Source organism: Pseudomonas sp. CHM02, assembly GCF_000612585.1.
Taxonomy (GTDB): Bacteria; Pseudomonadota; Gammaproteobacteria; order Pseudomonadales; family Pseudomonadaceae; genus Aquipseudomonas.
This window is the reverse complement of sequence record NZ_JFCA01000001.1, coordinates 114,253-171,309: the sequence shown is the minus strand read 5'-3', so window position 1 is coordinate 171,309 and position 57,057 is coordinate 114,253. Positions and strand designations below refer to the sequence as shown.

The 57,057-nt window shown below is 61.1% G+C and carries 55 protein-coding genes and 1 tRNA gene (2 of these 56 cut by a window edge); 31 read left to right on the top strand and 25 right to left on the bottom strand.

What is annotated here, in order from left to right; translation table 11 throughout:
* The 4 genes from BM70_RS0100820 to sctC all read right to left on the bottom strand — a co-directional run.
* Positions 1-205 carry the 5' portion of a transglycosylase SLT domain-containing protein gene (locus BM70_RS0100820; RefSeq protein ID WP_025854237.1) on the bottom strand. 257 nt of this gene lie to the left of the window's left edge, so only the first 205 of its 462 coding nucleotides appear in the window; the start codon lies at positions 203-205; its stop codon lies beyond the left edge, outside the window.
* Entirely contained in the window at positions 198-617 is a 420-nt protein-coding gene (locus BM70_RS0100815) for a winged helix-turn-helix domain-containing protein (protein WP_025854236.1), read from the bottom strand. Before BM70_RS0100815 ends, BM70_RS0100820 begins: the two co-directional genes overlap by 8 nt.
* Positions 618-761: 144 nt before the next feature.
* On the bottom strand, positions 762-989 hold the full coding sequence (locus tag BM70_RS0100810; protein WP_025854235.1) for a FliM/FliN family flagellar motor switch protein: 228 nt from the start codon (positions 987-989) through the stop codon (positions 762-764).
* A gap of 15 nt (positions 990-1,004) precedes the next feature.
* Complete coding sequence (sctC, locus tag BM70_RS0100805) at positions 1,005-2,462, bottom strand: type III secretion system outer membrane ring subunit SctC (RefSeq protein ID WP_025854234.1); 1,458 nt, start codon at positions 2,460-2,462, stop codon at positions 1,005-1,007.
* 249 nt (positions 2,463-2,711) lie between these two features.
* Between sctC and BM70_RS0100800 the strand changes: the two genes are divergently transcribed.
* The 5 genes from BM70_RS0100800 (at position 2,712) to cobA (ending at position 8,388) form a co-directional block, all read left to right on the top strand.
* Positions 2,712-3,938: a CmpA/NrtA family ABC transporter substrate-binding protein gene (locus BM70_RS0100800; protein WP_025854233.1), complete on the top strand. Its 1,227-nt coding sequence runs from the start codon at positions 2,712-2,714 to the stop codon at positions 3,936-3,938.
* 13 nt (positions 3,939-3,951) lie between these two features.
* Positions 3,952-4,527, top strand: a complete 576-nt coding sequence (locus BM70_RS0100795; RefSeq protein WP_015885342.1) for an ANTAR domain-containing response regulator — start codon at positions 3,952-3,954, stop codon at positions 4,525-4,527.
* A 209-nt stretch (positions 4,528-4,736) separates the two neighbouring features.
* Positions 4,737-5,948, top strand: coding sequence for a NarK/NasA family nitrate transporter (locus tag BM70_RS0100790; protein ID WP_025854232.1), 1,212 nt, complete (start codon positions 4,737-4,739; stop codon positions 5,946-5,948).
* On the top strand, positions 5,948-7,618 hold the full coding sequence (locus tag BM70_RS0100785; RefSeq protein WP_025854231.1) for a bifunctional protein-serine/threonine kinase/phosphatase: 1,671 nt from the start codon (positions 5,948-5,950) through the stop codon (positions 7,616-7,618). The genes BM70_RS0100790 and BM70_RS0100785 overlap by 1 nt, the downstream gene beginning before the upstream one ends.
* Before the next feature lie 26 nt (positions 7,619-7,644).
* Positions 7,645-8,388 (top strand): uroporphyrinogen-III C-methyltransferase, encoded by a 744-nt coding sequence (cobA, locus tag BM70_RS0100780; RefSeq protein WP_025854230.1) that lies wholly within the window; start codon positions 7,645-7,647, stop codon positions 8,386-8,388.
* 60 nt (positions 8,389-8,448) lie between these two features.
* On the opposite strand, the gene BM70_RS0100775 is transcribed toward cobA, so the two are convergent.
* From BM70_RS0100775 to ppsA, 8 genes are all read right to left on the bottom strand, one after another.
* Positions 8,449-9,429: an OmpA family protein gene (locus tag BM70_RS0100775; RefSeq protein ID WP_015885346.1), complete on the bottom strand. Its 981-nt coding sequence runs from the start codon at positions 9,427-9,429 to the stop codon at positions 8,449-8,451.
* Between the two features lie 107 nt (positions 9,430-9,536).
* Positions 9,537-10,127: an RNA polymerase sigma factor SigX gene (sigX, locus tag BM70_RS0100770; protein ID WP_010208495.1), complete on the bottom strand. Its 591-nt coding sequence runs from the start codon at positions 10,125-10,127 to the stop codon at positions 9,537-9,539.
* 86 nt (positions 10,128-10,213) lie between these two features.
* Positions 10,214-11,038 (bottom strand): mechanosensitive ion channel domain-containing protein, encoded by an 825-nt coding sequence (locus BM70_RS0100765; protein WP_003175519.1) that lies wholly within the window; start codon positions 11,036-11,038, stop codon positions 10,214-10,216.
* A gap of 2 nt (positions 11,039-11,040) precedes the next feature.
* The gene (locus BM70_RS0100760) at positions 11,041-11,286 is read right to left on the bottom strand and encodes a hypothetical protein (protein ID WP_025854229.1); all 246 of its coding nucleotides are present in this window, start codon (positions 11,284-11,286) and stop codon (positions 11,041-11,043) included.
* 86 nt (positions 11,287-11,372) lie between these two features.
* A complete protein-coding gene (locus BM70_RS0100755) occupies positions 11,373-12,368 on the bottom strand; it encodes a zinc transporter ZntB (protein WP_025854228.1) in 996 nt (331 codons plus the stop codon).
* A gap of 24 nt (positions 12,369-12,392) precedes the next feature.
* Positions 12,393-12,884, bottom strand: a complete 492-nt coding sequence (gene rraA / locus BM70_RS0100750; RefSeq protein ID WP_025854227.1) for a ribonuclease E activity regulator RraA — start codon at positions 12,882-12,884, stop codon at positions 12,393-12,395.
* A 188-nt stretch (positions 12,885-13,072) separates the two neighbouring features.
* Positions 13,073-14,062 (bottom strand): alpha/beta fold hydrolase, encoded by a 990-nt coding sequence (locus BM70_RS0100745; RefSeq protein ID WP_025854226.1) that lies wholly within the window; start codon positions 14,060-14,062, stop codon positions 13,073-13,075.
* A 106-nt stretch (positions 14,063-14,168) separates the two neighbouring features.
* A complete protein-coding gene (ppsA, locus tag BM70_RS0100740) occupies positions 14,169-16,544 on the bottom strand; it encodes a phosphoenolpyruvate synthase (protein ID WP_025854225.1) in 2,376 nt (791 codons plus the stop codon).
* A gap of 178 nt (positions 16,545-16,722) precedes the next feature.
* On the opposite strand from ppsA, the gene BM70_RS0100735 reads away from it, so the two are divergent.
* A complete protein-coding gene (locus BM70_RS0100735; RefSeq protein ID WP_003193298.1) occupies positions 16,723-17,541 on the top strand; it encodes a pyruvate, water dikinase regulatory protein in 819 nt (272 codons plus the stop codon).
* Between the two features lie 76 nt (positions 17,542-17,617).
* Here the strand turns inward: BM70_RS0100735 and BM70_RS0100730 are convergent, their stop codons facing one another.
* The gene (locus BM70_RS0100730; RefSeq protein ID WP_025854224.1) at positions 17,618-19,042 is read right to left on the bottom strand and encodes a PLP-dependent aminotransferase family protein; all 1,425 of its coding nucleotides are present in this window, start codon (positions 19,040-19,042) and stop codon (positions 17,618-17,620) included.
* Between the two features lie 160 nt (positions 19,043-19,202).
* Between BM70_RS0100730 and BM70_RS0100725 the strand changes: the two genes are divergently transcribed.
* The 5 genes from BM70_RS0100725 to BM70_RS0100705 are packed head-to-tail and all read left to right on the top strand — an operon-like array spanning position 19,203 to position 24,676.
* Positions 19,203-20,096, top strand: coding sequence for a DMT family transporter (locus tag BM70_RS0100725; protein ID WP_177326520.1), 894 nt, complete (start codon positions 19,203-19,205; stop codon positions 20,094-20,096).
* A gap of 26 nt (positions 20,097-20,122) precedes the next feature.
* The gene (gene moeB, locus BM70_RS0100720) at positions 20,123-21,985 is read left to right on the top strand and encodes a molybdopterin-synthase adenylyltransferase MoeB (RefSeq protein WP_025854222.1); all 1,863 of its coding nucleotides are present in this window, start codon (positions 20,123-20,125) and stop codon (positions 21,983-21,985) included.
* Between the two features lie 15 nt (positions 21,986-22,000).
* Complete coding sequence (locus tag BM70_RS0100715; protein ID WP_025854221.1) at positions 22,001-22,915, top strand: PLP-dependent cysteine synthase family protein; 915 nt, start codon at positions 22,001-22,003, stop codon at positions 22,913-22,915.
* 37 nt (positions 22,916-22,952) lie between these two features.
* Complete coding sequence (locus tag BM70_RS0100710; protein WP_025854220.1) at positions 22,953-23,945, top strand: serine O-acetyltransferase; 993 nt, start codon at positions 22,953-22,955, stop codon at positions 23,943-23,945.
* A 2-nt stretch (positions 23,946-23,947) separates the two neighbouring features.
* Positions 23,948-24,676 (top strand): alanyl-tRNA editing protein, encoded by a 729-nt coding sequence (locus BM70_RS0100705; protein ID WP_025854219.1) that lies wholly within the window; start codon positions 23,948-23,950, stop codon positions 24,674-24,676.
* A gap of 114 nt (positions 24,677-24,790) precedes the next feature.
* On the opposite strand, the gene prpD is transcribed toward BM70_RS0100705, so the two are convergent.
* The 6 genes from prpD to BM70_RS0100675 form a co-directional block, all read right to left on the bottom strand.
* Positions 24,791-26,275, bottom strand: a complete 1,485-nt coding sequence (gene prpD / locus BM70_RS0100700) for a 2-methylcitrate dehydratase (RefSeq protein WP_025854218.1) — start codon at positions 26,273-26,275, stop codon at positions 24,791-24,793.
* Between the two features lie 171 nt (positions 26,276-26,446).
* On the bottom strand, positions 26,447-27,637 hold the full coding sequence (prpF, locus tag BM70_RS0100695) for a 2-methylaconitate cis-trans isomerase PrpF (protein WP_025854217.1): 1,191 nt from the start codon (positions 27,635-27,637) through the stop codon (positions 26,447-26,449).
* Between the two features lie 10 nt (positions 27,638-27,647).
* Positions 27,648-30,242, bottom strand: a complete 2,595-nt coding sequence (gene acnD / locus BM70_RS0100690) for a Fe/S-dependent 2-methylisocitrate dehydratase AcnD (protein ID WP_025854216.1) — start codon at positions 30,240-30,242, stop codon at positions 27,648-27,650.
* A 129-nt stretch (positions 30,243-30,371) separates the two neighbouring features.
* Positions 30,372-31,499: a 2-methylcitrate synthase gene (gene prpC, locus BM70_RS0100685; protein WP_025854215.1), complete on the bottom strand. Its 1,128-nt coding sequence runs from the start codon at positions 31,497-31,499 to the stop codon at positions 30,372-30,374.
* 150 nt (positions 31,500-31,649) lie between these two features.
* Positions 31,650-32,543 (bottom strand): methylisocitrate lyase, encoded by an 894-nt coding sequence (gene prpB, locus BM70_RS0100680; RefSeq protein ID WP_025854214.1) that lies wholly within the window; start codon positions 32,541-32,543, stop codon positions 31,650-31,652.
* On the bottom strand, positions 32,540-33,262 hold the full coding sequence (locus tag BM70_RS0100675) for a GntR family transcriptional regulator (RefSeq protein WP_025854213.1): 723 nt from the start codon (positions 33,260-33,262) through the stop codon (positions 32,540-32,542). The genes prpB and BM70_RS0100675 overlap by 4 nt, the downstream gene beginning before the upstream one ends.
* 270 nt (positions 33,263-33,532) lie before the next feature.
* Between BM70_RS0100675 and BM70_RS0100670 the strand changes: the two genes are divergently transcribed.
* From BM70_RS0100670 to BM70_RS0100645, 6 genes are all read left to right on the top strand, one after another.
* Positions 33,533-34,069, top strand: coding sequence for an ATP-dependent zinc protease (locus BM70_RS0100670; RefSeq protein WP_025854212.1), 537 nt, complete (start codon positions 33,533-33,535; stop codon positions 34,067-34,069).
* Positions 34,070-34,074: 5 nt separating this feature from the next.
* Positions 34,075-35,607, top strand: a complete 1,533-nt coding sequence (locus tag BM70_RS0100665) for an inactive transglutaminase family protein (protein ID WP_025854211.1) — start codon at positions 34,075-34,077, stop codon at positions 35,605-35,607.
* Positions 35,607-36,593 carry an alpha-L-glutamate ligase-like protein gene (locus BM70_RS0100660; RefSeq protein ID WP_016979244.1) on the top strand — a complete coding sequence of 329 codons (987 nt, stop codon included), beginning with the start codon at positions 35,607-35,609 and terminating at the stop codon, positions 36,591-36,593. Before BM70_RS0100665 ends, BM70_RS0100660 begins: the two co-directional genes overlap by 1 nt.
* A gap of 84 nt (positions 36,594-36,677) precedes the next feature.
* Positions 36,678-38,021 (top strand): aminodeoxychorismate synthase component I, encoded by a 1,344-nt coding sequence (gene pabB / locus BM70_RS0100655; RefSeq protein ID WP_025854210.1) that lies wholly within the window; start codon positions 36,678-36,680, stop codon positions 38,019-38,021.
* Between the two features lie 229 nt (positions 38,022-38,250).
* Positions 38,251-38,553 (top strand): type II toxin-antitoxin system HigB family toxin, encoded by a 303-nt coding sequence (locus BM70_RS0100650; protein ID WP_025854209.1) that lies wholly within the window; start codon positions 38,251-38,253, stop codon positions 38,551-38,553.
* Positions 38,553-38,909, top strand: a complete 357-nt coding sequence (locus tag BM70_RS0100645) for a type II toxin-antitoxin system HigA family antitoxin (RefSeq protein ID WP_025854208.1) — start codon at positions 38,553-38,555, stop codon at positions 38,907-38,909. Before BM70_RS0100650 ends, BM70_RS0100645 begins: the two co-directional genes overlap by 1 nt.
* 124 nt (positions 38,910-39,033) lie before the next feature.
* On the opposite strand, the gene thrH is transcribed toward BM70_RS0100645, so the two are convergent.
* Positions 39,034-39,651: a bifunctional phosphoserine phosphatase/homoserine phosphotransferase ThrH gene (thrH, locus tag BM70_RS0100640; RefSeq protein ID WP_025854207.1), complete on the bottom strand. Its 618-nt coding sequence runs from the start codon at positions 39,649-39,651 to the stop codon at positions 39,034-39,036.
* Positions 39,652-39,803: 152 nt separating this feature from the next.
* On the opposite strand from thrH, the gene BM70_RS0100635 reads away from it, so the two are divergent.
* From BM70_RS0100635 to BM70_RS0100625, 3 genes are all read left to right on the top strand, one after another.
* Positions 39,804-40,538, top strand: a complete 735-nt coding sequence (locus BM70_RS0100635; RefSeq protein WP_025854206.1) for a phosphoadenylyl-sulfate reductase — start codon at positions 39,804-39,806, stop codon at positions 40,536-40,538.
* A gap of 344 nt (positions 40,539-40,882) precedes the next feature.
* Entirely contained in the window at positions 40,883-42,412 is a 1,530-nt protein-coding gene (locus BM70_RS0100630; RefSeq protein ID WP_025854205.1) for an NCS1 family nucleobase:cation symporter-1, read from the top strand.
* A gap of 13 nt (positions 42,413-42,425) precedes the next feature.
* On the top strand, positions 42,426-43,154 hold the full coding sequence (locus BM70_RS0100625; RefSeq protein ID WP_025854204.1) for an aspartate/glutamate racemase family protein: 729 nt from the start codon (positions 42,426-42,428) through the stop codon (positions 43,152-43,154).
* A gap of 104 nt (positions 43,155-43,258) precedes the next feature.
* Here BM70_RS0100625 and BM70_RS0100620 read toward each other — a convergent pair whose 3' ends face one another.
* Positions 43,259-44,182, bottom strand: coding sequence for a LysR family transcriptional regulator (locus BM70_RS0100620; RefSeq protein WP_025854203.1), 924 nt, complete (start codon positions 44,180-44,182; stop codon positions 43,259-43,261).
* Between the two features lie 126 nt (positions 44,183-44,308).
* On the opposite strand from BM70_RS0100620, the gene BM70_RS0100615 reads away from it, so the two are divergent.
* Positions 44,309-45,055, top strand: a complete 747-nt coding sequence (locus BM70_RS0100615) for a 3-oxoacyl-ACP reductase family protein (protein WP_025854202.1) — start codon at positions 44,309-44,311, stop codon at positions 45,053-45,055.
* A 70-nt stretch (positions 45,056-45,125) separates the two neighbouring features.
* Here the strand turns inward: BM70_RS0100615 and BM70_RS0100610 are convergent, their stop codons facing one another.
* Positions 45,126-45,812 carry an HAD-IA family hydrolase gene (locus BM70_RS0100610; RefSeq protein ID WP_025854201.1) on the bottom strand — a complete coding sequence of 229 codons (687 nt, stop codon included), beginning with the start codon at positions 45,810-45,812 and terminating at the stop codon, positions 45,126-45,128.
* A gap of 154 nt (positions 45,813-45,966) precedes the next feature.
* On the opposite strand from BM70_RS0100610, the gene BM70_RS0100605 reads away from it, so the two are divergent.
* From BM70_RS0100605 to BM70_RS31805, 5 genes are all read left to right on the top strand, one after another.
* On the top strand, positions 45,967-46,494 hold the full coding sequence (locus tag BM70_RS0100605) for a sigma-70 family RNA polymerase sigma factor (RefSeq protein WP_025854200.1): 528 nt from the start codon (positions 45,967-45,969) through the stop codon (positions 46,492-46,494).
* The gene (locus tag BM70_RS0100600; RefSeq protein ID WP_025854199.1) at positions 46,487-47,428 is read left to right on the top strand and encodes a FecR family protein; all 942 of its coding nucleotides are present in this window, start codon (positions 46,487-46,489) and stop codon (positions 47,426-47,428) included. Before BM70_RS0100605 ends, BM70_RS0100600 begins: the two co-directional genes overlap by 8 nt.
* A 94-nt stretch (positions 47,429-47,522) precedes the next feature.
* A complete protein-coding gene (locus tag BM70_RS31815; RefSeq protein WP_051556731.1) occupies positions 47,523-49,214 on the top strand; it encodes a TonB-dependent receptor in 1,692 nt (563 codons plus the stop codon).
* Positions 49,215-49,223: 9 nt separating this feature from the next.
* Positions 49,224-50,261 (top strand): TonB-dependent receptor domain-containing protein, encoded by a 1,038-nt coding sequence (locus BM70_RS31810; RefSeq protein WP_081782019.1) that lies wholly within the window; start codon positions 49,224-49,226, stop codon positions 50,259-50,261.
* A gap of 72 nt (positions 50,262-50,333) precedes the next feature.
* A complete protein-coding gene (locus BM70_RS31805; RefSeq protein ID WP_025854198.1) occupies positions 50,334-51,128 on the top strand; it encodes an energy transducer TonB in 795 nt (264 codons plus the stop codon).
* A gap of 14 nt (positions 51,129-51,142) precedes the next feature.
* On the opposite strand, the gene BM70_RS0100585 is transcribed toward BM70_RS31805, so the two are convergent.
* Positions 51,143-51,991, bottom strand: coding sequence for an oxidoreductase (locus BM70_RS0100585; RefSeq protein WP_025854197.1), 849 nt, complete (start codon positions 51,989-51,991; stop codon positions 51,143-51,145).
* 96 nt (positions 51,992-52,087) lie between these two features.
* Positions 52,088-53,056, bottom strand: a complete 969-nt coding sequence (locus BM70_RS0100580; RefSeq protein ID WP_025854196.1) for an NAD-dependent epimerase/dehydratase family protein — start codon at positions 53,054-53,056, stop codon at positions 52,088-52,090.
* A 93-nt stretch (positions 53,057-53,149) separates the two neighbouring features.
* On the opposite strand from BM70_RS0100580, the gene BM70_RS0100575 reads away from it, so the two are divergent.
* From BM70_RS0100575 to BM70_RS0100560, 4 genes are all read left to right on the top strand, one after another.
* Positions 53,150-54,034, top strand: a complete 885-nt coding sequence (locus BM70_RS0100575) for a LysR family transcriptional regulator (protein ID WP_025854195.1) — start codon at positions 53,150-53,152, stop codon at positions 54,032-54,034.
* A gap of 54 nt (positions 54,035-54,088) precedes the next feature.
* Positions 54,089-54,667 carry a DUF4337 domain-containing protein gene (locus BM70_RS0100570; protein WP_025854194.1) on the top strand — a complete coding sequence of 193 codons (579 nt, stop codon included), beginning with the start codon at positions 54,089-54,091 and terminating at the stop codon, positions 54,665-54,667.
* Between the two features lie 218 nt (positions 54,668-54,885).
* Entirely contained in the window at positions 54,886-55,545 is a 660-nt protein-coding gene (locus tag BM70_RS0100565) for a M24 family metallopeptidase (RefSeq protein WP_025854193.1), read from the top strand.
* 9 nt (positions 55,546-55,554) lie between these two features.
* The gene (locus tag BM70_RS0100560; protein ID WP_025854192.1) at positions 55,555-55,908 is read left to right on the top strand and encodes a gamma-glutamylcyclotransferase family protein; all 354 of its coding nucleotides are present in this window, start codon (positions 55,555-55,557) and stop codon (positions 55,906-55,908) included.
* 163 nt (positions 55,909-56,071) lie between these two features.
* Here the strand turns inward: BM70_RS0100560 and BM70_RS0100555 are convergent.
* Positions 56,072-56,161: transfer RNA gene (locus tag BM70_RS0100555), tRNA-Ser, on the bottom strand.
* Positions 56,162-56,481: 320 nt separating this feature from the next.
* On the opposite strand from BM70_RS0100555, the gene BM70_RS0100550 reads away from it, so the two are divergent.
* Positions 56,482-57,057, top strand: partial view of a crotonase/enoyl-CoA hydratase family protein gene (locus BM70_RS0100550; RefSeq protein WP_025854191.1) — the 5' portion only. 117 nt of this gene lie beyond the right edge of the window; 576 of the gene's 693 nt are visible here — the first part of the coding sequence; the start codon lies at positions 56,482-56,484; its stop codon lies beyond the right edge, outside the window.

Genomic DNA, 57,057 nt, shown 5'->3' with positions numbered 1-57,057 from the left:
GCATCAGGCCGATGTCCCGGGTGCCATTACGGTTGGTGTGATTCATTGCCTGCGCACGGAAGCCCGACTCTACGGCGGCGATCGCTTGCAGCAACTCCGGCTCGATATTGTGGTGGCTGGCAGCCTGCTCCCAGCAAAACGCCAATGCGTGATTGCCGACCATCATCACGCTCAACGCCAAGCTCGTGCTCCAGAACCTAGTCATGTTTCACCGAGCCATGTTTCACCGAGCCGTGGCTGAGTTGGCCGCAGGACGAGCACACATGCTCCATGCGGCCTGGCGCATGGCCCTCGGCTCGCACCGGGCAGGTAAAACGATAGCCGCGACCGTAGATGGTCTTGATAAACCCCTTGTCGGCACCAAGGTACTTGCGCAGCGAGTAGATGCAGCGAGTCAGCGACTCCTCGGCAACCTCCCCCTGAGGCCAGGCCAGTTCCAGCAGCCGATCCTTGGTCATCAGCACGCCCCCCGACACCAGCAGCAGCCGCAACACCTGCCACTCCTTGGGCGGTAACTGAACGTCCGATACCGTGCCTGTCAGGCGACCATCGCCGTGCAGGGTCCAGCATGCAAAAACCAAAGGGGTCGCCGTCCCTCCTTCACTCACAACAGCCATTGCTACCTCGGCATCCGACTACTGACATTGAAGTCCTCATGTTCATTACTGACTCAGGTCACGACTATAAGAACCTGCCTCAAGACTCACGCTAGGAAAAAACCCATATATCCAGCGGTTTTGGAGACCGTGCCGTAAGACGTTTCACCGCTCACCGTTTCCAGGCAGCCACGCCTGATACACCTCGTGCAACTCTACCCCCAGCCGGTCCTCCAATTGCACCAGCTCGCCCAAGGCCATCAACTGCCCATTAACCCGAATCTCTACGCAATGGGTTATCTGCGGCGCCAACGGCAGTACCTTCCCAGGTGCAAAGGCCGCCAGGCGTCGGCGGCTGATCAGTTGTTCCTGTAGCAAAATTTCCAGATGCATGGGTTACCACCTTGCTCACGGTGAGGCATCGCGCCCCTGCCGAACAAACGCACGCTGAACACGCTCGTATTGCGTAGCCGTCAAGGGGGGTGGCCCTGTGGCCTCCCCCTTCAACTCGCCGTCCAGGGCCCTGGCCTGGATCACAAACAGCCGCACTTGCGCCGGACGACCAGGCCCTCGTCCTTCTGCCCCGCGATCAAATGCGCCCAGCCACAGGCGTCTGCCCTGAGGTACTCGCACCACACTGTTGACGTTCACTCGCCCCACTGCCGTGTTTTTTTCACGCGGCCCCTCCTCACTCATCTGACGCCCTTCTTCAACCTCAAGGCGCATCTCGATCTGGTTGTTTTCGACGAAACGCGGCAGCACGCTGACCTGGGTGCCATAACGCACCGGTTTCCAATCAGCTCGGTCGCTGCCGGGGGAAGACAGATAGAACGTGTGGTTGTCCTGAAACACCGCGGGAACATTCTCCTGAGTGAGAATCACCGGCAATGGGCTCACCCTCGCTCGTCGACGACGCTCCAACGCGCCAATCCTGGCCATCAGTTGGCTGTCGTCCAGCGGGGTCAGGACTCGGGTGGGTGAGGCATTGGCCTCCCCATCCCAGTCCAGCCCCAGTTTCTTGAGTTCAGTGCGCTCCACATCCACCCGCCACAGCGAGACCTGGATGGGCCGCTTGGGTATGTCGAGTTCCGCCACCAGTTTCTGGATAAAACTCACCTGCGCCGGCTTGCCCTTTATCAGCAGGCTGTTGCTGTCCGCATAGGCGATCACGCCAAGGCTTTTGTCGGACAGCAACCCCTGATGCTCGCTGGCCAGCAGCGTCTCAACCATCGACGCCATCCCCGGCACGGTGATCGGGCTGTCGCGCGTGCCGTACTGTCGGTCAGCTACATCGGTGTTGAGCACTTGAATGACGGCAAAGGCCTGCTTGCCCACCCGCAGATCAGCGCGTTGCCGGTCCATCAATTGGGCCAGGCGCAACACCTGGTCGACGTAATTCGGTGGACCCGACACATAAAATGTTCGCCCTCCACTTTCACGCAGGGGATGGCGTGACTCGTCAATGCCCGAGCGGCGCATGAGGCTGCGCAGCCTGTCGACGGAAATGTGCCGCAAGGTCACCACCGAGCGCTTTGCCTCATCAGCGTCATAGACATAGAGCGCTTGACCGTCGCCATACCAGATCAACCCCTGTTGCAGGGCGAGCGCCTCCAGGGTCTGCTGTGGCGTATCAAAATCCAGCGCGGCGCTGAGGCGCTTACGTGCCACCGCCTGGCTGACAACGATCGGCAACCCGAGCGGCTCCGACAGTGCGGTCAACACGGTATGCAGGCTTTCGTCCCTTGCCTGGTAAAGCTCGCCCCAGGCCAGCGCACTTTCCGACACCAGCGCGGCAAACAGCGCGGCAAACAATAACCACCGGAAAAACCGGAAGCGGGGCATCGTTGCAGGGAAGTCGGCGTGCACCGTGTGGTTTCCTGGGCGGTCTGGCATTGAAAGTGCCGCCATACTGAAAGGCTGCCCGCTTTCAATCTTGATGGAAAGTTGACGACTGCCCGGCCTCGCCGCCCGTGGCATGTGCCTTGCTACGGACTCTGTATCAGAGCCCGCGCCAACGGCGGAGCGTGCTTACGGACAAAGGCGTCGTTACCCGCATTGGCTTGTATCGCCATCTGAGGGAACGACGCTTTTTTTTGAATGAAAAGGTAGGTGTTGATGAACGATTCGGCAGGCGACAGCCCGATGAACGACCCGCTGGCCTGGGTCAACGGCAGTGATGCCCCGGAAAAAAGCAGCCTCGACCTGGGTTTCATGGCCTTGAGCGACTGCGCCTCGCTGGTCGTGGCGGCCACCCAGGGTTTCGCCCAGCCCTATGGCCTGACCCTGAACCTCAAGCGCCAATCGTCCTGGGCCAACCTGCGCGACAAACTGGTCAGCGGCGAGCTGGACGCCGCCCACAGCCTGTATGGACTGATCTATGCCGTGCACCTGGGCATCGGCGGCGTCGCGCCCACCGACATGGCCGTGCTGATGGGGCTCAACCAGAACGGCCAGAGCATCAACCTGTCCCACGGCTTGCAACAGCAAGGGGTGATCACTCCTGAGGCGCTGGACCGCCACGTGCACCAAAGCCGAACAAAACTGACCTTCGCCCAGACCTTTCCCACAGGCACCCACGCCATGTGGCTGTATTACTGGCTGGCAAGCCAAGGCATTCACCCTTTACAGGATGTGGACAGCGTGGTGGTCCCGCCCCCGCAAATGGTTGCGCACCTGCAAGCCGGACGCATCGATGGCTTTTGCGTCGGCGAGCCCTGGTGCGCCAGCGCGGTGAAACAAAACCAAGGGTTTACCCTGGCGACGACCCAGGCGATCTGGCCGGACCATCCAGAAAAGGTGCTCGGCTGCACTCAGGCGTTTGTCGATCAGTACCCCAACACGGCTCGTATTCTGGTGATGGCGATCCTGGAAGCCAGCCGGTTTATCGAAGAAAGCAGCGAAAACCGCAGTTCCACCGCGCAATTGCTCAGTGGCCGCGAATACCTGGACGCCCCACTCGACTGCATCGAGCCACGCCTGCTGGGCGCCTATGACGATGGCCTGGGCAACCAGTGGCAGGATCCCCACGCCCTGCGCTTTTTCGCCGGTGGCGAGGTGAACCTGCCCTACGTCTCCGACGGCATGTGGTTCATGACCCAGTTCCGCCGCTGGGGCCTGTTGCGCGAGGACCCCGACTACCTGGGCGTTGCCCGCCAGGTGCAGCAACTGGCGCTCTATCGTCAAGCGGCCAACGCGCTGGGCATCGCCGACAACGGCAAGGATATGCGCAGCAGTCAGCTGATCGACGGCAAAGTCTGGGACGGCTCCGATCCCACCGGCTATGCGCGCAGCTTCCGCCTGCACGCCATGGCTGATCATTCCAGCCGCCATGCCTTGCGCTGACAGGAGGCCCACGATGCTGCGAATCCTCCTGATCAACGACACCCCGCGCAAGGTCGGCCGCCTCAGGGCTGCGCTGATCGAGGCCGGTTTTGAGGTGATCGATGAGTCCGGCCTGACCATCGACCTGCCCGCGCGCGTCGAAACGGTGCGCCCGGATGTCATCCTGATCGATACCGAGTCACCGGGCCGCGATGTGATGGAGCAAGTGGTCCTGGTCAGTCGCGATCAACCGCGTCCCATCGTGATGTTTACCGATGAACACGACCCGAATGTGATGCGCCAGGCGATCAAGTCCGGCGTCAGCGCCTACATCGTCGAAGGCATCCAGGCCCAGCGCCTGCAGCCGATCCTCGACGTAGCCATGGCTCGCTTCGAAAGCGACCAGGCCTTGCGCGCTCAGCTCCAGGCGCGGGACCAGCAATTGGCCGAGCGCAAGCGCATCGAGCTGGCCAAGGGCATGCTGATGAAAATGAAAGATTGCAACGAGGAAGAGGCCTACACCCTGATGCGCCGCCAGGCCATGAGCCGCCAGCAGAAGCTGATCCAGGTGGCGGAGCAGATTATCGCCATGAGTGAGTTGCTGGGCTGATTTGGCGCAGCTCTTGCTAAGTAAACATCACAGGTAGCCAACGGCGGTTGCCCCTCCACGACAAAGACGTCGCACACCCGGTTTGCCCTCGCGAACCCGGTGGCGGCGTTTTTTCGTTTTGGCCCCGCGAGCGGGGCCGGTGGGGCGGCTTTCGCCGGCCGTTCCATCACCAGGCCTTCTTACAAGACTCCCAACCGTTGAGGTGCGTGATGAAATCAAGCTTCTGGAAATCCGGGCACACCCCGACCCTGTTTGCCGCGTTCCTGTATTTCGACCTGAGCTTCATGGTCTGGTACCTGCTGGGCCCCTTGGCGGTGCAGATTGCCAACGACCTGCACCTGACCACCCAACAGCGCGGCCTGGTGGTGGCGACGCCGATCCTCGCAGGTGCGGTGCTGCGTTTCCTGATGGGCATGCTGGCGGACAAGCTGTCACCCAAGGCCGCCGGGCTGATCGGCCAGGTGATTGTGATCGGCGCCCTGTTCGGCGCCTGGAAATTGGGAATCCACAGTTACGAGCAGGCCTTGCTGCTGGGCGTGTTCCTCGGCATGGCCGGCGCCTCGTTTGCCGTCGCGCTGCCGCTGGCCTCCCAATGGTACCCGGCCGAGCACCAGGGCAAGGCCATGGGCATCGCCGGTGCGGGCAACTCCGGCACGGTGTTCGCCGCGTTGCTGGCGCCTGTACTGGCGGCTGCCTTTGGCTGGAGCAACGTCTTCGGCTTCGCGCTGATCCCGCTGGTGCTGACCCTGATCGTGTTTGCCTGGCTGGCGCGCAATGCCCCTGAACGGCCCAAGGCCAAGTCCATGGCCGACTACTTCAAGGCGCTGGGCGATCGTGATAGCTGGTGGTTCATGTTTTTCTACAGCGTGACCTTCGGCGGCTTTATCGGCCTGGCAAGCGCCCTGCCCGGTTATTTCAACGACCAGTACGGCCTGAGCCCGGTGACCGCCGGCTACTACACCGCTGCCTGCGTGTTCGGCGGCAGCCTGATGCGCCCACTGGGCGGCGCCCTGGCGGACCGCTTCGGCGGCATTCGTACCCTGCTGGGCATGTACAGCGTGGCGGCGATCTGCATCGCGGCGGTGGGCTTCAACCTGCCAAGCTCCTATGCGGCGCTGGCTCTGTTCGTCTGCACCATGCTCGGCCTGGGTGCGGGCAATGGCGCGGTATTCCAATTGGTGCCGCAGCGCTTCCGTCGCGAAATCGGCGTAATGACCGGCCTGATCGGCATGGCCGGCGGCATCGGCGGCTTTGCCCTGGCGGCCGGCATGGGCGCGATCAAACAAAGCACCGGCAGTTATCAGATGGCGCTTTGGCTGTTTGCCAGCCTCGGCGTGTTGGCCTGGTTCGGCCTGCATGGCGTGAAACGTCGCTGGAGAACCACCTGGGGCTCGGCCGCCGTGACGGCTGCGCGGGTCTGATGAGCCTGCAACTGAGCGTCGCCTATGCCAGCGCCATCGGCCCACGGGAGGAAAACCAGGACGCCCTGCGGGTGGTGACCCCTGTCGCCGAACTGGCGGCGAGCAAAGGCTATCTGTGCGCGATCGCCGACGGCGTGAGCCAGTGCGCCGATGGTGGCCTGGCTGCGCGCTCGACCTTGCAGGCGCTGGCGCTGGATTACTACGCCACACCGCAAACCTGGGGCGTGGCCCAGGCCCTTGAGCGTCTATTACTGGCACAGAATCGCTGGTTGCAAGCCAATGGCGGTGGCCAGCCGTTGCTGACCACCCTCAGCGCCCTGGTGTTTCGTGGCCAGCGCTTTACGTTGGCGCATATCGGCGATTGCCGGGCGTATCGCTGGCTGGATGGCGAATTGCAGCGCATCACTGAGGATCACGTGTGGGAACAGCCGGGCATGCAGCATGTGCTCAAGCGCGCCCTTGGCCTGGATCAGCACCTGGTACTGGATTTTCTCGACGGTCAGTTGCGCGAAGGCGAATGTTTCCTGCTGCTCAGTGATGGCGTGTGGGCAACCCTGGGCGATCACAGCATCGAGGCGATTCTGCGCGAACAAACCGACCTGGAGCCGGCCGTCAATACTCTGGTGAACGCCGCACACCTGGCCGGCAGCCAGGACAATGCCAGCGCCCTGCTGGTACGCGTCGACACCTTGGGCGCGGCCACTCTCGGCGATGCCCTCGTGCAGTTGCAGCAATGGCCACTGCCACCAACCTTGAAAACCGGGCAACACTTTGAAGGCTGGCAGGTGGAAAGCGTCTTGGCGCAAAGCCGCCAGTCGTTGCTGTATCGAGTGCGGGATGCCCAGCAACAGCCCTGGCTGCTGAAAACCCTGCCGTTGAGCCGTGACGATGACAGCGATGCCGGCCAGGCCTTGCTGTCGGAGGAATGGTTTCTACGCCGGGTTGCCGGGCGGGCATTTCCTGAAGTCCATTCCGGCAGCGGGCGCCAGCATTTGTACTACGTGATGCGGGAATATCCCGGCCAAACCCTGGCCGAACTGTTCCAGCATCACGGCCCACTGCCCCTGGCGCAATGGCAGTCGATAGCCGAACGCTTGCTGCGGGCGGTGGGCATGCTGCATCGACGGCAGATCCTGCACCGCGATATCAAACCGGAAAACCTGCTGCTGGGGGATGACGGTGAACTGCGTGTATTGGACTTTGGCCTGGCGTATTGTCCGGGCCTGTCAGAAGACCGCGCCCACACACTGCCGGGCACGCCAAGCTATATCGCGCCCGAGGCGTTCAATGGTGAACGCCCTACGCCCCAACAGGATTTATACAGCGTGGGTGTCAGCCTGTATTACCTGCTGACCGGGCATTACCCCTACGGTGAAATCGAAGCCTTCCAAAGGCCCAGGTTCGCCCAACCTGTAAGCGCCAGCCGCTACCGCCCTGACTTGCCGGATTGGCTGCCACTCAGCCTGGAACGGGCCGTGGCTGCCCACCCGGACAACCGTTATGAAACCGCCGAAGAATGGCTACGGGTGCTGGAACAAGCTGAACGCCAGGAACTGAGCATCCGCCCCAGACCATTGCTGGAACGTGAACCCTTAAAGGTCTGGCGCGCGCTCGGACTGATGTCGATGCTGATCAACCTGGTGTTGTTGTACTCACTCTTTCACCGCTGACGTCATCCCTGGACGAGGAACACCCTATGAATGCAAAAGTCTGGCTGGTAGGCGCAGGTCCCGGCGACCCGGAGCTGTTGACCCTCAAGGCCGTGCGAGCCCTGCGCGAAGCCGACGTGGTGCTGATCGATGACCTGGTGAACCCGGCGATACTGGAACACTGCGTTGAAGCGCGGGTGATTACCGTGGGTAAACGCGGTGGCTGCCGATCGACGCCACAGGATTTTATCCATCGCCTGATGCTGCGCCATGCGCGCCAGGGCAAATGCGTGGTGCGGCTCAAAGGCGGCGATCCATGCATTTTCGGGCGCGGCGGTGAAGAAGCCCTGTGGCTGCGTGAGCGGGGCGTCGAGGTGGAGTTGGTCAACGGCATTACGGCGGGGCTGGCGGGCGCGACGAATTGCGCGGTACCGCTGACATTGCGTGGGGTAAGTCGTGGCGTGACCCTGGTCACGGCGCATACCCAGGACGACAGTCGCCTGAATTGGCGTGCCCTGGCCGAGGGCGGGACAACCCTGGTGGTGTATATGGGTGTGGCGAAGCTGGAGGAGATCCGCCAGCAATTGCTGGACGGCGGAATGGCGGCGGATATGCCGGTGGCGATGATCGAAAACGCATCGCTGCCCCAGCAACGCGAATGCCGCAGCGAGCTGGCACGTATGCATGAAGATGCACAGGCATTTGCCTTGAAGAGCCCGGCGATCCTGGTGATCGGCCGTGTCGCCGGCAGCGAACAGGCCGCCTACCTCGCAGCAGCGGCCAGCGCCTGAGGCAAATTCCAGGCGAAAAAAAGCCCGGCCTAAGCCGGGCTTTTTTCTACCACTCAGTCATTACTGAGCTTGAGCTTCTACCGACGCTTCTACGCGACGGTTAACAGCACGACCAGCTTCAGTTGCGTTGTCAGCAACTGGGCGGGATTCGCCGTAACCTACTGCGGTGATGCGGCTAGGAGCAACGCCGTCTTTAACCAGGACTTGCTTAACAGCGTCAGCACGACGCTGGGACAGCTTCTGGTTGTAAGCGTCTGGACCTACGGAGTCAGTGTGACCAGCAACTTCTACGTTGGTAGCTGGGTACTGAGCCATGAAGTCGGCCAGGTTTTTCACGTCGCCGTAGCTGTTAGGCTTAACAACCGACTTGTCGAAGTCGAACTTGACGTCCAGCTCAACACGAACAACCTGAGCGACTGGAGCTTCTGGCTCTGGAGTTGGCTCTGGAGCTGGTGCTGGGGTAGGAGCTGGAGCAGCTGCGCCAGCGTTACCGCCGAAGTTCACGCCCAGGCCAACCAGTGCGGAGTAGTCCCACTTGCCGTTGTCCAGGCCGTAGTCAGCTTCAACACCGGCACGAGCGTACAGGTTGTTGGTGAAGTAGTACTTCACGCCAGTACCAACGGTAGCGAAAGTAGTCTGGTCGCGACCGCTGTGGCCGTCAGCCTGAACGTTGGTACGGCTCTGGTGACCGAAACCGCCTTCTACGTATGGACGCAGGCTGTCTACGCCAGCTTGACCGAAGTGATACTGGGCAACCAGGCTGCCGGTATCGCCTTTGATCTTCTGGTTACCAGTACCGTCGTTCGAACGGGTGTGGTTGGTTTTGTCGTAGGACAGGTTCAAGGACAGGTCGTCGGTCAGGAAGTAACCGATGCGAGCGCCAGGATTGAAGCCGTCTTCGATGTGCTTGACGCTATCGTTGTACTGCTTCTTGTAGAACAGCTCGCCTTCAACTGCGCCTTGGCCTTGTGCCAGAACGCCGAAAGAAGTAGCGGCAATAAGAGAACCAATGGCCAAGCCCAAGGTGTTTTTCAGTTTCATCCGTTAAATCCCCATCTGGTGATTGTAAAGCAGTCCCACAAACCGGGGGACAACTCGGCGACAAGTCTAACAGAACTTGCCTACACGTAAGAGATATTTGCCACGCACTAAGTTTCAGTCTCGCCCGCAAATTTCTCACGTAATTTATCAAGAGCACGTTTGTAACGCATTTTTGTAGCACTCAAACCCATGTGCATGATGTCAGCGATTTCCTGGAATTCCAGCTCTGCGACAAATCGTAGCACCAGAATTTCCCGGTCAATCGGGTTCACATACACCAGCCAGCGATCAAGCCCGCCCTTCTCCTCGGGTGCCGGCGCCTTTTCTTCAGACGCCTCCTCGAGGGGGTCAAGACTCAAAGCGTCCATCAAGCGACGCTTTCGCCGTTCCTTCCGATACTGCGTGATGCACTCGTTGTACGTGATGCTGTATAGCCATGTCTTGAACTTCGATTTGCCCTCGAAGTTCTTCAGGCCGTACAACACCTTGAGCATCACTTCCTGACAGACATCATCCGCATCTCTATCGTTCCCTAAATACCTTGAACAAACGTTGAACAAAGTGCGTTGATATCTGCGCATCAATTCTTCGTACGCGCGAGTTACGTGAAACAGCTCCGTGTGCGAGCGCGCGACCAACTCCTCATCAGAGAGCTCACGGGGGTCATAGCGCGTGGACAGCGTTTGGGCTTTATTCAAAACAAGTCGTGCCGACAGTCAGGTCAATGTCCGCCACGCCCGGTCAGCCGGGCCAGCGGCGGCGTACATTAGCAGGGTTTGCCGGGTTAGCGGCTACTGACCTGCTGCTCCAGGAGAATCCGATTGGACAACGACACCAGGTCGCCGTCATCGGTCAGCACCGTCGTCTTGACTGTGCCGATCTCCTCGATTTGCCCTTCGACCTCGCCTACACGCACCTGTTGCCCAACCTGATACAACTCACGCACATAGATTCCCGCAAGAATCTGACCGGCAATTTCCCGGCTACCCAACCCCATGGCCAGCGCAACGGCCAGACCAACGGTAATCAAAACGATCACAATCACGTGGTTGAGCAGGTCAGTCTTGACCTCCAACTGGCTGATCGCGACCGAAATACTGATGATGATCACCAGCCCCTGGGCAATCCGTCCCAGGCCGGCGGCATAGTCCAACCCCACGCCTTCAGCGGCGCCACGCACTAGCCCATTGGCCAGTTGTGCCAGCAAAACGCCTACCAGCAGTACCAGCGCGCCGCCGAAAACTTTCGGCAAATACAGCGCCAGCATGTCGAGCGTAGCTGAAACTCGCTCAAGTCCAAGGGATTGAGCCGCAGAAACCAGAAAAATCAGCAAAACAAACCAATAAACGATCTTGCCGATCAATGTCGAGATCGGTACCTGCAGCCCCGCACGCCCTAACAGCTTGGTCAGGCCGGTGCCCGCCATCAGCCGGTCCAGGCCCAGTTTAGCCAGCAGTTTGGACAGCAGGGTGTCGAGCAGCTTGGCCACGACAAACCCCAGCAGCACCAGCACCAGGGCACCAAACAGGTTGGGAATGAAATTCGCCACCTTGGTCCACAATGCGGTCATCGCGGTGACCAGGCTCTGGGTCCAGAGATCAAGTTCCATATTCAATCAGCCTTATCAGCAGTGCGAGCAAGAGGTTTACGACGGGAAACGGGCGATACGTGGGCCGAACCATTGTTCAGGGCCATCATCAGTGCCGGTACCCAGCGGCCGAGCAGACCGAACAGGTCTCCCGCACCGACCTGGCGGTTGGCGGTTTTCAACACGCGACCCAGGCAGGCATCGTCGTCCCGGTTGGACGGCGAGGCATTGAGCATGTCACGCAAAGACTGTTCGAACGGATCGTGCATAAAGACCTCTCGCAAGTGTTTTAAAAGACGAGGGTAAAATTCTTGGGGTCACATAAGACCCTTCCTACGTTCAGGTCATATTCAGCTCAAACCCAGCGCAATCGTCGAAAAAGCCACCATTGTCCAAGTGCGACCGAGACCATCAACAGGCACGCCACCAGGAATCCATAGGGGCTGGCAGAGAACGGAATCCCGCCCACATTTATGCCCAGCAAGCCGGTGAGAAAACTCATTGGCAGGAAGATCCCGGTGATGATCCCGAAGCGGTACATGGTGCGGTTCATGCGTACGCTCAAGCGCCGGTCTTCGGCCTCAAGCACAAGCCCCACGCGCTCTCGAGTCAATTCGAGCTCTTCCAGATAGCGGGTCAAACTGTTGTTCAATTCGTTCCAGTAGTCGGCATCGTCATCGCAGAACCACGGCAATTTGATCCGCGTGAGCTGGGCAAAAATATCCCGCTGCGGGGCGAGGAATCGCTTCAGCCCAGCCGCCCGTCGACGGATCTGCAAAATACTGCCATGTTCCGGAGTATACCGTTCGTCGGTATCGAGTTTTTCTTCCTCTACGTCGACGATTTCGGACAAGTCCGAGACCAGGTCCTGCACTTTATGGGTGAGGTACTGGGCCATATAAAGGATGAGTTCAGAGGCCGTCTTCGGCCCCTTGCCATCCGCCAGTTGCACCAGCAGTTCGTCAGTGGCGCGCAACGGGCGCAAACGCAGGGAAATCACCCGGCTGGCCGCGGCGAAGATACGCACGGACACCATGTCTTCCGGCTCAGCGCCCGGGTTGAGGTTGATTCCACGCAGGAACAGCAACAGCTCCGAGTCCGGCAATGGCAACAGGCGCGGGCGGGTGTTCTCCTCCAACAGCAGATCACACGCGAATTCGCTCAAGCCGCTGGATTTGCGCAGCCAGGTCTGGGTTTGCGGGTGACTGCGATCCCAATGCAGCCACAGGCTTTCCTGGGGCTGCAGTTGCAAGTCGTCGAGCTCGGTCCGGGCAATCGAACGCGCACCGCCTTTACCGTCCAGCACCAGGGCATGCACCAGCCCCCATTGCGCGTTTTCTTCCTCGAACATCCTTACCCCGTCGGTTACAGCAGTTTATTCAGGCATTTTCAGCGCGCTGGGCGACACGATCACGCCGTTGTTGTCGGCGTAGATGTACTCACCCGGGCGGAATGTCACGCCGGCAAACGTGACCACTACGTTCAAGTCGCCAATGCCACGCTTGTCGGTTTTCATCGGGTGGCTGGCCAGGGCCTGCACGCCAAGGTCGGTCTGGGCGATGACGTCCACATCACGGATGCAGCCGTAGATCACCAGGCCTTCCCAGCCGTTTTTCGCGGCTTTCTCGGCGATCATGTCACCCAGCAGCGCGCGGCGCAGGGAACCGCCACCGTCGACCACCAGCACCTTGCCGGCGCCCGGCTGGTCGGCTTGCTCCTTGACCAGGGAGTTATCTTCGAAGCATTTGATGGTGACGATCTCGCCACCGAAGGAATCTCGGCCGCCGAAGTTGCTGAACATCGGCTCGAGCACCTGCACCAGTTCCGGATAGGCGTCGCACAGATCGGGGGTCACGTAATGGTTCATTGAAAAATTCCTTTCTGTCAAAGAAGTGTCTTTCGAAAGAAGCGCCAGCCCAGGCAGGTGCGAAACATCCCATCCGCTTCGCCGCAACGCAATAGCCACTGCGCGACTGAATATGACCAGAAGCGTTTAACGCGTCATATCTTAGCCGCAACCACACACGAGTGAAACGCCCTTGGCAGAGCGCTGCCTCAAACCGTGGCCAACACCTGGGCCCGTGCGCCGAACAAGGGGGTGAGTGGATCGTTCAACCACTGTTCCACCAGTGGCCACACTTCGGCCTGTGCAGCCTTGCTGACGAGCATTTCCACGTGCCCGAAATCCCCGCTGAAACCTTGCTGGCGCCCCAGGCACAGGTACTGCCGGTGCTCGGAACCGACTTGCTCGAACAGCGTGCGGCACGCCCAGTCAGGGTCCTGATCGTCACCGGCGGCACTGACCGCCAACAACGGCACATCGACGTTTGCCAGGCCTTTCCACCAGTCGTTCTTGCCCTCGCCAAAGCGGCCAAACAGGCCATTCCAGCGCATGGCTTCGATCAATACGCCTGCCGGCTCGTCTTCGGGGCCACGCTTGAACCGCGGGCCGGACAGTTCGCCGAAACGCTTCAGGAGCAAGCGGCCGGTCCATTCCACCGGTGGCAGTTTCAATGGCCAGTGGGTGCGGCTGACCTGGCAACCAAACAGCGCCACCGAAGCCACTGCCGGCGCGCCCAGGTGTTGGCCCCCCAGCGCCGCCGCCAAGGCCGTGCCGCCCAGGGAATGGCCGATCCAATGGGGAATCTGCGTACTTTGCTCACGCACGAACGCGCCAATGGCCGGCAAGTCATAGCGCGCATAGTCAGCGACGCGATTGCGGGCGTAGTCATGGTTGCGTTTGGACAAACCATGCCCACGCATTTCCGGGATCCACACATCAAACCCCTGGCGCGCCAGGTAGGCACCCAGGCCGATCCCCTTGGGCGAATACCAGAAGCGCCGGTTGGAAAAACTGCCGTGCAACAGAATAACCGGCATGCCCCGGCTTTCCGGGACATCGGCCAGGCCCAGACGGGTAACGGCCAGCTCGACGGTGCCGTCGGGGCTGTTACCGGGCTTGAGGCGGTACACATCTTCACTCAGGTCGCCACGACGTTCAGCGCTGATCAGGGCGACGGGAAACAGGTTGCTGCTGCTTTGCATAATGCTCTTGCACAAAAAAGGGCGGCGTCCGGAAGGAGTTCCGCCCTGCACAGATAAGAATGCCGGTCACCCTCGACAGGTGACCGGCACTTTTGACGTAACGACCTTAGGCGGACGCTTGGCCTTCCGCCAGGAAGAACCAGGTTTCCAGCACGGAATCGGGGTTCAGCGAGACGCTTTCGATGCCCTGCTCCATCAACCATTTGGCCAGGTCAGGGTGGTCGGAAGGGCCTTGGCCACAGATACCGATGTACTTGCCGGCCTTGTTGCAGGCCTGGATGGCGTTCGCCAGTAACTTCTTGACTGCCGGGTTACGCTCGTCGAACAGGTGCGCAATGATCCCGGAGTCACGGTCCAGGCCCAGGGTCAGCTGGGTCAGGTCGTTGGAGCCGATGGAGAAACCGTCGAAGAACTCCAGGAATTCCTCGGCCAGGATGGCGTTGGACGGCAATTCGCACATCATGATCACGCGCAGGCCGTTTTCGCCACGGGACAGGCCGTTTTCAGCCAACAGGTCGACCACTTGGCTCGCCTCGCCCAAGGTGCGGACGAACGGCACCATGATCTCGACGTTGGTCAGGCCCATCTCGTTGCGCACGCGCTTGAGGGCACGGCATTCGAGCTCGAAGCAATCACGGAACGCTTCGCTGATGTAACGCGAGGCGCCACGGAAGCCCAGCATCGGGTTTTCTTCCTCCGGCTCGTAGAGCTTGCCGCCGATCAGGTTCGCATATTCGTTGGACTTGAAGTCCGACAGACGCACGATGACCTTTTTCGGGTAGAACGCCGCCGCCAGGGTGCTGATGCCTTCCACCAGCTTCTCGACGTAGAACCCTACCGGATCGTTGTAGCCGGCGATGCGCTTGTCGACGCTTTCCTTGATGTCCAGCGGCAGGCCGTCATAGTTCAGCAGGGCCTTGGGGTGCACGCCGATCATGCGGTTGATGATGAACTCCAGACGGGCCAGGCCCACACCGGCGTTCGGCAACTGCGCGAAATCGAAGGCACGGTCCGGGTTGCCGACGTTCATCATGATCTTGAACGGCAGGTCCGGCATGGCATCGATGGAGTTCTGCTTGATGTCGAAGCCCAGCTCGCCTTCGAAGATAAAGCCGGTGTCGCCTTCGGCGCAGGACACCGTCACGCCCTGGCCGTCCTTGAGCAGTTGGGTCGCATTGCCGCAGCCCACGACCGCAGGAATCCCCAGTTCACGGGCGATGATCGCCGCGTGGCAGGTACGTCCGCCACGGTTGGTGACGATGGCGCTGGCGCGTTTCATCACCGGCTCCCAATCCGGGTCGGTCATGTCGGAGACCAGCACATCGCCTGGCTGGACTTTGTCCATTTCGGACACGTCCTTGATGATCCGCACCTTGCCCGCGCCGATGCGCTGGCCAATGGCGCGGCCTTCCACCAGCACGGTGCCGGTTTCTTTCAGCAGGTAGCGCTCCATGACGTTGGCCGAAGTGCGGCTCTTCACGGTTTCCGGACGGGCCTGCACGATGTACAGCTTGCCGTCGTCACCGTCCTTGGCCCACTCGATGTCCATCGGGCACTTGTAGTGCTTTTCGATGATCATCGCCTGCTTGGCCAGCTCGCTGACTTCGGCGTCGGTCAGGCAGAAACGCGCGCGCTCGGCCTTGTCGACTTCAACGGTTTTAACCGAGCGACCGGCCTTGGCCTCGTCGCCGTAGATCATCTTGATCGCCTTGCTGCCCAGATTGCGGCGCAGAATGGCCGGGCGACCCGCTTCGAGGGTGCCCTTGTGTACGTAGAATTCGTCGGGGTTGACCGCGCCCTGTACGACGGTCTCGCCCAGGCCGTAGGCGCCGGTGATAAACACCACGTCACGAAAGCCCGACTCGGTATCGAGAGTGAACATGACGCCGGCGGTGCCGGTTTCCGAACGCACCATGCGCTGCACACCGGCAGACAAGGCCACCAGTTTATGGTCGAACCCCTGGTGCACACGGTAGGAAATCGCACGGTCGTTGAACAGCGAGGCGAAGACTTCCTTGGCCGCGCGGATCACGTTTTCCACGCCGCGGATGTTCAGGAAAGTCTCTTGCTGGCCGGCGAAGGAGGCGTCCGGCAAGTCTTCGGCGGTGGCCGACGAGCGCACGGCGACGGCCATGTCCGGGTTGCCGGCCGACAGGGTGGCGAAGGCGGTGCGGATTTCTTCGTTGAGCTTCTCGGGGAACTCGGCTTCCATGATCCATTGGCGGATCTGGGCACCGGTCTTGGCCAGGGCATTGACGTCATCGACGTCCAGGGCGTCCAGCGCGGCGTGGATCTGAGCGTTGAGGCCGCTCAGTTCGAGGAAATCGCGGTAAGCCTGGGCCGTGGTGGCGAAACCACCGGGCACCGACACACCAGCGCCTGCAAGATTACTGATCATCTCGCCGAGGGATGCGTTCTTGCCCCCCACGTGCTCTACATCATGGACGCCGAGCTTATCGAGGGAAACTACGTACTCTACCAAGGTGATCTCTCCACTTTCTGTGTTGGAAAAGCTCAGGACGCCGGCTGCTCAGTAGGAGCGTTCGCCAGCGCTTGTGGCCTGGACCTGGAAAATAAGTGAGAATGCGGCCCACTGCGGGACGGCAAAATCGCGCCTATCATATCCAAGATTCGCCATCAGCTTAAGGCCCAGGGCTCAAATGAAACGATCTGCTTTCTTTATCTCCGACGGCACCGGCATCACAGCCGAAACACTGGGTCAAAGCCTGCTCGCGCAGTTCGAAAACATTACCTTCGCCAAATTCACGCGGCCCTATATCGACAGCGTGGATAAAGCGCGGGCCATGGTACAACAAATCAATCTGGCGGCAGAAAAAGACGGCTTTCGGCCGATCATTTTCGACACCATCGTCAATCAAGACATTCGTGAGATTCTCGCAACGTCGAATGGTTTCATGATCGACATTTTCTCGACCTTCCTGGCACCGCTGGAGCAGGAGTTGAGTGAACACTCTTCCTATTCGGTCGGAAAGTCCCATTCCATTGGCCATAACTCCAATTATATGGAGCGTATCGAGGCGGTGAACTTCGCCCTCGACAACGACGACGGCGCCCGCACTCATTACTACGACAAGGCCGACCTGATCCTGGTGGGCGTGTCGCGCTGCGGCAAAACGCCCACCTGCCTGTACATGGCCATGCAATTCGGTATCCGCGCAGCCAACTACCCGCTGACCGAGGATGACATGGAGCACCTGACGCTCCCAGCTGCCTTGCGTGCGCATTCGCACAAGCTGTTCGGCTTGACCATTGATCCGGACCGACTGACGGCGATCCGCAATGAGCGCAAGCCCAACAGCCGCTATTCGAGCTATGCCCAGTGCGAGTTCGAGGTGCGTGAAGTAGAAAATCTGTTCCGCCGCGAGAATATTGCGCACATCAATTCCACGCATTTTTCGGTGGAAGAGATTTCGGCGAAGATTCTGGTGGAGAAAGGCGTAGAGCGGCGCTTCAAATAATGCTGTCTGCCTAACCCTTTGTGGTGAGCGAGCTTGCCTCGCGCGGGGCAAGCCCGCTCACCACAAGGGTCAAGGCTTACAGGTGGAATCTGCCCCCGCCCTGCCCCAGCGCGGTCGCTAGCGCATCAAACCCGGCCCGCAACAACTGATCATCCCCCGACGTATTGCAGATACTCGCCCGAATGAACTGCGGAACCGCCGTCTGCCCCACGGCAAAGGCTTCGGCGGTGGCGATCAGGTAATTGTTCTGCTTGAGCTCCGCCTCGATCTCCGACGCGCGCCACGGCTCCGGCACTTCGATCCAGAAATGCGGGCTGTTGAGATGAGTGCGGTATTCCAGCCCCGTCAGCAGGTCGCGCACCAGGGCCTTGCGTCGACTGATCTCATTGATCTGCTGGCGCAGCAGATACTCCGCCGTACCGTTCTCGATCCACTGGGTGGCCAGCTCAAGGGTGACGGGCGTGGCCATCCAGCATGTCGAACGCAAGGCCGCCGAGATACGGCTGACCAGCGCGGGTGGCGCATGCACATAGCCCACGCGCAGCCCGGCAGACACCGCTTTGCTCAGGCTGCTGATCAAAATCGTGCGCTCAGGGGCGAAATGGCTGAGAGGCGGCGGCCGGTCTTCCACCAGTACACCGTGGGCTTCATCCTCAAGAATCAGCAGGTTGTGTTCGCGACACACTTTGACCAGCGCTTCGCGACGCGCCACCGAGAGCACCGCGGTGGTCGGGTTCTGGATCGTCGGCGTGCAATACAGCGCTGAAATCCGGTGATTACGACAGACTTCGTCCAGCGCGCTCGGCAGCACGCCTTCTTCGTCCATTTCCAGGCCGATCAGGCGGATGCCCAGCATGCGCGCAGCCGTAATGAGGCCAGGGTAAGTCAGTTGCTCGGTGACCACCGTATCGCCCGCCCGCAACAGCGCCATCATCGCGCACAGCAAGCCGTGCTGGCCGCCATTGACGCAGATGACCTGCTCGGGAATCGGATGAAAGTCGCGCTGCACCAGCCATTGCGCGCCTGCTTCGCGATAGCGCGGCAGGCCGGCGTCCGGGGTGTAGGCACTGATGTCCTGGAGAAACTTGGCGTTGGTCGACAGGGTTTGGAAGCTCTGGGCCAGGAACACCGTCTCCTGCCCCGGGATATGCATGTTTCGGCTCATGTCGAAGTATTGGCGCGGCTCTTCGCTGAAGTTGCGAAAACCCTCATCGCGCTGGCGCTCCATCCCACGCTTGCGCACGAAAGTGCCATCACCGACCCGCGCCACGACCAACCCCAGGCGTTCCAGCTCGCCGTAGGCCCGGCTGATGGTGCCGATCGTCACACCCAGGTTGTCGGAAAGCACCCGATGGGGCGGCAGTTTTCTTCCCGGTTCAATCAAGCCTTCGAGGATGCCCCGTTCCATGACATCGGACAGGCGCTTGTACTTCACGCCCTGCCCGTTGGACAACCCCTCACGCATAATTGACACCATGTCAATATTTGTTTTGACAGCCATCTTTCGCCCTAATAGTGTGCTTTTACGGGTTCAATCGCCGAATTTTACAACTCATTACAAGCTCAATATAGAGTTCAATTCCGGCTCAGGGAAGCAATAAACGATGCCAATGTCCGCCGTTCTCGAAAACACCGCCAAGACAAAAACCCAAAAACAGTGGTTGGCCGGGCTGGTCACCAGCGTGATGTTCCTGATCGTGTGCCTGAGTTGGGGCACCACCTGGCTGGGGATCAAGATTGCCGTGGAGAGCGTGCCGCCACTGACGTCCGCGGGCCTGCGCTTTCTCATCGCCTTCCCGCTGTTCCTGTGCTTTGCCATGGTGCGCCGCGAGCCGATCCTGTTTCCCCGTGAGAGCCGCTGGTTCTTCGTGTTCGTGACCCTGTCCTACTTCAGCGTGCCCTACTACCTGCTCAACTACGGCGAGATGCATGTTTCGTCCGGCCTGACCGCACTGCTGTTCAGTTGCATGCCAGTGTTCATCCTGATTTTCTCCGCGCTGTTCCTGCGCGAACGCATCTACTTTTCCCAGGTGGTCGGCATCGGTATCGGCTTCGGCAGCCTTTACATGATCATCAAGAGCCAGGGCCTGCACCTGGATCACGCCGAGTTTTTCGGGGTATTGGCCATTCTGACCGCCGCGATCATGCACGCCTTGTGCTATGTCATTACCAAGCAGAAAGGCAGCGCCATCAGCGTGATCACCTACAACACCCTGCCCATCGGCATTGCCGGGCTGATGCTGTTCGTCGCCGGGCTGTGGTTTGAAGCGCCGACCTTCGACGCCATCACCCTGCGTTCCTGGGGCGCACTGTTCTACCTCGGACTGGTGGCCTCGGTAGGCGGGTTCATCGTGTACTTCATGCTGCTCAAGCGCTTGAGCCCGATCATCCTGTCATTCGTGTTCATCATCTTCCCTGTATTCGCGGTCATCATCGGCGCCTGGTACGAAGGCGTGTCGATTTCCCGCGACCTGATGCTGTACTCGGCCATCCTGCTCGCCGGCTTTGCGATCACCAAGTTGCCGGTCGAAAAACTCCTGGCCAAGAAAAATTGACCCCTTCAAAGCAACGCGAGAGCCACATGGACGTCCTCCGCCCCACCGCCCTGGAACAGATCTACGCCCACGCCAACCGCAGCTACCCCGAGGAGTGCTGTGGTTTTGTCTTCGCCGACGGCAGTGTGTATCTGGGCAGCAACATCCAGAACGAGCTGAACCGCAAGAACCCCGAGATGTACCCACGCAGCGCGGCCAACGGCTACACATTCTCGGTGGCCGACACCCTGCTGATGAACAAGGCATTTCGCAGCGACAACCCGGTGGTGGTGATCTACCACTCCCACCCGGATGTCGGTGCCTACTTCAGCGACGAAGACCAGGACAAGGCGTTGTTCATGGGCGAGCCGATCTACCCCGTCAGCTATCTGGTGGTAGACGTTCGCCAAGGCCAGGCCCTGGGTTCCAAGCTGTTTGCCTGGGATGGCAAGCATTTCGCCCTTCAACCTTTCAACGACCTGCACACGGAGTTGTCCATGAACGCTGTCTCTTTCCCCGACATTCTGGTTCGCGTGGCCAAGCTGCCGGAATCGACCCTCGAGGGCACCGGATCGACATTGCGCGAAGTCATTGAAAACCTCTGCAGCAGCCACCCGCAGTTGCGCCCGCACCTGTTCCACGAGAAGAACAACCAGCTCAAGGAACACTTTCTGTTTACGGCCGAAGAAGCACTGATCGACGCCGACGAGCCTTTGCCGCAAAAAGCCAGAATCGAAGTCCTGCTCGCCACGTCCGGCGGCATGGATGTCGATGCACTGAGCAACGAAGAAGTACAACGCTACGTACGCCATATCACCCTGCCCGGCGTCGGTCGCGAAGGCCAGTTGAACCTCAAGAAAGCCAAGGTGCTGATCATTGGCACCGGCGGCCTCGGCTCGCCCATCAGCCTGTACCTGGCCGCCGCCGGCATCGGCACCCTGGGGCTGGTGGACTTCGACGTGGTGGAGAGCAGCAACCTGCAACGTCAGATCGTCCACGGCAACAGCACGCTGGGCATGCCAAAAGTGGAGTCCGCCAAACAGCGCCTGCAAGACCTCAACAGTCATATCCAGATCAACGCCCACGACACAGCCCTGAATGCCGACAACGCCTTGGAATTGGTGGGCGCCTACGACCTGGTGATCGACGGCACCGACAATTTCGACACACGCTATCTGGTCAACGATGCCTGCGTACAACTGGGCAAACCCCTGGTGTACGGCGCCATCTACCGCTTCGACGGGCAGATCAGCGTGCTCAACTATCAAGGCGGGCCGTGCTACCGCTGCCTGTTCCCCAGCGCGCCGCCCGCCGAACTGGCCCCCAATTGCAGCGCGGGTGGTGTGATCGGCGTGTTGCCCGGTGTGGTCGGGATGATTCAGGCCACCGAGGCCATCAAGCTGCTGATTGGCATCGGCGAACCGTTGTCCGGCCGCTTGATGCGTTTCGATGCATTGGCGATGAAGTTCAGCGAGATCCGCTTCAAGCGCCGCGCCGATTGCCCCTGCTGCTCCGAGGCGCGCCACAGCGAAACCCTGGCGCCCACCGTCTGCGCGGATGCCCTGCCCAGCCGGCCGTCCCTGGCCGAAGAGCGCTACATCAAGCCTCGCGTGCTCAAGCAGGTACTCGAACACCACAGCAGCGCCGACGTGCTGCTGGACGTGCGCGATGCCAGCGAACTGGAGGTGTGCAAGCTGCCGGGCGTGGTGCATATCCCCCTGGCGGAACTCGACGGCCACCTCGACAGCCTCAGCCGCGACAACACCCACTACTTGATCTGCTACGCCGGTACCCGCGCCGAGCAAGCCGCCAGTACTTTGCTGGCCGCCGGTTTCGCCAACACCAAAGTCCTGCAGGGCGGCATGAAGCATTGGGTGCGCGACGTCGAACCCGACATGCCTTTGTATTGAGCCGAGGGCTGAATGATGTTGCATAACTCCATTCTCGACGTGATCGGCCAAACGCCGATCGTGCGCCTGGCGCAGTTTTCCGAAGACCTCGGCATTGAGGTCTACGCCAAGCTCGAATCCCTCAACCCCGGCGGCAGCCACAAGGCGCGCATCGCCTTGGGCATGATCCTCGATGCCGAACGCCGGGGCGTGCTGATCCGTGATTCCGGGCAAACCATCATCGAGCCCAGCGGCGGCAATACCGGTATCGGCCTGGTCATGGCCGGCAATGTGCTGGGCTACAAAGTGGTGCTGGTGATCCCCGACAACTACAGCCCCGAAAAGCAGAAGTTGCTGCGCCTGTATGGCGCCAAGGTGGTGCTGTCGGACAGTCGTCTGGGCAACAATTCCCATGGCGAAAAGTGCATGGAGTTGCAGTTGGAAAACCCCAGCTACGTGATGCTCAACCAGCAGCGCAATGGCGCCAACCCGCAAACCCACCGTGACACCACCGCACCGGAAATCCTTCGCGCCTTCGGCAAGCAACGGGTGGATTACTTTGTCAGCGGCATCGGCACCGGCGGGCATATCACCGGCATCGGCGAAACCCTGAAAGCCGCCTGGCCAGGCTTGCGCGTCATGGGCGTGGAACCGGAAGAATGCGACCTGCTGAAAAACCAGCACGCGCCGCATCATATCCAGGGTCTGTCGATCGGCTTGATCCCGAGCATCCTCAACCTGGACGTGATCGACGGCATGCTCAAGGTCTCGCGCCTGGCCTGCATCGACATGATGAAACGCATCATGCGTACCGACGCCATCAGCCTGGGTTTGTCTTCCGCAGCGAACATGGTCGCCATCGCCCAACTCGCCCCCGAACTGCCGCCCGAAACGGTGGTGTTGACCATGGTCTACGACAATGCCGACAGCTACCTGCCCTGTTTCGAATAAGCGGTTTTCCATCCAACCAGACTACGGGGGTGCCTTCATGGGCAGCTTTATCGACATGCAACAGTTGCACGATGAATTGCTCACTCACCTCATCAAGACCCTCACGCCCGCGCAGATGAAGCAGTTGGAACCGCACCTGGCACCGCTGATCCAGAATGCCGCCCAGGCGGTGGCCGAAGACCTGATCGCCTACGCCTACCGCGACCCCGCATCACGCGGGCGCGGCGAATTGATCCTGGAGTCCTACGCCTCGTTCAAGGCGGTGCTGTACTACCGGCTGGCGCATCTGGTGTGGAATTTTCCCGACCAGACCAACGGGACTTTCTCCCGCATCGCCCTCAAGTTGAGCAACCAGGGCAAGGTGCTTTCCGGGGCCGAGATCCACCCGGCGGCGCGTATCGGGCGGCGCTTTGTGCTGGACCACGGCTACGGCACGGTGATCGGTGAAACCTGCGAGATCGGCAATGACTGCTACATCCTCTGCGGCGTGACCCTGGGCGCCCGCGGTATCGCCAACAACCCCGACGGCAAGCGCCACCCGCGCCTGGGCAACAACGTCGAGGTCGGCTCCGGCGCCCGCGTGCTCGGCTATGTGCTGATCGGCGACAACGTGTTTATCAGCCCATCCTGCGTAATCACCCAGGATGTACCCGCCGGCACCAAGGTGAAGGTGGTGAATCAGATCCAGCTACAAAAAAATGACGAGTCGGATCACAGCAACTACCTCGGTGCTTTCGCCCTGAATGAGCGTTTGCACGTGGTGGGCGAGGTCAATATCAGCCATAAGGTCACGGTGCTGGATGCCGACTTCCACCCCCTGCCCGGCCTGCTGCTGGAGCCCACGGTGAAGGAGCGTCACCACCTGCAGTTTCGCCTGCACCGCGTCGAGTCAGGCAACCCGCTGCCGCGCCTGCCGCTGAACCTGAAAGTCTGCGGCCCGGAATTTGAAATCACCCTGCTTTCCCCCCCTGGCTTGAGTGCGATGGTGCGTTCCTTGTTGCAAGCCAGCCCACTGATCGTCGGAGGTTGAACATGTCCGTGCATACCATGGAAACCCTGGCGCTGTTCGACAGCGCGCCCTACCAGAACGCCTTCAGCGCCCGGGTGATTGCCGTCAGCGAACACGGCATCGCCCTGGAACACACGCTGTTCTACCCCACTGGCGGCGGGCAGCCGGGAGACACCGGCCACCTCACCCTGGCCGACGGTACGCGCATCGAAGTGACGGGCACGGTGCGCGACCCGGTGTTACGTTCCATCATCTGGCACCAGGTGGAACACTGCCCCGCGCAATTGACCGCTGGCGTGCAGGTGGACGCCGGACTCGATTGGGACCGGCGCTACCAGCACATGAAGATGCACACCTGCCTGCACCTGCTGTGCTCGATCATCGACGCCCCCGTGACGGGATGCAGCATCAGTGCGGACAAAGGCCGCCTGGATTTCGACCTGCCGGAAATGACCCTCGACAAAGACAGCATCACCCGCGACCTCAATGCGTTGATCGAGCAGGCCCATCCGGTGAAAACCCTGTCGATGCCGGCAACGGAGTATTCCACCCTGCTGCAGATCACCCGCACGCAGGCGGTAGCGCCGCCGGTGATCCAGGGTTCGGTGCGGGTGATTGAAATTGCCGGGATCGATATCCAGCCATGCGGAGGCACCCATGTGATCAACACCGAAGAAATCGGCCGGGTGTTCTGCGAGAAGATCGAGAAGAAGAGCAAGCACAACCGCCGAGTGATCCTGCGGTTTGAGTGAACACGATTCAATGTGGGAGCTGGCTTGCCTGCGATGCAGGCAACTCGGTGCCTCAGGCAAACCGAGGTGATGCTATCGCAGGCAAGCCAGCTCCCACATTGACCCTGTAACGGCTTAGATCACGAACAGGTCCACAAACCGATTGACAGGGGTGGCCTCAAGCCGTGCCTGGTCCTTGCACAACGCAAAAATCTCGGCACTGCGCTGCGCGGTAAACCGTGTGGCCAGGTTGGCCTTGAACTTGTCTTCCAGCAATGGAATGCCGTCCACCCGGCGGCGGCGATGGCCGATCGGGTACTCCACCGCCACCTGCTCGGTGCTACTGCCGTCCTTGAAAAACACCTGCACGGCGTTGGCAATGGAGCGCTTGTCGGCCTCCAGGTATTCACGGCTGTAGCGTGGGTCTTCGACGATGACCATCTTGTCTCGCAGTTCGTCGATGATCGGATGCGTGGCGTGGAACTCATCTTCGTATTGCTCGGCCACCAGATTGCCGAACGCCAACGGCACGGCGGTCATGTATTGCAGGCAATGGTCGCGGTCGGCCGCGTTGGCCAACTGGCCGACCTTGGAGATGATGCGAATCGCCGACTCATGGGTGGTGATCACAATGCGCTCGATTTCATGCAGACGCTCCTTCACCAACGGGTGCAACGTCACAGCGGCTTCGCAGGCAGTTTGCGCGTGGAACTCGGCGGGGAAGCTGATCTTGAACAGCACGTTTTCCATCACATACGTGCCGTAGGGCTGGGACAGGCTGAACGCGCGCTTGTCCTGCGGCTTGAGCGCCAGGTCCTTGTTGGTGTGGCTGAACAGCACGTCATAGACCCCCCATTGAGGCGCGCTCAATACCCCAGGAATGCCCATCTCGCCGCGCAAGGCGATATCCGCCAGGCGTACGCCTCGACTCGACGCATCCCCCGCTGCCCAGGATTTGCGTGAACCGGCATTCGGCGCATGCCGATAAGTGCGCAACGCCTGCCCATCGACGAACGCATGGGACAAGGCCGCCAGCAGTTGCTCGCGGTTGGCGCCCATCAGTTTGGCGGTCACCGCCGTGGAGGCGACTTTCACCAACAGCACATGGTCGAGGCCAACACGGTTGAAGGAGTTTTCCAGGGCAATCACACCCTGGATTTCGTGGGCCATGATCATCGCTTCCAGCACCGCACGCACGGTCAACGGCGCATCGCCATTGGCCACGCGTTTTTGCGACAGGTGATCGGCCACGGCGAGGATGCCGCCAAGGTTATCCGAGGGATGGCCCCATTCGGCGGCGAGCCAGGTGTCGTTGTAGTCGAGCCAACGCACGATACAACCGATGTCCCACGCGGCCTTGACCGGATCCAGCCGGAACGACGTACCCGGCACCCGTGCGCCAAACGGCACCACCGTGCCCTCGACGATCGGCCCCAGGTGCTTGGTGCACTCGGGGAAACGCAGGGCCAGCAGGCCACAGCCCAAGGTGTCCATCAGGCAATTGCGGGCGGTGCCCAGTGCGTCCTGGGAATCGATCCGGTAAGTGAGGACATAGTCGGCGATGTCCTGCAGGACCTGGTCATAGTCGGGACGGTTGTTCTGGTCGACGTTGGCGCTCATGGCAGTACTCCAAAGTGGGTTAGGTTGTTCCATCCTCAGGGTCAGGGTTGATGTGTCGCGGAGGGTCTGATTGCCCACCTTTTGTGTAGGAGCCGGCTTGCCGACGATGGGGCCCTTGAGGCTTGTGCCCCGTTCAAGGCCGCCATCGCCGGCAAGCCAGCTCCTACAGGGTTAAAATGCGTCGCCCGGGACGCGCACGAAGCCTTCCATCAGCACTCGCGCGCTGCGGCTCATGATGGCTTTCTTCACCACCCATTCGCCGTTTACCTGGGTGGCTTCTGCGCCCACACGCAAGGTGCCGGACGGGTGCCCGAAGCGCACCGCATTGCGCTCGATACCGCCCGCCGCCAGGTTGACCAAAGTCCCGGAAATCGCCGCCGCCGTGCCGATCGCCACCGCCGCCGTGCCCATCATCGCGTGGTGCAACTTGCCCATGGACAGCGCACGCACCAGCAGGTCCACATCACCCGCCTTGATCGCCTTGCCACTGGACGCCACGTAATCCGCAGGCTTGGCCACGAACGCCACTTTCGGCGTGTGCTGGCGCTGGGCGGCTTCGTCCAGGTGCTTGATCAGGCCCATGCGCAAGGCGCCGTGGGCCCGCACGGTCTCGAACATCGCCAAGGCCTTGGGGTCGCCGTTGATCGCGCCTTGCAGCTCGGTGCCGGTGTAACCGAGGTCTTCGGCGTTGATGAAAATCGTCGGGATGCCGGCGTTGATCAGCGTGGCCTTGAAGGTGCCGACGCCGGGCACTTCCAGATCGTCGACCAGGTTGCCGGTGGGGAACATCGAGCCGCCACCGCCCTCTTCTTCTGCCGCCGGGTCCATGAATTCCAACTGCACTTCGGCGGCCGGGAAGGTCACGCCGTCGAGTTCAAAGTCGCCGGTTTCCTGCACCGCACCGTCGGTGATCGGCACGTGGGCGATGATGGTCTTGCCGATATTGGCCTGCCACACCCGCACCACGGCCACGCCGTTGTGGGGCACACGGGCCGGGTCGACCAGGCCGGCGCTGATGGCAAAGGAACCGACCGCCGCCGACAGGTTGCCGCAGTTGCCGCTCCAGTCGACAAACGGCTTGTCGATGGAAACCTGGCCAAACAGGTAGTCCACGTCGTGATCGGCGCGGGTACTCTTAGCCAGGATCACGGTTTTGCTGGTGCTCGATGTGGCGCCACCCATGCCGTCGATTTGCTTGTCGTAGGGATCGGGGCTGCCGATCACCCGCAACAGCAAGGCGTCGCGTGCGGCACCCGGTACCTGCGCCGACACGGGCAGGTCCTTGAGGCTGAAAAATACGCCCTTGCTGGTGCCGCCACGCATGTAGGTGGCGGGGATCTTGATTTGCGCTACGTGTGCCATGGTTACCCCCTCAGGCCGTCGCCGCCGATTCCAGGAAGTCCTGGGCAAAACGTTGCAACACGCCACCCGCCTCATAGATCGACACTTCTTCGGCGGTGTCCAGGCGGCAGGTCACCGGCACTTCGACACGTTCGCCGTTCTTGCGGTTGATCACCAGGGTCAACTGCGCACGCGGGGTGCGCGCACCGACCACGTCGTAGGTTTCGCTGCCATCGATCTGCAGCGTGTGGCGGTCGGTGCCGGGCAGGAACTCCAGCGGCAGCACGCCCATGCCCACCAGGTTGGTACGGTGGATACGCTCGAAACCTTCGGCGGCAATCGCTTCCACGCCGGCCAGGCGCACGCCTTTGGCCGCCCAGTCGCGGGACGAGCCTTGGCCGTAGTCGGCGCCGGCAATGATGATCAACGGCTGCTTGCGCTCCATGTAGGTCTCGATGGCTTCCCACATCCGCGTGACCTGGCCTTCGGGCTCGATCCGCGCCAGGGAACCCTGCTTGACCTTGCCGTTCTCAACCACCATTTCGTTGAACAGTTTCGGGTTGGCGAAGGTCGCGCGCTGCGCCGTCAGGTGGTCGCCGCGGTGCGTCGCATACGAGTTGAAGTCAACTTCCGGCAAGCCCATTTTCGCCAGGTATTCACCGGCAGCACTGTCGAGCATGATCGCGTTGGACGGCGACAGGTGGTCGGTGGTGATGTTGTCCGGCAGCACCGCCAGCGGGCGCATGCCCTTGAGCGGACGTGCACCGGCCAGCGCGCCTTCCCAATACGGCGGACGGCGGATGTAGGTGCTTTGCGGGCGCCAGTCGTACAGCGGCGCGACTTTCGGGCCGGTGTCTTCGTGAATCGCGAACATCGGGATATACACCGCGCGGAACTGCTCGGGCTTCACGGAAGCCTTGACCACCGCATCGATCTCTTCATCACTCGGCCAGATGTCCTGCAGGCGGATTTCCTTGCCGTTGGCATCGAGGCCGAGCACGTCTTTCTCGATGTCGAAACGGATGGTGCCGGCAATTGCATAGGCCACGACCAATGGTGGCGAAGCCAGGAAGGCTTGCTTGGCATACGGGTGAATACGCCCGTCGAAGTTGCGGTTGCCCGAGAGCACGGCGGTGGCGTACAGGTCGCGGTCGATGATTTCCTGCTGGATCACCGGGTCCAACGCACCGGACATGCCGTTGCAGGTGGTGCAGGCGAAGGCCACCACGCCGAAACCGAGTTTCTCCAACTCGTGGCCCAGGCCCGCTTCTTCGAGGTACATGGCCACGGTTTTCGAACCGGGTGCCAGGGACGATTTGACCCATGGCTTGCGGGTCAGCCCCAGCTTGTTGGCATTGCGCGCCAGCAGGCCTGCGGCAATCACGTTGCGCGGGTTGCTGGTGTTGGTGCAACTGGTGATGGCCGCGATGATCACCGCGCCGTCGGGCATTTGCCCCGGCACGTCATCCCACTGGCCGCAGATGCCTTTGGAGGCGAGGTCGCTGGTGGCCACGCGGGCATGCGGGTTGCTCGGGCCGGCCATGTTGCGCACGACGCTGGACAGGTCGAAGGTGAGGCCGCGCTCGTATTGCGCGCCCTTGAGGTCATCGGCCCACAAGCCGGTGTGACGAGCATATTGCTCCACCAGGGTGACTTGTTCGTCTTCGCGACCGGTGAGCTTCAGGTAGGCGATGGTCTGCTGGTCGATGTAGAACATCGCCGCGGTGGCGCCGTATTCCGGGGCCATGTTGGAGATGGTCGCACGGTCGCCCAGCGTGAGTGCCGAGGCGCCTTCGCCGAAGAATTCCAGCCAGGCGCCGACCACTTTCTGTTTACGCAGGAACTCGGTCAGCGCCAGCACCATGTCGGTGGCGGTGATGCCCGGTTGCAGCTTGCCCGTCAGCTCCACGCCGACGCTTTCCGGCAGGCGCATCCATGAGGCGCGGCCGAGCATCACGCTCTCGGCTTCCAGGCCCCCGACGCCGATGGCGATCACGCCGAGGGCATCCACGTGGGGAGTATGGCTGTCGGTGCCGACGCAGGTGTCCGGGAAGGCCACGCCGTCGCGCACCTGGATCACCGGGGACATTTTCTCCAGGTTGATCTGGTGCATGATGCCGTTGCCGGGCGGGATCACGTCGACGTTCTTGAAGGCCTTTTTGGTCCACTCGATAAAGTGAAAGCGGTCTTCGTTGCGACGGTCTTCAATGGCCCGGTTCTTCTCGAACGCGTCCGGGTCAAAACCACCGGCTTCGACGGCCAGGGAGTGGTCGACGATCAGTTGGGTCGGCACCACGGGGTTGACCTGAGCCGGGTCACCGCCTTGCAGGGCGATGGCATCGCGCAGGCCGGCGAGGTCGACCAGCGCGGTCTGGCCGAGGATGTCGTGGCAGACCACACGGGCCGGGAACCAGGGGAAGTCGAGGTCGCGCTTGCGTTCGATCAACTGGCTCAGCGACGCGTTGAGGGTGGCCGGGTCACAGCGACGCACCAGGTTTTCCGCGAGCACGCGGGAGGTGTAGGGCAAGGTGGCGTAGGCGCCGGGGGTGATTGCCTCGACGGCCGCACGGGCGTCAAAGAAATCGAGGCGGCTGCCGGGGAGCGGTTTGCGAAATTCAGTGTTCATCGTCAGGACTCGGTCACGGTAGGTTTCAGGGCTGCCCCTTCCCCTGTAGGAGCCGGCTTGCCGGCGATGAGGCCCTTGAGACCGCCATCGCCGGCAAGCCGGCTCCTACAGGGATCGAGGTGTTCCCATTCAGCGACGTTCGATTGGCACGAACTTGCGCTGCTCAACGCCGGTGTATTCGGCGCTTGGACGGATGATGCGGTTGTTGGCACGCTGCTCGAACACATGCGCGGCCCAGCCCGTCAGGCGCGAGCACACGAAGATCGGGGTAAACAGCTTGGTCGGGATGCCCATGAAGTGGTACGCCGAGGCATGGTAGAAGTCGGCGTTGGGGAACAGCTTCTTCTGTTCCCACATGGTCTTGTCGATGGCTTCGGACACCGGGAACAACACCGTGTCGCCCACTTCGTCGGCGAGTTTTTTCGACCAGCCCTTGATCACTTCATTACGCGGGTCGCTGTCTTTGTAGATCGCGTGGCCGAAGCCCATGATCTTGTCCTTGCGCGCCAGCATGCCGAGGGTGCCTCCAACGGCTTCTTCGGCCGAACCGAAACGCTCGATCATTTCCATGGCCGCTTCGTTGGCCCCCCCGTGCAGCGGGCCACGCAGGGAGCCGATGGCGGCGGTAACGCAGGAATACAGGTCGGACAGGGTCGACGCACACACCCGTGCAGTGAAGGTCGAGGCGTTGAATTCGTGCTCGGCGTAAAGGATCAACGAGACGTTCATCACCTTGACGTGCAACTCGCTCGGTTGCTTGCCATGCAGCAAATGCAGGAAGTGGCCGCCGATGGAAGGTTCATCGGTCACGCAGTCGATGCGCTTGCCGTCGTGGCTGAAGCGGTACCAGTAGCACATGATCGCCGGGAAGGCGGCGAGCAGGCGGTCGGTGACGTCGCGCTGCACGCTGAAGTCTTTTTCCGGCTCGATATTGCCCAGGAACGAACAACCGGTGCGCATCACGTCCATCGGGTGGGCGTCGGCGGGAATGCGTTCCAGCACTTCTTTCAGCGCTTGCGGCAGGTCGCGCAGCTTGCTCAGCTTGGCGGTGTAGGCAGCCAGCTCGGCCTTGGTCGGCAGTTCGCCGTACAGCAGCAAGTACGCGACTTCTTCAAATTGCGCATCGGCGGCGAGTTCGCGCACGTCGTAGCCACGATAGGTCAGGCCGGCACCGGCCTGGCCCACGGTGGACAGTGCGGTCTGCCCGGCCACCTGGCCACGCAGGCCGGCGCCACTCAATACTTTTGCTTCAGCCATTTCTCTTCTCCAATCTTGTATTTATAAGGAGGCCTTGGTTAATCGCGGCCCTGTAGGAGCCGGCTTGCCGGCGATAGGCCCTTGAGGCTTGCGCCAGGTTCGAAGGCGCAATCGCCGGCAAGCCGGCTCCTACAGTTGTTCGTCAGGCATTTATTTCTTGGCGGCAAACAGCGCGTCGAGCTTCTGCTCGAAGGTGTGGTAGTCGATGCGATCGTAAAGCTCCATGCGGGTTTGCATGGTATCGATCACGTTCTGCTGGGTACCGTCGCGACGGATCGCGGTGTAGACGTTTTCGGCCGCCTTGTTCATGGCACGGAAAGCCGAGAGCGGGTACAGCACGATGGAAACATCGGCAGATTTCAACTGTTCGGTGGTGTATAGCGGCGTGGCGCCGAACTCGGTGATGTTGGCCAGGATCGGCGCTTTCACGCGGGAGGCGAACAGCTTGTACATCTCCAGTTCCGTGATGGCTTCCGGGAACACCATGTCGGCGCCGGCTTCGATGCAGGCGGCAGCACGTTCCAGGGCCGACTCCAAACCTTCGACCGCCAGGGCATCGGTGCGGGCCATGATCACGAAGCTGTCATCGGTGCGCGCATCCACGGCGGCCTTGATGCGGTCGACCATTTCCTGCTGGGACACGATTTCCTTGTTCGGGCGGTGACCGCAGCGCTTGGCGCCGACCTGGTCTTCGATGTGGATGGCGGCCGCGCCGAACTTGATCATCGACTTGACGGTGCGCGCCACGTTGAACGCCGAGGAACCGAAACCGGTGTCCACGTCCACCAGCAGCGGCAGGTCGCACACGTCGGTGATGCGGCGTACGTCGGTCAGCACATCATCCAGGCCAGTGATGCCCAGGTCCGGGACGCCGAGGGAGCCGGCCGCCACACCGCCACCCGACAGGTAGATCGCCTTGAACCCGGCGCGCTTGGCCAGCAGTGCGTGGTTGGCGTTGATCGCGCCCACCACCTGCAGGGGGTGTTCGCTGGCGACGGCGTCACGGAAACGCTGGCCGGGTGTGCTTTTATTGTTAGAACTCATGACTCACCTCGCTGAGTGGTTGTCTGGGGGGCGCCGTCCGGGAAATGACGGGCAATGTTGCGTTTGGACGCGCCGATATGGCGACGCATCAACAGTTCGGCCAGCTCACCGTCGCGATCGGCAATCGCATCCAGAATGCGGTGATGCTCGGCAAAGGCCTGGCGTGGACGATTGGGGGTCGCGGAGAACTGGATGCGGTACATGCGTACCAATTGGTACAGCTCGCCGCAAAGCATTTGGGTCAGGGTGCGGTTACCGGCGCCTTGAATGATCCGGTAATGAAAATCGAAGTCGCCCTCCTGCTGGTAATAGCCGAGGCCGGCCTGGAAGGCTTCGTCGCGCTCGTGGGTGTGCAGCACCTGGCGCAACTCTTCGATCTCCGCGTCGGTCATGCGCTCGGCAGCCAGGCGGCAGGCCATGCCTTCGAGGGATTCGCGGATTTCATAGAGCTCGATCAGCTCGGCGTGGCTCAGCGATACCACTCGCGCTCCCACATGAGGCACGCGCACCAGCAGGCGCTGGCCTTCGAGACGATGGATCGCCTCGCGCAACGGGCCGCGGCTGATGCCGTAGGTGCGCGCCAGTTCCGGCTCGGAGATCTTGCTGCCGGGGGCGATCTCACCCTTGACGATGGCGGCCTGGATACGCCGGAAGACGTTCTCGGACATGGTCTGGGAATCGTCTTGCGCCACCACTGGGGATTCCAGCTGATCCAGCATATTGTCGACACCTTTAAAATCAATGCGGCAAAAACTAGCTAATCACCCCCTGATAGTCAAAGAATAAATCAACATTGTCGACAATCGTCTAATAACCGCTGTTGCACCCTATCGGGGCATGGCCGGCTGCCAGCGCTGGCGCCAAAAAAGCATCATGTTAGAATGCGCACCACTTTTGCCTGACATCATTGGATGAAACGGCATACGAGGGAGTTTGCGCAGCAATGCCAGTCGCCTTGAATTGAACATCGCACTGCCGCCTCGGGATCTATGAGACTCAAACCCTTCCTTCTATTGATTTGCCTGTTGACCGCACCGGGCCTTGTCGTTGCCGCCGAGAAGACCGTGTATGGCCTCAACGAGTACGCCCAATTGGTCGGCATCGACCTGGAAGTCGCCGCCAAACTGGACACCGGTGCCAAGACCGCGTCCCTCAGTGCCCGTGATATCAAGCGCTTCAAGCGCAACGGCGAATCCTGGGTGCGCTTCTACCTGGCCATCGACACCGCCCATTCCCACCCCATCGAACGCCCCCTGGCCCGCGTCAGCAAGATCAAGCGCCGCGCCGGTGACTACGACCCCGATGAGGACAAGAACTACACCGCCCGTCCGGTGATTGCCCTGGATATCTGCATGGGCACTGCTTTACGCAGCATCGAAGTGAACTTGACTGACCGCAGCGCTTTCCAATATCCGCTGCTGATTGGCTCCGAAGCGCTGAAACGCTTTGATGCGCTGGTCGACCCCAGTCTTAAATACGCAGCAGGCAAACCCGCCTGCGCCGCCGACGCTCATACCGCCGAGTAAACCGAATGCGCTCTCTGACCCTGCACCTGAAAATCCTGATCGCCATCCTGGTGGTGCTGGGTATTTCGGTCACCGCCTACCAGATCTTCGTGCTGGGGATCCCCGTCACCGAGGACGCCACCGACGACTTGTGGAACATCGACGCCAAGGTCGAGTTCGTCGCCAACCCGAAAGACCCGGTGAAGATCCAGATGTTCGTGCCGCCCTTGAGCCGCGACTTCGTCAGCCTCAACGAGAGCTTCATCTCGAACAACTACGGGGTGAGCGTCAACCGCACCGACGGCAACCGCAAGGTCACCTGGTCGGCACGCCGTGCCAAGGGCAACCAGACCCTGTACTACCGCCTGGTCCTCACCAAGCGTTACAGCGGCGAAAAGGTCAAGGTCAAGGGCCCGACCTTCCGCGACAGCATCGCCGTGGAAGGCCCGGAGAAAATCGCCGCCGAAGCGCTGCTGGCGCCGATCCGCCAGCACTCGGCCGACGTCGAGACCTTTATCAGCGAAGCCATCAAGCGCACCAACAACCTCAACGACGACAATGTAAAGCTGTTGCTGGCCGGCGACCCGTCGACGCCGCACAAGGCCAAGATCGTCGAATTGCTGCTGTCCATCGCCCACGTGCCGGTGGAAAAGGTCCACACCATCCGCCTGGTGGCCGACCAGCCGCAAACCCCGGAGCTGTGGCTGCGCAGTTTCAACGGCAATGACTGGCTGTACTTCAACCCGGAAACCGGCGAACAAGGCCTGCCCGCCGACCGCCTGCTGTGGTGGACCGGTGATGAAAACCTGATCACCGTCGATGGCGGCAAGAAGGCCATGGTGACTTTCAGCCTGAACAACAGCGAGATGAACGCGATTCGCCTGGCCAAGCTGACCGACGAGAACACCGACGCCAACTTCCTCGAATACTCCCTGTACGGCCTGCCGCTGCAAACCCAGCAGACGTTCATGATCATGGTGATGATCCCGATTGGCGTGCTGGTGATCCTGATCCTGCGCAACCTGATCGGCCTGCAGACCCTGGGCACCTTCACCCCGGTACTGATCGCCCTGGCGTTTCGCGAGACGCAGCTGGGCTTCGGGATTGTGCTGTTCACAATCATCACGGCGCTGGGGCTGTCGCTTAGGTCGTACCTGGAACACTTGAAGCTGCAGATGCTGCCGAGGCTGTCGGTGGTGCTCACCTTCGTGGTGGTGCTGATCGCGGCCATCAGCCTGTTCAGCCATAAACTGGGGCTGGAGCGCGGGTTGTCGGTGGCACTGTTCCCGATGGTGATCCTGACCATGACCATCGAACGCCTGTCGATCACCTGGGAAGAGCGCGGCGCCAACCATGCGTTGAAAGTGGCGATTGGTACGCTGTTCGCCGCGTCCCTGGCGCACCTGATCATGAGCGTCCCGGAGCTGGTCTACTTCGTGTTTACCTTCCCGGCGATCCTGCTGATCCTGGTGGGTTTCATGCTGGCCATGGGTCGTTATCGCGGCTACCGCCTGACCGAGCTGGTGCGTTTCAAGGCCTTCCTCAAGGCTGATTCGTAATGTTCGGCTTCTGGAAGACCTGGAAGGCCCTGGAAGCGCGGGGGATCATGGGCATCAACCGGCGTAACGCCGACTACGTGCTCAAGTACAACAAGCGCAGCCTGTACCCGATCGTGGATGACAAGATCATCACCAAGGAACGTGCGCTGGCCGCCGGCATCCATGTGCCGGAAATGTACGGGGTGATCTCCACCGAGAAGGAAATCGACAAGCTCGACGACATCATCGGCGGGCGCAGCGACTTCGTGATCAAGCCGGCCCAGGGCGCCGGCGGTGACGGTATCCTGGTGGTGGCGGACCGTTTTGAAGGGCGCTATCGCACAGTGTCCGGCAAGATCATCAGCCATGAAGAGATCGAGCATCAGATCTCCAGCATCCTTACCGGCCTGTACTCGCTCGGCGGCCACCGTGATCGTGCGCTGATCGAATACCGCGTGGTGCCCGACCAGATCTTCAAGAGCATCAGCTATGAGGGCGTGCCGGACATCCGCATCATCGTGCTGATGGGCTACCCGGTGATGGCGATGCTGCGCTTGCCGACCCGCCAGTCGGGCGGCAAGGCCAACCTGCACCAGGGCGCCATCGGTGTCGGTGTGGACCTCGCTACCGGCCTGACACTGCGCGGCACCTGGCTGAACAACATCATCACCAAACACCCCGACACCACCAACGCGGTGGATGGCGTGCAACTGCCCAACTGGGACGGTTTCATGAAACTCGCGGCCGGCTGCTATGAGCTGTGCGGGCTGGGTTATATCGGCGTGGACATGGTGCTCGACCAGGAAAAAGGCCCGCTGATCCTGGAGCTGAATGCGCGGCCGGGGTTGAATATCCAGATCGCCAACGACTGCGGCCTGACCCTGCGTACGCATGCGGTGGAAGCCCGGCTGGAAGAGCTGAAAGCCGCCGGCGTGACGGAAACACCAGAAGAGCGGGTGAAGTTTGTGCAGGAAATGTTTGGGCATATTCCGCCTGTGGAAGGCTGAAGACCGCGTCGCCTGTAAGCCGGCGCCTACAGTGGAATGCGGTACAATCCCTGCCCCTCCATGCCCATAGCTGATTCGCCTCGCATGTCGACCTGCTCCGTACACCCGCTGCCCTACCGGGCCAACCCCGCCGAGTATTTTGCGGCGATTCGCCACGCGCCTGGTGCCGTGCTGCTGGACAGCGGGCGACCGGCAGCCGAGCGCGGGCGATATGACCTGCTGAGCGCCTGGCCGCAAGCAACCCTGACGGTATCACCCGACGAGAGCGGTAGTGATTTCCTGCAACGCTTGCGCGAAAACCTGACCCAGTTGGGTAAGGCGGATTTACCCGTCGGCGTTGAGTTGCCGTTTGCCGGCGGCCTGATCGGCTACCTGAGCTATGACTTCGGCCGCCATCTGGAACAGATGCCGCACGTGGCCACGGACGACCTGCACCTGCCGGATGCGCGCTTCGGGCTGTATGCCTGGGCGTTGGTGAGTGATCACCACGTGCAGACCAGTCAACTGGTGTTTCACCCGGCATTGACCGACAGCGAGCGGCAACGGTTGATTGCCTTGTTCAGCGCGGCCACTGTCGACACCTCGGGAACCTTCACACTTCAGGGCCCGATGGCACCGGACCTCACCGCCGAAGCTTACCGCCAGGCCATCGTGCGCATCCAGGACTACATCCAGGCCGGCGATTGCTACCAGGTCAACTTCGCCCAGCGTTTTCGAGCGCCGTGCAGCGGCGATCCTTGGGTGGCTTATTGCGCCCTGCGCGAAGCTTGCCCCACGCCGTTCTCCGGGTTCCAGAGCCTGCCGGACGACGGTGCGGTGTTGAGCCTGTCGCCGGAGCGCTTCGTGCGCATCAGCGAACGCCAGGTCGAAACCCGTCCGATCAAAGGCACCCGCCCACGCGGCCTGACGCCCGACGAAGACGCCGCCAACGCCGCCGAACTGCTGGCCAGCCCCAAGGACCGCGCCGAAAACCTGATGATCGTCGACCTGCTGCGCAACGACCTCGGCCGCAGCTGCCGCACTGGCTCTGTGAGCGTGCCGGAGCTGTTCAGCCTGGAAAGCTACCCCAACGTGCATCATTTGGTGAGCAGCGTCATCGGCGAACTGGCCGATGGCAAAGACGCCCTCGACCTGATCGCCGGCAGCTTCCCCGGTGGCTCCATCACTGGCGCGCCGAAGATCCGCGCCATGCAGATCATCGACGAACTGGAACCGACCCGACGCGGGCTGTACTGCGGCTCGCTGGTGTATCTGGATGTGCGCGGCGAGATGGACAGCTCGATCGCCATCCGCAGCCTGCTGGTGAAGGATGGCCAAGTATGCTGCTGGGGCGGCGGTGGGATCGTGGCGGACTCGCAGTGGGAAGCGGAGTATCAGGAGTCGCTGACCAAGGTGCGGGTGTTGTTACACACGCTGGAAAACCTGTAGCAGCCAAGCCTCTCCTGGCTCTCGTCGACAGCGCCGGCCGACAGGAAAAAACCTGAATCAGAACGTTTATGGACTGTATTCGGGCCGGACGATAGCGTCCGGCTCGGACTGTCCATTAGCCGTCTGTGAGGGATCACATGAACCGACTGCTTACTCGTCAGAAATTGTTTCCGGGATTGCATCTCCATCCAGCCGCGCCTATATTCTCCCAAATTGGGAGGTTGTCGCGATGCGCATAATCGCTCTCTCAACCCTACGAATATTCTGGGAAAGCCATCCAGCCTATTCCGACGCCAAGACACCCCTGGTCGAGCTGTACCGCCATATGGAAAGAGCGACTTACCCAACGCCGCAAGCGCTCAAAGCAGAGCTAAGAACGGCAAGCATCCTTAAAAGTGGCAGGGTTGCCTTCAACGTGGGCGGTAACAAGTACCGGGTCATTATGGCCATCGATTATCAGCGCCAGCTTGGGTTCATACGTTTCGTAGGAACTCACGCGCAGTACGACCAGATCAACGCGGAGACCGTGTGATGAACATCAAACCTATACATTCCCAGGAAGACCTTACCGCGGCACTTGCGCGCGTGGAGCAGCTATGGGGAGCGGAAATCGGCTCACCTGAGGGTGACGAGCTGGAAATTCTTGCTGTCCTCATTGAGAAGTACGAGGCAGAGCATTTTCCGATGCCGCCCTCGGATCCTGTGGAAGCGATTAAATTTCGCATGGAGCAACTGGGCATGACCGCCCGGGATCTTGAGCCATTCATCGGGACCAGCGGGCGAGTGTCCGAAGTGCTCAATCACAAGCGCAAGTTGAGCTTGTCGATGATCAAGCGCTTGCATGAAGGCTTGCGTATTCCTTATGAGCGCTTACTGGCTGGCATCTGAGATTTGCGGCGTCTGTGAAGGCCCCATCGCGGGCAAGCCCGGCTCCCACAATTGATCGGGTTCACACCACCCAAAGGTGGGAGCTGGCTTGCCTGCGAAGAGGCCATCCGCCGCACTGAAAAACTTACAGGCTCAACGCCCGATTCGACGCCTTGATAAATTCTTTCTTCAAATCCTCGAACGTATGCACCGCTGGAAACTGCGGGAATTCACGGATCACATTTTCCGGCGCATGGAACAGAATCCCACGGTCGGCTTCACCCAGCATGGTGGTGTCGTTGTAGGAATCGCCGGCGGCGATCACACGGTAGTAAAGGCTCTTGAAGGCCAATACCGATTGGCGCTTGGGGTCTTTCTGGCGCAGTTGGTAACTGACCACGCGGTCGGTTTCGTCGGTGATGAGGCGGTGGCACAGCAGGGTCGGGAAACCCAGTTGGCGCATCAGCGGCTGGGAGAATTCGTAGAAGGTGTCCGACAGGATCACCACCTGGAAGCGCTCGCGCAGCCAGTTGACGAACTCGATGGCGCCGTCCAGCGGCTTGAGGGTGGCGATCACTTCCTGGATGTCGGCGAGCTTGAGCCCGTGTTCATCGAGAATGCGCAGGCGTTGCTTCATCAACACGTCGTAGTCGGGAATGTCCCGGGTGGTGGCCCGCAGGGATTCAATACCGGTTTTTTCGGCGAAGGCGATCCAGATTTCCGGAACCAGCACCCCTTCCAGGTCGAGACAGGCAATTTCCACAAGACACTCCCATTTTGATGTTGTTGATTGAGCGAGCAAAAGGACTGCCGAACTCTAGCGATTCAAGCTCGCCGCCGCAACGCAGAGCGGATTTTGATACCATCACTCCCCTATAGAGCGCTCAGCGCCACTGACCTGTAGGAACCGTCCTGATGAACCAAGCCTTCGACGTCGCTGAACTCGCCGCGACCTACGCCAACAAATCCGCCCAGGATATTCTCAAGCTCGCGTTCAGCCAGTTCGGTGATGACCTGTGGATTTCCTTCAGCGGTGCCGAGGACGTGGTACTGGTGGACATGGCCTGGAAGCTGAACAAGAACGTCAAGGTGTTCAGCCTCGACACCGGTCGCCTGCACCCGGAAACCTACCGGTTCATCGAGCAGGTGCGCGACTTCTACAAGATCGACATCGAGCTGATCTCACCGGACCAGAGCAAGCTGGAACCCTTCGTCAAAGAGAAGGGCCTGTTCAGCTTCTATAAGGACGGCCACGGCGAATGCTGCGGTGTGCGCAAGATCGAGCCGCTGCGCCGTAAACTCGCAGGCGTGAAGGCCTGGGCCACCGGCCAGCGCCGCGACCAGAGCCCCGGCACCCGCAGCCAGGTGGCAGCGCTGGAAATCGACACGGCCTTCTCCACACCGGAACGGACCCTGTACAAGTTCAACCCGCTGGCGCAGATGACCAGTGAGGAAGTCTGGGGCTACATCCGCATGCTGGAGCTGCCGTACAACAGCCTGCATGAGCGCGGCTTCATCAGCATCGGCTGCGAACCCTGCACCCGCCCGGTATTGCCGAACCAGCACGAGCGCGAAGGCCGCTGGTGGTGGGAGGAAGCCACGCAGAAGGAATGCGGGCTGCATGCGGGGAATATCATCAGCAAGGCATAACCCTTGACCTGTACACAAGAATGTCACCATTAGTGCCATTCTTGTGTGCACTTATAAAATTACGCACCGAAAAGTTACATTACTCCCCGCTCTAAAGCCTTCGCTGTTTTGCACACACCTCACCCTCAAAAATAAATAGCTGTTCAAACGGTCAATTTATATCGCTTTGAATTCAGACAGTTATTCCCTACGTCCATAAAAACGAAATTACCCAAGGTTTTCATAGATCGAAAACTGGCACGCAAGTGGCTTAAGGTGAAACGCGTTTTGTATACAATAAATGCAAAACATACATACACTTTGCCATCTGCGGCCTGGCTGCCGATGTGCTGGAGCCTGCCGGAATGCGTACAAGCCTCTCGAATAACATCGCACTGGATCTGCCCTCCTCTTCCCTGAACCCCGACGCCACGAATCCCGGCCCGTTGGTGCTCAGCCCGCGCCTGCATAACAAGGACCTGGCGCCCACCAAGGTGGAAGGTCGACGGTGGGGGCGCTACAGCATCTTCGCGCTGTGGACCAATGACGTGCACAACATTGCCAACTACTCGTTCGCCATTGGCCTGTATGCACTGGGCCTGGGCGGCTGGCAGATTCTGTTATCCCTGGGCATCGGTGCGGCGCTGGTGTACTTCTTCATGAACCTGTCGGGCTATATGGGCCAGAAGACCGGCGTGCCCTTTCCGGTCATCAGCCGCATCAGCTTCGGCATCCATGGTGCGCAGATTCCGGCGTTGATCCGCGCAGTGATTGCGATTGCCTGGTTCGGTATCCAGACCTACCTGGCCTCGGTGGTTTTCCGCGTGCTGCTGACGGCGATTCATCCAGGCTTTGCCGAATACGACCACAACTCGATCCTTGGCCTGTCGTCACTCGGCTGGGCGTGTTTTGTGTCGATCTGGCTGGTGCAACTGGTGATCCTGGCCTACGGCATGGAGATGGTGCGCCGCTATGAAGGCTTCGCCGGGCCGGTGATTCTGCTGACGGTAGCCTCGTTGGCCGGCTGGATGTATTTCCAGGCGGGCGGCAACATAGCCTGGTCTATCCGCGAACCGCTGAGTGGCGGCGAGATGTGGCGCAATATCTTTGCCGGTGGCGCGCTGTGGCTGGCGATCTACGGCACACTGATCCTCAACTTCTGCGACTTCGCCCGCTCTTCGCCCTGCCGCAAGACCATCCTGGTCGGCAACTTCTGGGGCCTGCCGGTGAATATCCTGGTGTTTGCCGCGATCACCGTGCTGCTGTGCGGCGGGCAATTCCAGCTCAATGGCCGGGTGATCGAAAGCCCCACCGAGATCATCGCCGCGATCCCGAACACGTTCTTTCTGGTGCTGGGTTGCCTGGCGTTCCTGATTGTTACCGTGGCGGTGAACATCATGGCCAACTTCGTCGCACCGGCCTTTGTGCTGAGCAACCTGGCGCCCAAGTACCTGAACTTCCGCCGCGCCGGGTTGATCAGCGCCACCGTGGCTGTACTGATCCTGCCGTGGAACCTCTACAACAGCCCGCTGGTGATCGTGTATTTCCTCTCCGGCCTGGGCGCGCTGCTGGGGCCGTTGTACGGGGTGATCATGGTCGATTACTGGCTGATCCGTAAAAGCCAGGTCGACGTGCCGCAGTTGTATAGCGAAGACCCGAATGGCGTTTATTACTACAGCCGTGGCATCAACTTGCGTGCGGTGGCGGCATTTATTCCTGCAGCGGTTATCGCCATTCTCCTCGCGCTGCTGCCCGGGTTTGCCAGTGTCTCGCCGTTTTCCTGGCTGTTTGGCGCCGGTATTGCAGGGCTGTTGTACCGGCTGATCGCCAAGCGCCAACCGTTCTACGCCGATGTCAGCGGCGAAAGCATTGCAGTCGATAACGTCAGTCATTAATCAAGGACCCTCCATGCGCATCCTCGTGGTCAACGTCAACACCACCGAATCCATCACCGAAACCATCGCCCAACAGGCACGCGCCGTGGCCGCGCCCGGCACCGAGATTGTCGGGCTCACGCCTTACTTCGGCGCGGAGTCGGTGGAGGGCAATTTCGAAAGCTACCTGGCCGCCATCGCGGTGATGGACCGGGTGATGGCTTACGACCAGCCGTTCGACGCGGTGATCCAGGCCGGTTACGGCGAGCATGGCCGCGAAGGCTTGCAGGAATTGCTCAACGTGCCGGTGGTGGACATTACCGAAGCCGCTGCGAGCACGGCGATGTTCCTGGGCCACGCGTATTCGGTGGTCACCACCCTGGACCGCACCGTGCCGTTGATCGAAGACCGCTTGAAACTGGCCGGCCTGTACTCGCGCTGCGCCTCGGTGCGCGCCAGTGGCATGGCGGTGCTGGAGCTGGAAGAAGACCCGCTGGCGGCCATGGAAGCCATCGTGCGCCAGGCGGAATTGGCCATCAGCGAGGACAAGGCCGAGGTGATCTGCCTGGGCTGTGGCGGCATGGCCGGGCTGGATGAGCAGATTCGCCGGCGCACCGGCGTACCGGTGGTGGACGGGGTGACTGCCGCGGTGACCATTGCCGAATCGCTGGTGCGGCTGGGGTTGTCGACGTCGAAGATCAGGACCTATGCAACACCGAGGCCGAAAAAAGTCATCGGTTGGCCGGGCCAGTTCGAACGGTAGACCGAGGTGTGGCCATCGCAGGCAAGCCAGCTCCCACAGGAGGATGCATTTCAGGGTGGGAGCTGGCTTGCCTGCGATGGCGGCGATGCGGTGTGAGCGTGCAATCAAATGGCACTGAATCGCTGCCCCAACTGCTGCTCGGCAAACTGCTCGATGATGAAATCCACAAATGCCCGGGTCTTGCCGGGCAGGAGTTTGTGTTCGGCGTAATAGATGGAGATGTTGCCGTCGTCGACGTACCAGTCGGGCAGCACACGCACCAACTTGCCGCTCGCCAGCCAAGGCACGGCAAACGGCATGCTCACCAGGGCGATACCCAACGCCTGCTCAGCAGCGACACAGGCGGCCTGCGAATCGCTCATAGTCATGCGCACCTTGAGGTTCAACGGGCCGTGCTCGCCGCTACGATGAGTCAGTTGCCAGGAACGCACGCGCCCGGTTTGCGGGGAACGAATCAGGATGCCATCACCGGAGTCAAGGTCCTGCGGCCGTGAAAACACTGCACGCGCAGACAGGTATTCGGGTGACGCCACCAGCACCCTGTGGGCCGGGGCCAGCTTGCGCGCCACTACGCCTTGGGGCAGTTCAAAGCCGCCGCCTAGCGCCGCATCGAACCCCTGGCCTATCAAGTCGACTTGGCGATTATCAAAATGCCAGTCTGGACTGATATCCGGGTAGCGTTTCAGAAACTCGCCCAATAGCGGCACGATGTACAAACACCCGACCACCGTCCCCATACTGACTTTCAAGGTGCCCACTGGCCGCCCTTCGGCACTCGCCAGATTGGCCACGGCGTTCTGGATCGTGGTGAGGCTGCCGCTGACTTCGTCGAGAAACAGTTTGCCGGCTTCGGTCAGGGTCAGCCGACGGGTGCTGCGCTGGAACAGGCGCACACCCAGGCGCGCCTCCAGCTTGGCGACGCTTTTTCCCACCGCAGCCGGTGTCAGGCTCAAGTGCCGCGCGGCCTCGGCAAAGCTGCCGCCTTCGGCGCTGCGCACGAAGCATTCGATACTTCCAAAGCTCTCCATATCGCCCCACTCTAAACTTTTGGTTTACACAGACTATAGCAATCACGGTCTACCGGTAACGGTTGGCGAGGTCGATACTCGGCTCCAACAACAAGGCATTCCGCCTTGAACAGCTAGGAGATCGACATGACCACACGCAACCTCAGCGGCAAAGTCGCCTTGATTCAAGGCGGTTCTCGCGGCATCGGCGCCGCCATCGTCAAGCGCCTTGCAGCGCAGGGTGCAGCCGTCGCCTTTACCTACGTCAGCTCTGCCGCCAAGGCTGAAGAACTGCAGAACAGCGTGATCAGCGAAGGCGGCAAAGCCCTGGCGATTCATGCCGACAGCGCCGACGCAGCGGCCATCCGCAACGCGGTCAACGCCACCGTCGAAGCCTTTGGGCGCCTGGATATCCTGGTGAACAACGCTGGCGTGCTGGCCATCGCACCGCTGGAAGATTTCAAGCTGGAAGATTTTGACCAGACCCTGGCCATCAACGTACGCAGCGTATTTATCGCGACCCAGGAAGCGGCCAAGCACATGGGTGACGGCGGTCGTGTGATCAATATCGGCAGCACCAACGCCGAGCGCATGCCCTTTGGTGGCGGTGGCCCGTATGCAATGAGCAAGGCGGCGCTGGTCGGGTTGACCAAAGGCCTGGCGCGGGACCTGGGGCCTCGCGGTATCACGATCAACAACGTGCAGCCTGGGCCGGTAGATACCGATATGAACCCGGCGAACAGCGATTTTGCCGAAAGCCTGATCGGGTTGATGGCGGTGGGCCGGTATGGACATGTGGAAGAGATTGCCAGCTTCGTGGCTTACCTGGCGGGGCCGGAAGCCGGTTATATCACCGGTGCAAGCTTGACCATCGATGGTGGCTTCAGCGCCTAGGACGTCTGAAATACTGCAAAACCCTGTGGGAACGGGCTTGCTCGCTCCCACAGGGTTAACCGTGTTTGATTCAGGGAAGAGGTGGCAAACCATAGGCCGCCAGGTCGAAGTCCGCGAGCTTGCGGATGATCTGGTCGGCATGGTGGTACTTGCTGTCCGCCATGGCTTCGTCGGGCACGGCGATGGCGGTCATGTGGGCGGCTTTCGCGGCGGTGACGCCGAACGGTGAGTCTTCGAACACCAGGCAATCCTCGGGTGCAACGCCCAGGCGGCGGGCGGCGGTGAGGAAGATGTCCGGCGCAGGTTTAGCAGCGCCGACTTCAGGGTCGTCGGCGGTGACAATGGTGTCGAACAGGCCAAACCACTCGCGGTGCAAGGTGGTCTTGTGACCAAACGAATTGCGCGATGAACTGGTGCCCACGGCAATCGGAATATTGTGCGCCTTCAAGTGCCGCACCAACGCTTCGGCGCCGGGCATGCCCAATGCCTTGGGGAAGCGCTCGCTCATCAGCGGCTCACGGACCTCCAGGAACTCGGCCGGCGTGATCGGCAAATCCAGGGCCTTCACCACGTAGTCAGCCAGGTCCTGGGCGCCACGCCCGATAATGTGCTGCTTGATGCCCCAGTCATAGGTGCGACCGTAGCGTTCGGCGATGATCTGTGTGACTTCGGTGTAGATGCCCTCAGTGTCCAGCAGCAACCCATCCATATCGAAAATCACGGCTTTGATCGGGGCAACGTTACGCGGTGCATTCATCACAACAGATCCCTGGGGCGAAGGACTAAAAGGATTCAGCACAATAGCGGCCCACGTTGCCTGCAAGCAACCGTCGCGACCCGGTATTGATAATTACTCTCAATTAAATTAACGTCGCCGCGCTCCAGGCTCTGATCTCTTTTCGAGTTTCGCTGTGACCGACAACGCCGCCAGGCTGCAACTCTACCTCGACCATCGCCCTGCACTGATCAACTACGCCAAGGTTGTGGTGGGCGATCACGCACGCGCCGAAGATGTGGTGCAGGACGCGTTCCTGCGTTTTTGCGGCAACGCGGATGACCCGGTCGAACAACCGGTGGCCTACCTTTACCGGATCGTGCGCAACCTGGCGCTGGACGCCGTGCGCCGCCAGGCCACCGAGAAACGCCAGCAGAAAATGCCCGCGCAGTGGATGCGTCCGGGCCAGGAGTTGTCGCCGGAACAACGCGTGGTGCATGGCGACGACGCCAGCCGCATCGCTGCCGCCCTGGCCAGCCTGCCCGAACAAATGCGTATCGCGGTCGAGATGCATCGCCTGGGCGGTTTCACGTTGCAGCAAACCGCCGATCATCTCAATATTTCGCTTTCCACCGCCCATCGCCTGGTCAAGGACGCCATCGTTCACCTGGCCTCGAGCGTCGCCACCCACGGCGCGCACAGTAAGGAACGCCCGTATGCATGACGCCCAACCGTCCCGGACTGTTTCGGCACGCAGCCTGGAAGATGCCGGCCAGTGGTTGCTGGACCTGCAGGCCCAACCGGAACGCTTCGACGATTTCGACCGCTGGCTGCACAGCGACGATGAGCATTTCGAGGCCTGGGCGCAGGTCAATCGCGCCATGGACGCCCTCGACCAGCAAGCGCCCACGACTCGCACACACTGGCCACGTCTGGCCCGCTCGCACCGACCATGGCGGGTCGCTGCGTGTATCAGCATGTTGGCGGTAGGCGCGGCGCTGGTATTCAACCCCGCGTGGCGTGCGGACTACAGCACCGCCACCGCGCAGACCCGCGAGGTCACGTTGAGCGACGGCAGCCGCCTGACGCTGGCACCGCACAGTGCGGTGAACGTGGCCTTCGACGGCGCGCTGCGCCAGGTCACGTTGATGCAGGGCGAGGTGTTTTTCGACGTCGTGCATGACGCCCAGACCCCGTTCGAAGTGCGCAGCGACGACGCGGTGGTTCGCGTACTGGGCACCGCCTTCGACGTTGCCCGCAGCCAAAACGGCCTGGCCGTGGAAGTGCGCGACGGCACGGTGGGCGTGAACAAACAGTACCGCCTCACGGCCGGACAACGCCTGTGGATCGACCGGCAAAGCGGCAAGGCAACGCAAACATCAGTGGCGCCTACGGAAGTCGCAGGCTGGATCAATGGCACGCAATTTTTCGAAAACGTCAGCGTCGCTCAGGTCGTCGAGCAACTGGAGCGCTACCAGCACGGCTGGATCGTGATCAACGACCCGGCCCTGGCGAACAAACGCGTGACCGGTCTCTACGACATGCGCGACACCCGCCGCGCCTTGCAAGCGCTGGTCGCGCCGATCGGTGGTGAGGTGCATGAATATTCGCCGCTGCTGAGAGTCATCGGCCACAAAAAACCGATTATTGAAAAATAAATGCGCGGGCCTGAAAAAAATCGCGCTGGTGTTCGTCTTTGTAGCTCCTTGTAGTGCGAATGACTCGCAATACCAAACGCTAAGGCGACGAAACATGGGTCACCGATCACCTGCACCGTTGGCACTGGCCATCCTGTGCGCTGCCATCCACAGCGCGATTTTCCAGCCCTCTCTGGCATTGGCCGCAGAAGCCAGCGGCACGCCGAGTGATCAGGCGACGCGATTCTTCGACATTCCCGCACAACCGCTGACCACCGCACTGAGCGCCTTTGCACGCCAGGCCAACTTGCAACTGGGCCTGGAAGCCGGACTGGTGGATGGCCTGCAAGCCCAAGCCTTGCGCGGGAACTTCACCCAGGAACAGGCCCTGCAACGCCTGCTGGGCGATGCACCGGTGAACTGGAAAATCGACGTCCAGCGCAGCCTGATTCTCAGCCGCCGCAATGCCGCCAACGCCGGCCTGGAGGATCTCGACGATACGGAAATGCTCGGCCCCGTGACCATCAAGGGCGGCCAGACCAGCCGCCTGACCGGTGCCGCCGCGCAGGTCTACACCAAGGCAGGCTCCAGCGTGTTTATCGCCGGCGACACCATCAACCGCTTCCGCGGCTCCTCCCCCGCCGACATCCTCAAGGGCGTGCCCGGCGTGCAAACCGGTGATGCGCGCAATGGCGGCGCGCTGGACGTGAACATCCGCGGCATCCAGGGGCAGAGCCGGGTGCCGGTGACCATCGACGGCAGCCAGCAGGCCATCGATGCCTACCGCGGCTACAGCGGCATGCAGCAACGCAGCTACATCGACCCCGACCTGATCAGCGAAATCAGCGTCGATAAAGGCCCCAGCCTCGGCGCCGATGCGGCGGGCGCCATCGGTGGCATGGTCAAGATGAAAACCCTGCAACCCAAGGACATTCTCAAGGACGGCGAAACCTACGGCGTGCGCCTCAAAGGCGACTTGTCGAGCAACAGCGTCGATGCACCCGACACGTACAAGGCCACGCCGCATCACGGCAGCAACGGCCTGCTCGGTTCACCGGCCCATTCCGGCAGCGTCGCGTTTGCCAGTACCAGCGACACAGTCGATTTTGTCGCGGCCTATTCCCAGCGCCAGAGCGGCAACTATTACGCCGGCAAAAAGGGCTTCAAGAAGTACCAGGTGTTCCAGCAGGTCCGTCGATACGACCCGGCCACCCGCAAGTACATCTACGTCACCCAGGAGGCCAACAGCGCGGCGAAATTCTTCAAGCCGGACAGCGAAGTCTTCAACACCTCGACCGACACTGAATCGGTGCTGCTCAAAGCCATCATCAAACCGGCAACGGACCAGAAACTGGAGCTGACCTACCGCTACACCGATGGCAAATACGGCGAAGTGATGCCGTCGCAGGTCATCCGCAATACCAGCGGCAGCGTGCCGCAATGGGACCCGGGCAGCATGCGAATCAACGCCTACACCGCACGCTATACCTACAAGCCCGAAGACAACCCGCTGATTGATCTGAGCGCCAACGTCTGGGCCACCAAAGCCCAGAGCGAAGCCTTCAACGGCCTGGTCACGGTGACGCCGCTGTATGGCCACGAGGACGATGCGGACCCGCTCGGCGATACCTACAAGGATGCCTTGCGCAACCGCACCAAGGACGAGCGCTGGGGCGTGGACCTGAGCAACACCTCGCGCTTCGACACCCGTGCCGGCAAGTTCGCCTGGACGTACGGCGGCGCCTATCAGACCGAAGACCTGGGCCCCGATGACAACTCACCGGTGCTGTTGTCGGACCTGCAGTAAAACCGTTTTATCCGCAGTGGCGAACGCGAAGAAAGCAGCCTGGTGACCTCGCTGGAATGGAAACCGATCGAGCGCCTGACCCTGACGGCTGGCGGTCGCTACAGCGAATTCAACAGCAAGGACCACAACCGCAAGGCCAGCCCGGCGACCTTCGACGCGGATGACGAGCCAACCAGTTATTCCTTTGCGCCGCCCATCGAACGCCAGGACCAGGCCTTCGCACCGTCGTTTGGCGTGAAGCTGAACCTTACCGATAACAGCTTCGTCTACCTCAACTACAACGAAGGCGTGCGCATGCCGAGCCTGTTCGAATCCACCCTGGGTTTGTTCACGGCCGCCGTGCCCACTGACGGCATCAAGCCCGAGCGCAGCAAGAACTGGGAGTTCGGTGCCAGCACCCTGCAAAACAGCGTGCTGATCGAAGGCGACACTGCCGCCGCCAAACTTGCCTACTTCAACAACGAGATCGAAAACTACATCACCCGTGACTACACCGACATCTTTGCCGGCAACCTGCAGAACGTCGACAGCTTCACGGTCAAGGGTATCGAGTTGCAAACCAGCTATGACATGGGCCGGGTGTTCACCGACATCTCCGCCACCTACTACCTGAACGCCAAGACCTGCGCCCCGGACATCGCGAAGAAACTCACCGACGAACTGGACACGCCGACGCCCAACTGCGTCGACGGCGGCTTCCCCGGCTCCTACACCAACACCCAGAACCCGCCCAAGTACTCCGTCAACACCACCCTGGGCAGCCGCTGGTTTGAAAACCGCCTCGTGCTCGGCGGGCGCATGGTCTACAACAGCGCGCCCACCGCCAAGCTGAACAAACCGTGGAACGACGGCATCACCACCAACCAGATGTACTACCAGAAATCAGCGATCTACGACCTGTTCGCCAGCTTCGAAATTGTCAAAGGCACCCAGTTGGACTTCGCGGTACAGAACCTCACCAACGTCTACTACCTGGACCCGCTGGCCCAAAGCTTCATGCCCGCGCCCGGGCGAACGCTGCGGACAGGGTTGACCGTCAAGTTCTGACCTTGCTTTGGTTGAAGCGCGGGATGCCGGTGTTCGGCATCCCGTTTTACGTTGATCCCTATTGATGAACCCATGACTTCCAAGACCGCCCCCGACTACCTCAACCCACCACGCAAGGCCCTGTGGAGTGTCGCAACGCTGATCACCCTGAGCGTCTACGCCGGTCTTATCGCGTGGTGGCTGCATACGCCCAGCGTGACGGTGGCCGAAGCCGCCCCCGCAGCGATGATGATCGAATTGGCTGCCGCCCCCGTGGCCCGGGCGGTGGAAGAAGACCTGCAAGTGGCGCCGGACAAAGTGGTGCAGAAACAGCTGAATACGCCGTCGGAAAAACCGCCAAGGGAAGTGCCCAGGAAAGTCGTGGCGGCGCCCCGCCCGAGCGCGGCCAAAACCGCCACGTCCCCGCTCCAGGACGCCGCCCGTGGCAGCTACTCGTCCGCGCCGGAACACGCCGCCGAGTTCGAGACCGCCCCTAAAAAGCAGGAAGAACAGCCGGCCCCTTCGACCACCACGGCACCGCCCAAACTCGATGCGCACAGCGCCGACACCACCGCCGCGAACCAATCCTCACGCGGCATGGCCGACCCGGCGCAAAAGGTGCAATGGGAAGCCGAATTGCTCGCCCACTTGGAACGCTACAAGCGCTACCCACAAAACGCCCGCGATCGAGGTGACCGGGGCGTGGCGTATCTGCGCTTTGAAATCGACAGCAACGGCAAGGTACTCAGCGCCAGCATCGTGCGCTCGGCCGGTTTTACCGAGCTGGACACTGCAACCCTGGACATGATCAACCGCGCCTCCCCGGTACCGCGTCCGCCGGAGGGCAGCAAGACGCGGTTTACAGTGCCGGTGGTATTTGCGCAATGACGTGCGGGCGACCTTTATTCCGGAAAATCCGCCCCTTCAGTCACCTCGGCCCACGCATTGAAATCCGTGTTCAAGGCTTCGACCTTGGCGCGGGCATTGGCCAACGCGGCCTTGCCCAGCAGCAGGCGCAGCGGCGGTTGGTCGGCCTCCACGGCGTTGACGATGGCAATCGCTGCACGCACCGGGTCACCGGCTTGCTTGCCGTCGATACTGCGCAACAACGCCGTGCGCGCGCCGGCGGTGGCGTGGTAGTCGGCAATGGCGTGGGGAGCTTCATTGGCGGAGCGACCGGCCCAGTCGGTGCGGAAACCGCTCGGTTCCACCAGCAGCACCTTGATGCCCAACGGCGCAACTTCCTGGGACAACGACTCGGAAATCGCCTCCACCGCAAACTTGCTGGCGTTGTAAAAACTCAGTGTCGGGAAAGCCGTGATCCCGCCCACTGACGACACATTCACCACGGTGCCGGAACGCCGGGCACGCATACCCGGCAGCGCGGCACGGGTGACATCGCTGAGGCCCCAGACGTTGATCTCGAACATGCGCCGTACTTCGTCCAACTCGCTCTCTTCGAACGAACCGAAATAGCCGATGCCGGCATTGTTGACCAGCACATCGATGTGACCGAAGTGATCTTCAGCGGCTTTTACCGCCTTACGCACCTGGGCCGGGTCGGTCACGTCCAACGCCAGCACCAAGGCGTTTTCGGCGTAATCGGTGACGATGTCCTGCACCTGCAGCGGATCACGAGCGGTGACGACGGTCGGGTAGCCAAGGCTGAGGGTGTGCAGTGCCAGGTAGCGACCGAAACCGGTGGAGCAGCCGGTGATAAACCAAACGGGTTTTGCACTTGAAGACGTCATGAAGGGTAATCCTCTGAATGAACGAACCCACCCAGTATCAGCGCTCCGCCCCTTACCCAGTAGAGGCCGATGCCGCATGCCCCTTCGAGCCAAACTTCACAATGCCCGCGGCAGGCAGCCCATACCGGTCAGGGCCGTCTCCACCGCTTCATCCAGCGGCGTACAAGGCTCCGCACCCAACACCTGAACCAGCCGGGTGTTATCGAGCAGCACGGGGGTTTGCCACAGGTAACGCATCTCCAGCATTTCGCGGAAGGTGGCGACAAAAGGAGAGACCATTTTCAGCAGCCACCAGGGGAACGTTCTGACGACCGGCTGCTGCCCCGTCCTGCGCAGCACCACGCGCTGGATCGCCCGGCTCATCTGCGTACCATCCGCGTCCGTATGCCCGGCCATATGAAAACGTGCAAACGCCTCCAGGGTGTCGCGGCGCTCCAGCAACTCGACCATTGTGCGCGCCACATCGGGCAGGTACGCCCATTGATGGGCCACACCTCGCGCGCCCGGATAATTGACGCTGTGCACCGGTTTGCCAGCGTTGACCAAGCCTTGTGAAAACCAGCTGTTGGCCGTCTGGGCGCCGAAAAAATCCCCGGCGCGCACAATCAGCACCCGTGCGCCGTTGCCTGAAGCTGCATATAAACGCTGCTCCAGTTGCACACGGATCGCGCCCTTGCGGGTTTTCGGGTGCTGGGGAGAGTCTTCGTGCAGCAAAGGGAAAGCGTCCGGCCCGAAGTTGTAGACGGTACCGGGCAACACGATGGTGGCGCCTTCGGCGATGGCCGCAGCGATGGTGTTGTCGATCATCGGCAGCACCAGTTCGGCCCAGCGTCGATAGCCTGGCGGGTTCACCGCGTGAACGATCACTGCACAGCCTCGGGCCGCTGCCAGCACGTCCTTGCGCTTGAGCGCATCCCCTTCAAGCCAGGTAAACGCAGCGTTCTGGCCACGGGCCTTGTCGACATCACGGGTCAACGCGCACACCTGCCAACCCGCCGCATGCAGCTGACGCGCCATTTCGCCGCCAATGCCACCGGTTGCACCCAATACCAGTACTTTGCTCATCACACGCTCCCACGTTGGTTGGTGAGAACATTGTCTGCGTGGCGCAGCTATAGAGGAATTGTCGAAGACCATCGAGTCGCTATACATTTATGCATGGCAACGAATATTGGTTGGGAGCTTTACCGGTCGTTCCTCGGCGTGTTCAGGGAAGGATCGTTGTCGGGGGCCGCACGGCAGCTCGGCATTACACAGCCCACGGTCGGTCGGCATATTGCCGCGCTGGAAACGGCGCTGGGCGTGGTGCTGTTTACCCGTTCACCGACCGGTTTGCTGCCCACGGCGATGGCCCGCACCCTGCGCGCCCATGCCGAAACCATGGAACGCACGGCGGCGGCGCTTGAGCGTGCGGCGTCTGCCCAAGGGGATGAAGTGCGCGGCGTGGTGCGCGTGTCGGCCAGCGAGGTGGTCGGGGTAGAAGTGCTACCGCCGATCCTCACGCAATTGCGCCAGACCCACCCGCACCTCAAGGTCGAACTGGTGCTGACCAACCGCCTGAGCGACCTGCTGCAACTGGAAGCCGACATCGCCGTGCGCATGGTCCGGCCAAGCCAGGAACAACTCTTGGCGCGACGCATTGGCCTGATCGAAGTCGGCCTGCATGCCCGCGACGATTACCTGCAACAGCATGGCCTGCCCCTGCAGATACACGACTTGGCGGGCCACTCCGTGATCGGTTTCGACCAGGAAAATGCGTTTATCCGCAGCATGGCCATCAAGGGCTTCGAACGCAGCGCCTTCGCCCTCAGCAGCGACAGCGATTTGGCGCAACTGGCATTGATCCGCGCCGGTGCCGGTATCGGCGGCTGCCAGGTGCAACTGGCCAAGCGCGATCCGCGTCTGCGTCGAGTCCTGCCGGAGGGCTTTTCGATCAAGTTGGACACGTGGGTGACCATGCACGAAGACCTGCGCAACAGCCCGCGCTGCCGCGTGATGTTCGACGCCCTGGTGGAAGGTTTGCAGCGTTACGTACAGGGTTGAGACAGCTTCGCTGGTGAAGAATCAGAGTCCCTCAGTCCCTTCACAGACGCCCCCATGTCCGAAGCCTTCGAAGTCCCCAGCCCCCACGAAAAACACCTCGAGCACACCACCGAACAGGCCCACGGCCGCGGCGACAATTTCGCCAGCCGCATCGCCGTGATGACCGCCCTCATGGCCACCCTCGGCGCCATGCTCAGCTACCAGGCCGGCTCCACCGAAAGCGAAGCGGCGATGGACAAGAACAACGCCGCCATCATCAAGACCGAAGCCGCCAACCAGTGGAACTACTACCAAGCCAAATCCAGCCGGCAAAACCTTGCGGAACTGGCCACTCACATTCCCGGTGTCGACGTGGCGCATTACAAGGACGAGATCGAGCGCTACAGGAGCCAGAAGGAAGACGTGCGCAAACAGGCGGAAAAGCTTGAGGCCACGTCAAAGGAATGGGATGAAAAGTCCGAGCAGGCGTTGCACCAGCATCACCGCTGGGCCCAGGCGATGACCGCGATCCAGATCGCGATTTCGTTGGCGGCGATCACGTTGCTGACGCGCAAGGAATGGCTCAAGCGCCTGTCGTACACCGCCGGCGCCGCCGCCGTGGTGCTGGGCGGCCTGGCGTGGCTGCATCTCTAAAAAAACCACCGAACGTAGGAGCCGGCTTGCTGGCGATAGCGGTGGTGCAGCAGACATTAGTGCTACCTGATCCACCGCTATCGCCGGCAAGCCAGCTCCTACAGAAGTTTTCAGCCGAAAAAGTCGTCGCACAGCCGCTTTACGCTTTGGCTGGGCCAGCGCCGCGCTATATAGTAAAACGCATAACGAACGATGCTGCTCAACCCGAGGAAAAGCCGGTGACCGCACAACCCAAAGAAGCCGTGGGCGCCGCCTACAGCATCGAATCCATGCGCTACGCCCAGGCCATGACCTGGCAAGCCATCGATCAACTCGCCCAACGCATCCGTCCCGGCATGCTCGAATCCGAAGCCCGCGACCTGGGCAAGCAAGTCCTCGCCGATCTCGACATGCAACGCATCTGGCACCCACTGCTGGTGCGCTTTGGCGCCAACACCCTCAAAACCTTCAAACAACGCTCCGACGGCGATCCGGTATTGGGCGACAACGACATTTTCTTCATCGACATGGGCGCCGTCTGGCAAGGCCACGAAGGTGATGCCGGCGCCACGTTCGCCACCGGCAACGACCCGCACATGCACGCCTGCGCCAGCGCCGCCAAAGCCCTGTTCGACCGCGTACAGGCCCGCTGGAAAAACGACCAGGTCGTCGGCCTGGAGCTTTATCGCTATGCCGAAGAACAAGCCCAGGCCATGGGCTGGCAACTCAACCTCGACATCAAGGGCCACCGCGTCAGCGACTTCCCCCACGCCATCCATCGCGGCGGCGACCTGGGTGATTTCGAGCACTACCCGAATGCCGGGCTGTGGATCCTGGAAATCCAGATCGCCCACCCGAGCAAACCCTACGGTGCTTTCTACGAAGACCTCCTCGCTTAAGGAACTGAAATGAACCGCTCCACCGACTACCCCGTGCTGTTGTTTTCCTACGGCACCCTGCAAGACAAACCCGTACAACTGGCCAACTTCGGCCGGGAACTGACAGGCCAGCAGGATGCGATGCTGGGCTATTCGCAAAGCTGGGTGGAGATCACTGACCCACAGGTGCTGGCGAGCAGCGGCAAGACTCACCATCCGATTGTCGCGCCGAGTGCTGAGGCAGGCGCCAGGGTTGAGGGGATGGTGTTTCAGATTACGGAGCAGGAACTGGCGGCGGCGGATGCGTACGAAGTGTCGGATTACAAGCGGGTGGAGGTAGGGTTGGCTTCGGGGTTGAGGGCTTGGGTGTATGTACAAGCCTGAAGCGCTTCAATTCCGTTAAGGGGCGAATGCGACTTGCTGGAAATCATAGGGCGACGCCTGAATATGCCGAGCCCGTGATTTGATAAGGTTAAGATTTTCACACCCCAGAAATCACAAAACCCCTGGTTTCTCTCGAAACCAGGGGTTTTGTTTACATCGAATGTGGCGGTGAAGGAGAGATTCGAACTCTCGATACAATTTCTTGTATACACACTTTCCAGGCGTGCTCCTTAAGCCACTCGGACACTTCACCGTATCTCGTCAAACCAGTTCAGTCTGTCGAGGCGCGCTAATGTAGTCGAAAGCCTTTCTGATGGCAAAGGTTTTTTTCAGAATATTCATGCGGTTAGCCCGTTATGCCGCTCAACGCCCGGCAAGGGGCGGTGATTGTGCCATTCTCAGGCACCGGCGGTGTACGTCTGGGACGGTGATTACGCCCTGCTTCGGGCATTACGGCGCGTCGCACCGGAGAAAAGCCTGACTGGTCAGTCAGTCACAGCGCTTTACCAGCGCGGGCGTGGTGGGTAACGTCTGCTGCATACTTCTATAACAAGTCCTACAAGGAACCGCGTCATGAGTGAGTTGATTGCCTACCACCTCGAAGACGGTATCGCGACCCTGACCTTGAGCAACGGCAAGGTGAATGCCATTTCTCCTGCCGTGGTCAGTGCCTTTAATGAAGCGCTGGACCAGGCGGAGAAGGACCGGGCGGTGGTGGTGATCACCGGTACGCCGGGGATTCTGTCGGGTGGTTATGATTTGAAGGTGATGACCGCCGGCCCCAAAGAAGCGATCGGCCTGGTGACTTCCGGCTCGACGTTGGCGCGTCGCCTGTTGTCGCACCCGTTCCCGGTGATTGTGGCGTGCCCTGGGCATGCGGTGGCCAAGGGTGCGTTCCTGCTGTTGTCGGCGGATTATCGGATTGGGGTGGAAGGCCCGTTCAGCATTGGCCTGAACGAAGTGGCGATTGGCATGACCATGCACCACGCCGGTATCGAACTGGCACGTGATCGCCTGCGTAGGTCGGCGTTCCATCGCTCGGTGATCAATGCCGAGATGTTTGACCCGCAGGGCGCGTTGCAAGCGGGCTTCCTCGACAAGGTGGTGGCACCGGAGGAATTGCATGCCGCGGCGCTGGAAGCGGCGCGT

Coding starts and splice junctions, on each gene's coding strand:
- BM70_RS0100815 (WP_025854236.1), bottom strand. CDS start 617: ATGGCTGTTGTGAGTGAAGGAGGGACGGCGACCCCTTTGGTTTTTGCA.
- BM70_RS0100810 (WP_025854235.1), bottom strand. CDS start 989: ATGCATCTGGAAATTTTGCTACAGGAACAACTGATCAGCCGCCGACGC.
- BM70_RS0100800 (WP_025854233.1), top strand. CDS start 2,712: ATGAACGATTCGGCAGGCGACAGCCCGATGAACGACCCGCTGGCCTGG.
- BM70_RS0100795 (WP_015885342.1), top strand. CDS start 3,952: ATGCTGCGAATCCTCCTGATCAACGACACCCCGCGCAAGGTCGGCCGC.
- BM70_RS0100790 (WP_025854232.1), top strand. CDS start 4,737: ATGAAATCAAGCTTCTGGAAATCCGGGCACACCCCGACCCTGTTTGCC.
- BM70_RS0100785 (WP_025854231.1), top strand. CDS start 5,948: ATGAGCCTGCAACTGAGCGTCGCCTATGCCAGCGCCATCGGCCCACGG.
- cobA (WP_025854230.1), top strand. CDS start 7,645: ATGAATGCAAAAGTCTGGCTGGTAGGCGCAGGTCCCGGCGACCCGGAG.
- BM70_RS0100775 (WP_015885346.1), bottom strand. CDS start 9,429: ATGAAACTGAAAAACACCTTGGGCTTGGCCATTGGTTCTCTTATTGCC.
- BM70_RS0100765 (WP_003175519.1), bottom strand. CDS start 11,038: ATGGAACTTGATCTCTGGACCCAGAGCCTGGTCACCGCGATGACCGCA.
- BM70_RS0100760 (WP_025854229.1), bottom strand. CDS start 11,286: ATGCACGATCCGTTCGAACAGTCTTTGCGTGACATGCTCAATGCCTCG.
- BM70_RS0100755 (WP_025854228.1), bottom strand. CDS start 12,368: ATGTTCGAGGAAGAAAACGCGCAATGGGGGCTGGTGCATGCCCTGGTG.
- rraA (WP_025854227.1), bottom strand. CDS start 12,884: ATGAACCATTACGTGACCCCCGATCTGTGCGACGCCTATCCGGAACTG.
- BM70_RS0100745 (WP_025854226.1), bottom strand. CDS start 14,062: ATGCAAAGCAGCAGCAACCTGTTTCCCGTCGCCCTGATCAGCGCTGAA.
- BM70_RS0100735 (WP_003193298.1), top strand. CDS start 16,723: ATGAAACGATCTGCTTTCTTTATCTCCGACGGCACCGGCATCACAGCC.
- BM70_RS0100730 (WP_025854224.1), bottom strand. CDS start 19,042: ATGGCTGTCAAAACAAATATTGACATGGTGTCAATTATGCGTGAGGGG.
- moeB (WP_025854222.1), top strand. CDS start 20,123: ATGGACGTCCTCCGCCCCACCGCCCTGGAACAGATCTACGCCCACGCC.
- BM70_RS0100715 (WP_025854221.1), top strand. CDS start 22,001: ATGTTGCATAACTCCATTCTCGACGTGATCGGCCAAACGCCGATCGTG.
- BM70_RS0100710 (WP_025854220.1), top strand. CDS start 22,953: ATGGGCAGCTTTATCGACATGCAACAGTTGCACGATGAATTGCTCACT.
- BM70_RS0100705 (WP_025854219.1), top strand. CDS start 23,948: ATGTCCGTGCATACCATGGAAACCCTGGCGCTGTTCGACAGCGCGCCC.
- prpD (WP_025854218.1), bottom strand. CDS start 26,275: ATGAGCGCCAACGTCGACCAGAACAACCGTCCCGACTATGACCAGGTC.
- prpF (WP_025854217.1), bottom strand. CDS start 27,637: ATGGCACACGTAGCGCAAATCAAGATCCCCGCCACCTACATGCGTGGC.
- acnD (WP_025854216.1), bottom strand. CDS start 30,242: ATGAACACTGAATTTCGCAAACCGCTCCCCGGCAGCCGCCTCGATTTC.
- prpC (WP_025854215.1), bottom strand. CDS start 31,499: ATGGCTGAAGCAAAAGTATTGAGTGGCGCCGGCCTGCGTGGCCAGGTG.
- prpB (WP_025854214.1), bottom strand. CDS start 32,543: ATGAGTTCTAACAATAAAAGCACACCCGGCCAGCGTTTCCGTGACGCC.
- BM70_RS0100675 (WP_025854213.1), bottom strand. CDS start 33,262: ATGCTGGATCAGCTGGAATCCCCAGTGGTGGCGCAAGACGATTCCCAG.
- BM70_RS0100670 (WP_025854212.1), top strand. CDS start 33,533: ATGAGACTCAAACCCTTCCTTCTATTGATTTGCCTGTTGACCGCACCG.
- BM70_RS0100665 (WP_025854211.1), top strand. CDS start 34,075: ATGCGCTCTCTGACCCTGCACCTGAAAATCCTGATCGCCATCCTGGTG.
- BM70_RS0100660 (WP_016979244.1), top strand. CDS start 35,607: ATGTTCGGCTTCTGGAAGACCTGGAAGGCCCTGGAAGCGCGGGGGATC.
- pabB (WP_025854210.1), top strand. CDS start 36,678: ATGTCGACCTGCTCCGTACACCCGCTGCCCTACCGGGCCAACCCCGCC.
- BM70_RS0100650 (WP_025854209.1), top strand. CDS start 38,251: ATGCGCATAATCGCTCTCTCAACCCTACGAATATTCTGGGAAAGCCAT.
- BM70_RS0100645 (WP_025854208.1), top strand. CDS start 38,553: ATGAACATCAAACCTATACATTCCCAGGAAGACCTTACCGCGGCACTT.
- BM70_RS0100635 (WP_025854206.1), top strand. CDS start 39,804: ATGAACCAAGCCTTCGACGTCGCTGAACTCGCCGCGACCTACGCCAAC.
- BM70_RS0100630 (WP_025854205.1), top strand. CDS start 40,883: ATGCGTACAAGCCTCTCGAATAACATCGCACTGGATCTGCCCTCCTCT.
- BM70_RS0100625 (WP_025854204.1), top strand. CDS start 42,426: ATGCGCATCCTCGTGGTCAACGTCAACACCACCGAATCCATCACCGAA.
- BM70_RS0100620 (WP_025854203.1), bottom strand. CDS start 44,182: ATGGAGAGCTTTGGAAGTATCGAATGCTTCGTGCGCAGCGCCGAAGGC.
- BM70_RS0100615 (WP_025854202.1), top strand. CDS start 44,309: ATGACCACACGCAACCTCAGCGGCAAAGTCGCCTTGATTCAAGGCGGT.
- BM70_RS0100610 (WP_025854201.1), bottom strand. CDS start 45,812: ATGAATGCACCGCGTAACGTTGCCCCGATCAAAGCCGTGATTTTCGAT.
- BM70_RS0100600 (WP_025854199.1), top strand. CDS start 46,487: ATGCATGACGCCCAACCGTCCCGGACTGTTTCGGCACGCAGCCTGGAA.
- BM70_RS31815 (WP_051556731.1), top strand. CDS start 47,523: ATGGGTCACCGATCACCTGCACCGTTGGCACTGGCCATCCTGTGCGCT.
- BM70_RS31805 (WP_025854198.1), top strand. CDS start 50,334: ATGACTTCCAAGACCGCCCCCGACTACCTCAACCCACCACGCAAGGCC.
- BM70_RS0100585 (WP_025854197.1), bottom strand. CDS start 51,991: ATGACGTCTTCAAGTGCAAAACCCGTTTGGTTTATCACCGGCTGCTCC.
- BM70_RS0100580 (WP_025854196.1), bottom strand. CDS start 53,056: ATGAGCAAAGTACTGGTATTGGGTGCAACCGGTGGCATTGGCGGCGAA.
- BM70_RS0100575 (WP_025854195.1), top strand. CDS start 53,150: ATGGCAACGAATATTGGTTGGGAGCTTTACCGGTCGTTCCTCGGCGTG.
- BM70_RS0100570 (WP_025854194.1), top strand. CDS start 54,089: ATGTCCGAAGCCTTCGAAGTCCCCAGCCCCCACGAAAAACACCTCGAG.
- BM70_RS0100560 (WP_025854192.1), top strand. CDS start 55,555: ATGAACCGCTCCACCGACTACCCCGTGCTGTTGTTTTCCTACGGCACC.